Annotated in this window: 45 protein-coding genes (2 of these 45 cut by a window edge); 18 read left to right on the top strand and 27 right to left on the bottom strand. The window is 66.8% G+C overall.

What is annotated here, in order from left to right; translation table 11 throughout:
* Window positions 1-83, bottom strand: the 5' end (the start) of a protein-coding gene (locus tag VGK32_22985) for a glycoside hydrolase family 2 TIM barrel-domain containing protein (protein HEY3384636.1). It extends 3,115 nt beyond the left edge of the window; the window shows 83 of its 3,198 coding nt (coding positions 1-83); the start codon lies at window positions 81-83; its stop codon lies off the left edge, out of view.
* 329 nt (window positions 84-412) lie between these two features.
* Here VGK32_22985 and VGK32_22990 point away from each other — a divergent pair, with 329 nt between their 5' ends.
* On the top strand, window positions 413-2,017 hold the full coding sequence (locus VGK32_22990; GenBank protein HEY3384637.1) for a family 43 glycosylhydrolase: 1,605 nt from the start codon (window positions 413-415) through the stop codon (window positions 2,015-2,017).
* Window positions 2,018-2,046: 29 nt separating this feature from the next.
* Here VGK32_22990 and VGK32_22995 read toward each other — a convergent pair whose 3' ends face one another.
* The 5 genes from VGK32_22995 to VGK32_23015 all read right to left on the bottom strand — a co-directional run bounded on the left by VGK32_22995 (window position 2,047) and on the right by VGK32_23015 (window position 15,139).
* Window positions 2,047-2,400, bottom strand: a complete 354-nt coding sequence (locus VGK32_22995) for a cupin domain-containing protein (protein ID HEY3384638.1) — start codon at window positions 2,398-2,400, stop codon at window positions 2,047-2,049.
* Between the two features lie 27 nt (window positions 2,401-2,427).
* Complete coding sequence (locus VGK32_23000; protein HEY3384639.1) at window positions 2,428-6,249, bottom strand: LamG-like jellyroll fold domain-containing protein; 3,822 nt, start codon at window positions 6,247-6,249, stop codon at window positions 2,428-2,430.
* Between the two features lie 36 nt (window positions 6,250-6,285).
* Window positions 6,286-8,334, bottom strand: a complete 2,049-nt coding sequence (locus VGK32_23005) for a LamG-like jellyroll fold domain-containing protein (GenBank protein ID HEY3384640.1) — start codon at window positions 8,332-8,334, stop codon at window positions 6,286-6,288.
* 29 nt (window positions 8,335-8,363) lie between these two features.
* A complete protein-coding gene (locus VGK32_23010) occupies window positions 8,364-11,540 on the bottom strand; it encodes a DUF6298 domain-containing protein (GenBank protein HEY3384641.1) in 3,177 nt (1,058 codons plus the stop codon).
* An 86-nt stretch (window positions 11,541-11,626) separates the two neighbouring features.
* Window positions 11,627-15,139, bottom strand: a complete 3,513-nt coding sequence (locus VGK32_23015) for a TonB-dependent receptor (protein HEY3384642.1) — start codon at window positions 15,137-15,139, stop codon at window positions 11,627-11,629.
* Window positions 15,140-15,741: 602 nt separating this feature from the next.
* Between VGK32_23015 and VGK32_23020 the strand changes: the two genes are divergently transcribed.
* Window positions 15,742-15,951 (top strand): hypothetical protein, encoded by a 210-nt coding sequence (locus tag VGK32_23020; protein HEY3384643.1) that lies wholly within the window; start codon window positions 15,742-15,744, stop codon window positions 15,949-15,951.
* A gap of 17 nt (window positions 15,952-15,968) precedes the next feature.
* Complete coding sequence (locus VGK32_23025; protein ID HEY3384644.1) at window positions 15,969-16,643, top strand: hypothetical protein; 675 nt, start codon at window positions 15,969-15,971, stop codon at window positions 16,641-16,643.
* Here the strand turns inward: VGK32_23025 and VGK32_23030 are convergent.
* Window positions 16,640-16,855 carry a hypothetical protein gene (locus VGK32_23030; GenBank protein HEY3384645.1) on the bottom strand — a complete coding sequence of 72 codons (216 nt, stop codon included), beginning with the start codon at window positions 16,853-16,855 and terminating at the stop codon, window positions 16,640-16,642. The genes VGK32_23025 and VGK32_23030 overlap by 4 nt on opposite strands.
* Window positions 16,856-17,199: 344 nt before the next feature.
* Here VGK32_23030 and VGK32_23035 point away from each other — a divergent pair, with 344 nt between their 5' ends.
* From VGK32_23035 to VGK32_23090, 12 genes are all read left to right on the top strand, one after another.
* Window positions 17,200-17,367: a hypothetical protein gene (locus VGK32_23035; GenBank protein HEY3384646.1), complete on the top strand. Its 168-nt coding sequence runs from the start codon at window positions 17,200-17,202 to the stop codon at window positions 17,365-17,367.
* A gap of 288 nt (window positions 17,368-17,655) precedes the next feature.
* Window positions 17,656-19,182, top strand: coding sequence for a methylmalonyl-CoA carboxytransferase subunit 5S (locus VGK32_23040; protein ID HEY3384647.1), 1,527 nt, complete (start codon window positions 17,656-17,658; stop codon window positions 19,180-19,182).
* 76 nt (window positions 19,183-19,258) lie between these two features.
* Window positions 19,259-20,830 (top strand): carboxyl transferase domain-containing protein, encoded by a 1,572-nt coding sequence (locus VGK32_23045; protein HEY3384648.1) that lies wholly within the window; start codon window positions 19,259-19,261, stop codon window positions 20,828-20,830.
* Between the two features lie 145 nt (window positions 20,831-20,975).
* Entirely contained in the window at window positions 20,976-21,392 is a 417-nt protein-coding gene (locus VGK32_23050) for a hypothetical protein (protein HEY3384649.1), read from the top strand.
* Window positions 21,393-21,485: 93 nt separating this feature from the next.
* A complete protein-coding gene (locus tag VGK32_23055) occupies window positions 21,486-21,890 on the top strand; it encodes a biotin/lipoyl-containing protein (GenBank protein ID HEY3384650.1) in 405 nt (134 codons plus the stop codon).
* A complete protein-coding gene (locus tag VGK32_23060; GenBank protein HEY3384651.1) occupies window positions 21,874-22,383 on the top strand; it encodes a VOC family protein in 510 nt (169 codons plus the stop codon). Before VGK32_23055 ends, VGK32_23060 begins: the two co-directional genes overlap by 17 nt.
* A 64-nt stretch (window positions 22,384-22,447) precedes the next feature.
* Complete coding sequence (locus tag VGK32_23065; GenBank protein HEY3384652.1) at window positions 22,448-23,830, top strand: methylmalonyl-CoA mutase family protein; 1,383 nt, start codon at window positions 22,448-22,450, stop codon at window positions 23,828-23,830.
* Between the two features lie 17 nt (window positions 23,831-23,847).
* Entirely contained in the window at window positions 23,848-26,019 is a 2,172-nt protein-coding gene (scpA, locus tag VGK32_23070; protein ID HEY3384653.1) for a methylmalonyl-CoA mutase, read from the top strand.
* A gap of 112 nt (window positions 26,020-26,131) precedes the next feature.
* Window positions 26,132-27,184, top strand: a complete 1,053-nt coding sequence (gene meaB, locus VGK32_23075) for a methylmalonyl Co-A mutase-associated GTPase MeaB (GenBank protein ID HEY3384654.1) — start codon at window positions 26,132-26,134, stop codon at window positions 27,182-27,184.
* Between the two features lie 217 nt (window positions 27,185-27,401).
* Window positions 27,402-27,845: a CBS domain-containing protein gene (locus VGK32_23080; GenBank protein HEY3384655.1), complete on the top strand. Its 444-nt coding sequence runs from the start codon at window positions 27,402-27,404 to the stop codon at window positions 27,843-27,845.
* Window positions 27,845-28,279, top strand: a complete 435-nt coding sequence (gene msrB / locus VGK32_23085; protein ID HEY3384656.1) for a peptide-methionine (R)-S-oxide reductase MsrB — start codon at window positions 27,845-27,847, stop codon at window positions 28,277-28,279. The genes VGK32_23080 and msrB overlap by 1 nt, the downstream gene beginning before the upstream one ends.
* 60 nt (window positions 28,280-28,339) lie before the next feature.
* Entirely contained in the window at window positions 28,340-28,576 is a 237-nt protein-coding gene (locus VGK32_23090; protein HEY3384657.1) for a hypothetical protein, read from the top strand.
* 96 nt (window positions 28,577-28,672) lie between these two features.
* On the opposite strand, the gene VGK32_23095 is transcribed toward VGK32_23090, so the two are convergent.
* Both VGK32_23095 and ettA read right to left on the bottom strand, forming a co-directional pair.
* Window positions 28,673-30,661 (bottom strand): ATPase, T2SS/T4P/T4SS family, encoded by a 1,989-nt coding sequence (locus VGK32_23095; GenBank protein ID HEY3384658.1) that lies wholly within the window; start codon window positions 30,659-30,661, stop codon window positions 28,673-28,675.
* Between the two features lie 19 nt (window positions 30,662-30,680).
* Window positions 30,681-32,363: an energy-dependent translational throttle protein EttA gene (gene ettA, locus VGK32_23100; GenBank protein ID HEY3384659.1), complete on the bottom strand. Its 1,683-nt coding sequence runs from the start codon at window positions 32,361-32,363 to the stop codon at window positions 30,681-30,683.
* A gap of 293 nt (window positions 32,364-32,656) precedes the next feature.
* Here ettA and VGK32_23105 point away from each other — a divergent pair, with 293 nt between their 5' ends.
* The 3 genes from VGK32_23105 to VGK32_23115 are packed head-to-tail and all read left to right on the top strand — an operon-like array spanning window position 32,657 to window position 38,910.
* A complete protein-coding gene (locus VGK32_23105; GenBank protein ID HEY3384660.1) occupies window positions 32,657-34,513 on the top strand; it encodes a hypothetical protein in 1,857 nt (618 codons plus the stop codon).
* Window positions 34,510-37,998, top strand: a complete 3,489-nt coding sequence (locus tag VGK32_23110) for a BadF/BadG/BcrA/BcrD ATPase family protein (GenBank protein HEY3384661.1) — start codon at window positions 34,510-34,512, stop codon at window positions 37,996-37,998. The genes VGK32_23105 and VGK32_23110 overlap by 4 nt, the downstream gene beginning before the upstream one ends.
* Window positions 37,999-38,016: 18 nt before the next feature.
* Entirely contained in the window at window positions 38,017-38,910 is an 894-nt protein-coding gene (locus VGK32_23115) for a hypothetical protein (GenBank protein HEY3384662.1), read from the top strand.
* Between the two features lie 5 nt (window positions 38,911-38,915).
* On the opposite strand, the gene VGK32_23120 is transcribed toward VGK32_23115, so the two are convergent.
* From VGK32_23120 to VGK32_23205, 18 genes are all read right to left on the bottom strand, one after another.
* Entirely contained in the window at window positions 38,916-39,170 is a 255-nt protein-coding gene (locus VGK32_23120; GenBank protein HEY3384663.1) for a hypothetical protein, read from the bottom strand.
* Window positions 39,171-39,740: 570 nt separating this feature from the next.
* Entirely contained in the window at window positions 39,741-41,261 is a 1,521-nt protein-coding gene (locus tag VGK32_23125; GenBank protein ID HEY3384664.1) for a hypothetical protein, read from the bottom strand.
* Window positions 41,262-41,419: 158 nt separating this feature from the next.
* Window positions 41,420-43,333: an alkaline phosphatase family protein gene (locus VGK32_23130; GenBank protein ID HEY3384665.1), complete on the bottom strand. Its 1,914-nt coding sequence runs from the start codon at window positions 43,331-43,333 to the stop codon at window positions 41,420-41,422.
* Between the two features lie 9 nt (window positions 43,334-43,342).
* Window positions 43,343-44,209 (bottom strand): polyprenyl synthetase family protein, encoded by an 867-nt coding sequence (locus VGK32_23135; protein ID HEY3384666.1) that lies wholly within the window; start codon window positions 44,207-44,209, stop codon window positions 43,343-43,345.
* Between the two features lie 82 nt (window positions 44,210-44,291).
* On the bottom strand, window positions 44,292-45,692 hold the full coding sequence (cysG, locus tag VGK32_23140; protein HEY3384667.1) for a siroheme synthase CysG: 1,401 nt from the start codon (window positions 45,690-45,692) through the stop codon (window positions 44,292-44,294).
* Window positions 45,693-45,722: 30 nt separating this feature from the next.
* Window positions 45,723-47,177 carry a cobyrinate a,c-diamide synthase gene (locus VGK32_23145; GenBank protein ID HEY3384668.1) on the bottom strand — a complete coding sequence of 485 codons (1,455 nt, stop codon included), beginning with the start codon at window positions 47,175-47,177 and terminating at the stop codon, window positions 45,723-45,725.
* Window positions 47,174-48,367, bottom strand: a complete 1,194-nt coding sequence (gene nrfD, locus VGK32_23150; GenBank protein HEY3384669.1) for an NrfD/PsrC family molybdoenzyme membrane anchor subunit — start codon at window positions 48,365-48,367, stop codon at window positions 47,174-47,176. Before nrfD ends, VGK32_23145 begins: the two co-directional genes overlap by 4 nt.
* 66 nt (window positions 48,368-48,433) lie before the next feature.
* Window positions 48,434-49,171, bottom strand: a complete 738-nt coding sequence (locus VGK32_23155) for a 4Fe-4S dicluster domain-containing protein (GenBank protein ID HEY3384670.1) — start codon at window positions 49,169-49,171, stop codon at window positions 48,434-48,436.
* Window positions 49,168-49,548: a sulfate reduction electron transfer complex DsrMKJOP subunit DsrJ gene (gene dsrJ / locus VGK32_23160; GenBank protein HEY3384671.1), complete on the bottom strand. Its 381-nt coding sequence runs from the start codon at window positions 49,546-49,548 to the stop codon at window positions 49,168-49,170. Before dsrJ ends, VGK32_23155 begins: the two co-directional genes overlap by 4 nt.
* The gene (locus VGK32_23165) at window positions 49,541-51,160 is read right to left on the bottom strand and encodes a (Fe-S)-binding protein (protein ID HEY3384672.1); all 1,620 of its coding nucleotides are present in this window, start codon (window positions 51,158-51,160) and stop codon (window positions 49,541-49,543) included. The genes dsrJ and VGK32_23165 overlap by 8 nt, the downstream gene beginning before the upstream one ends.
* Window positions 51,151-52,095: a sulfate reduction electron transfer complex DsrMKJOP subunit DsrM gene (dsrM, locus tag VGK32_23170; GenBank protein HEY3384673.1), complete on the bottom strand. Its 945-nt coding sequence runs from the start codon at window positions 52,093-52,095 to the stop codon at window positions 51,151-51,153. Before dsrM ends, VGK32_23165 begins: the two co-directional genes overlap by 10 nt.
* The gene (locus VGK32_23175; protein ID HEY3384674.1) at window positions 52,092-52,517 is read right to left on the bottom strand and encodes a hypothetical protein; all 426 of its coding nucleotides are present in this window, start codon (window positions 52,515-52,517) and stop codon (window positions 52,092-52,094) included. The genes dsrM and VGK32_23175 overlap by 4 nt, the downstream gene beginning before the upstream one ends.
* Window positions 52,518-52,616: 99 nt before the next feature.
* A complete protein-coding gene (locus VGK32_23180) occupies window positions 52,617-52,865 on the bottom strand; it encodes a hypothetical protein (protein HEY3384675.1) in 249 nt (82 codons plus the stop codon).
* A 3-nt stretch (window positions 52,866-52,868) separates the two neighbouring features.
* Window positions 52,869-53,933, bottom strand: coding sequence for a dissimilatory-type sulfite reductase subunit beta (gene dsrB, locus VGK32_23185; protein ID HEY3384676.1), 1,065 nt, complete (start codon window positions 53,931-53,933; stop codon window positions 52,869-52,871).
* A gap of 29 nt (window positions 53,934-53,962) precedes the next feature.
* On the bottom strand, window positions 53,963-55,153 hold the full coding sequence (dsrA, locus tag VGK32_23190; GenBank protein HEY3384677.1) for a dissimilatory-type sulfite reductase subunit alpha: 1,191 nt from the start codon (window positions 55,151-55,153) through the stop codon (window positions 53,963-53,965).
* 17 nt (window positions 55,154-55,170) lie between these two features.
* The gene (locus VGK32_23195; GenBank protein HEY3384678.1) at window positions 55,171-56,226 is read right to left on the bottom strand and encodes an FAD-dependent oxidoreductase; all 1,056 of its coding nucleotides are present in this window, start codon (window positions 56,224-56,226) and stop codon (window positions 55,171-55,173) included.
* 7 nt (window positions 56,227-56,233) lie between these two features.
* Entirely contained in the window at window positions 56,234-57,121 is an 888-nt protein-coding gene (locus VGK32_23200; GenBank protein HEY3384679.1) for a cyanophycinase, read from the bottom strand.
* Window positions 57,118-57,671: the 3' portion of a MerR family transcriptional regulator gene (locus VGK32_23205; protein HEY3384680.1), read on the bottom strand. Its footprint extends 358 nt past the window's final position; only the last 554 of its 912 coding nucleotides appear in the window; its start codon lies beyond the right edge, outside the window — the gene reads right to left on this strand; its stop codon occupies window positions 57,118-57,120. The genes VGK32_23200 and VGK32_23205 overlap by 4 nt, the downstream gene beginning before the upstream one ends.

Genomic DNA, 57,671 nt, shown 5'->3' on the forward strand with positions numbered 1-57,671 from the left:
CGTGCCGCGGACGGCGCCTGGCCGGAAGCCGGGAATCCCGCGAGCAGACCGAGCACGATTCCCAGCCACGCGAACGTCATCATGGCAACCTCCTCGATAACCAGCCGTCGAATGAGAACGTCGACACGGCCAGGCCGCCGCCCAGCCTCGGCGCGCTGCGATAGTACTCGATCTGGAGCGGAAAAGAACGGGGCCCGCGGTCGAACCGACCGAGGGCCCCAAAGCCATGAGGAGCGCTGCGTGGTAATGCCACTTGAGCTGTGTGACTTGTACCACACCACCTGGAGTCGATCAAGATAATACTTAGGAATGGCGCGCGTCGCGTGCGAGAATGTGATCCGTTCAGGCGTTTTCGGCGCTCGGGCCGCCTTTCAGCGGGTACGTTAACGCGCGATAACTGGTATTACCTGTCATGCTCCCAGTGAGTCCTCGCTCTCGACTGCCGCTCCTGTCCGCGTTCGTCGTCGGGGTCGGCCTCGCCGCGCTCGTCGCACAGGCTCCTCCGCGACCGATCGCCTCCACCTGGGCGCGCGGCATCGAGGGCCAGCGCAGGGCCGACCTGGGAAACGGCGCGTATCTCAATCCGATCTTCGCCGGTGACCATCCCGACCCCACGATTCTCAAGGACGGCATCGACTACTACGTCACCTTCTCGTCGTTCGACGCCTACCCCGGCCTCGTCATCTGGCACTCGCGCGATCTCGTCAACTGGGAGCCGATTGGCCCCAGCCTGTTCAGGAACGTCGGCTCGGTGTGGGCACCGGATCTCGTCAAGCACAAGGGGCGCTACTACATCTATTTCCCGGGCCAGAAACGAACGGAAGGTGGCCAATCGTCGAACTACGTGATCTGGGCTGACGACATCCGAGGGCCATGGAGCGATCCCATCGACCTCAAGGTCGGTCGGATCGACCCCGGGCACGCCGTTGGACCCGACGGGCGCCGGTATCTCTTCCTGAGCGGCGGCTACAGGGTCACGCTGTCAGACGATGGCCTGGCGGCCACGAGCCCGCTGAAGAAGGTGTACGACGGCTGGCGATACCCCGAGGACTGGGTCGTCGAGGGCTTCGCCCAGGAAGGTCCGAAGATCCTGAGGCGCGGGGACTACTACTACATGGTCCTCGCCGAAGGCGGCACGGCCGGCCCGCCGACGAGCCACATGGTGGTGGCGGCGCGGTCGAAATCGATCGAAGGCCCCTGGGAGAACTCGCCATTCAACGCGATCGTGCGGACCAGGTCGGCCGATGAGCGCTGGTGGTCCAAGGGACACGCCACGCTCGTCGAAGGCCCCGACAGCCGGTGGTACCTCGTCTACCACGCCTACGAGAACGGATTCTACAACTTGGGACGCCAGACGCTGCTCGAACCGGTGGAATGGATGCCCGACGGCTGGTTCAGGGCTTCTGGAGCTGACGTGGCGGCTCCCATCGCCAAGCCGGCGGGTGCGGCTGTCCCACATGGCTTCGCCTTCTCCGACGACTTCACTCGAAACAAGATGGGCGTGCAGTGGAGCTTCTACAAGGGCACCGACACCGACCGTGACCGCTATCGATACGAGAACGGAAGCCTCGTGCTGAAGGCCAAGGGCGCCACGCCCGCCGACAGTTCGCCGCTCTGGTTCGTGTGCGGGGATCACGCCTATGAGGTGGAGGTCGAAATCGACATCGACGCGGGCGCGACGGCTGGTCTGATCCTGTTCTACAACAGCCGTCTGTACGCCGGCCTCGGGTTCTCGGATTCAAGCCTCGTCATGCACCGCTACGGCACCGAGCGTGTGAGCGCCAAGCCAGCGCCGCTCGGGCGTCACGCGTTCATCCGCCTGCGGAACGACAGGCACATCGTCACGATCCACACGAGCACCGATCGGAAGACCTGGCAGGAATTCGGGACGCGCATGGAAGTGTCGGGCTATCACCACAACGTCGCGTACGACTTCCTGAGTCTGCGCCCCGCCCTCTACGCGGCTGGCGCCGGCGAGGTGCGCTTTCGCAACTTTCGCTACCGGGCGCTCGAATAGCCACCGAGACACGTGGCACCCGGTGTCTTTCACGCGTCAAGGAAGTCCTCGCGAACCGGCGTGAAGATGTCGATCAACACCACCTCCTCGTCGAGCATCGTTGCGCCGTGCTCGACGTTGGACGGGAAGTGCAGGACGTCCCCCGGACCGGCGATGCGCTCCTCGCGCCCGATGTAGAAGCGGACGCGCCCCTGTTCCACCAGGGTCATCTGTTCGTGCGGATGCGTGTGGACCGGTGTGACCACGTGCGGGTCGAACCGCAGGCGGCAAATCATCAGGTTGTCGCCGACCATCATTCGACGCTCGGCACCGACAAGCGGCGACGCGACGGGAATGCTGGTCCAGGACGCGTGTTGATATCGCGGCGATTCGGTCTCGTTCATCGATTCACTCCTTCGTCCTCACGATCGCTACTCCCGGAATCGCACCACGTTGTTGCGGAGCGTCGTCTCGGGCGTCTTCCGCGGAGCCTCGATCGTCAGGCTGCCGCCCTTCCACGCCGAGCCGGCGGGCAGCGAGAGCGAGACGACCGCGGTCTTCGGCACGAGATCGACAGGCGCCCGCAGCACGGGCACGCTCGCGCTGGCGATGACGCGGCCGTCCCTGCCGCGGAGCACAAGCGTCGACGCGGGCGTGTCCACCGCCCCGAGGCTGTGGACAGTCACCTTCATCGTATGGCCCTCGACGCGCACGTCGGCGTCAGAGATTCCGAGATCCGGTCGCGACCAGTACGGCACGCCCTTCGTCACCAGGTTCAGCTCGATGATGGTCACCACCTTGGGCGGGAACACGATGTCGAGCCCGGACGACCGCTCGAACGCCACCGTCCGCGTCGTCTGCTCTCCGGCAATGGCCTCCCCGCTCTCCGCGCCCGTGCCCTGCGTCATCGACCAGATCCCGGGCTCGACGTCCCACCCTGTCATCCTCGCCTCGACGGGCGCCGAATCGAGATTGTAGGCGACGATGCGAAGGCGCGTGGGCGTGGGATCGCGAACCAGGATGGCCACGCGCTCAGCGGCATCGACGGGGGAGAAATCCCAGCTCACGGCGTGGCCCGGGTAGAACATGTTCCGCACGAGCGCAACGCCGCCGAGCCGCGACCGCTGGAGGTCCGCGTGGTCCACATTGACGCGGTCGATCCAGAGGCTGCCCTCGGTGTTGATGTACTCGCGAAGCGCAGCCGCTTCAGCCACGCGCGTGTAGAGCTCGGCCAGGTGCTGCCGGTCGCCGCTCACCTGCCATGCCTGGTGATGCAGGGCGTTCCCGCCGCGATCGGCGGGCCCTTCGACCAGCGCCAGCAGCTTCGGCCCCCACTCCTGCCTCAGACCGGCAAGATCGAGCGCGTTCCCGCTGATGGCGGCCAGGTTCCGAGGCCCGCTCTCGAGCATCGGCTGCAGGTACTTCCGGTCGCCAGTCCACCGGTACACCGCCCAGAGCATCGGCCACGCACGATCAGACGGTTCGGGCAGGTCCTTGTCGGTGACGAAGTGAATCGTCGCGGGGAAGGAGGCGTGCCCGGCCGCATCCACCGTGCGATGCGCGAGCAGGCCGTCTGCGAGTTCGGTCACCCATTGGCGCACCCGCGGCGAACCATTGAAACTGGCCAGCAGCAAAGCGGGGTGCGTCACGAGATAGGAGTACGCCTTCGAGTAGCCCCACACGCTGTCCTCGGCGACCTTCGTCCCGCTGAAGTAGCACGACCTCACGTGGCGATGGCCGGCCGCGTTCACGCCGGTCAGCTTCTCGACGGCCCTCGCCGTCTCCATCGCCCGTTCGAGCTGTCTCGGGCTCCCGTAGTCGAGCATCAGCGCCTGCCCGAGGACGGAGATGCCCTCCTCGTAGCTGTGCAGTTCGTCAGCCTGGATCGTGGCCAGTCCGTTGGTGAACATGCCTTGCGCGTAGAAGGCCTCCATCTCGCGCAGCAGCGACTCCTTGACCTTCTCGGGCCGGCTGCCCATCAGCGCCGTCCCCGGCCACCAGTTCGTCAAGTCACCATCATCCGACAGGCCGCCGCCGAACTCGCCGTTGTCGATCTGTCGGTTGTCGATATACCAGTTGACGAATCGTCGGAGCGCACCGAGCGCCTCGACCTGGCGAAACGCCCACAGCGGCGCGCCAGCGGGCGGCTCTGCGAGCGTGACCGACGGACGCGGCTGTTCGCGGTTGTAGTCGGCCCAGTACTGCCGCCCCAGCTCGTGGTCCGGCTCGACTCGCAGCAGATCGGTGAGGTCGGTTTCGAACTGGGTGTAGAGGCTCAGGCGTCGGCTGTTCGGATGTTCCTCGACGATCTGCGCGTAATTGTCGCGGACCTGGGTGAAACGATCGAGGACGTGCTCGCGCGCCGCAGCCTGCCACTTCTTGAAGACGAGCCTGATCTCGGCGCCGTCGAGGGCCTCGGGGCCGAACTCCGCGCTGGATGCGGCGATGGTGATCCACAGGCTCTTGCCGTTCGGCAGGATGCGATCGCGCGTGTCGAGCCAGAGCGTGTGCGGCTCGCCCGGTTTCACCGAGACGCTCACGTCCATCATCGTCCGGAGCGGCCAGATCGGATCGTGCACCTGCACGTGGATGGGAACGTACTGGCCGTGTGTCGGCTTCACGTTGAGCGCCGGCAGATCGATCGCGACACCGTCGAGCCCGGCCTGGATGCTCGTCCAGGTGTAGGAGAAGCCGCGCGGCGCCTGGCTGAGCGTGACGTCCCGGAAGTCGGCGGGGACAAGGACGTGGACGATCGGCAGACCGCGAGGCCCCGGCGCCCGCAGGGTCCGCGGCGCGCCTGCGGGCAGCGCGACGACCGTGCGCTGCTCGTCGGCGGGGAACCGGCCCGAGATGTAGTCCAGCAGCGGCTTCAGGCAGGGCTGGTCCGGCCCAGCCGACGCCTGCACCCGGTAGGTCAGCTTGGCGGTGCCCGCCGGCTCCGCGACATCCGCCACGTAGTAGGCGCCAAGCTCGCCGATCGGCGTCTCCTGCTCGACGTTGGTGAACCGCAGCGTCTGGCCGTGCACCGGCTGCGGCAGCCGGGTGGACGTGCGCTCCTGCCCCTTGGGCCGGTCGAACAGGTCTCTCGGGGCGACCGGCGTTTCCGCTGAATCGGCCGTCACGCTGAAGCGGCCAAACGCGGCGCCCGACACCTCGATCTGGTTCCAGGGCTCGGCCGGCATGACGAACCGAATCGATTTTCCAGACAGCGAATAGCAGTCCCAGTCCGGCAACTGGAAGTAGTCGTTGCGGCCGGCCAGGCGCGATCGGTTGAAGACGCCCGGCCACGTGGTCTCGCGGATGCCGTCGGTTGCCTTCCACCACCAGCGCCTGATGTCGTACACGTCGTGGATCTCGACCTTGCGAATGCTCGCGTGCCTGGTCGTGAGCGGCGCGGGGAACTCGCCCGTGCGATTCCAGCCATAGCGGTACCACCATTCGCGCTGCCACTCGGGCGACTGCACATCGCGCTCGAGGGCCGGAATCGCGGTCGGTGCTTCGCCTCGTCCCAGCGACGACACGTTGTCATCCGACAACATGCGGTCGTAGATGCGCAGTTCGTCGATGTCACCGCCGCGGACGAAGTTGTAGGCGCTCTGCACCTGCATCGGTCCGATGACGCGCGAGTGCGGTCCGAACTGGTCGAGGGCCGCGTCGAAGATCGCGACGCCGTCCTGCCGCGCAGCCAGCCGGCCGTCGACGTAGAAGCGGATGCCGCGGGTCTCGTCCCACGCGAGCGCGAAGTGGGTCCACTGGTCGGGTTTCGGGAACGCGGGCATGGCATAGCTCACGCGCGTGCGGGCCAGGCTCGCGTCCGTGACGAACGCATCGAATCCGGGCTTGCCGTTGTAGTCGATCCGCAGGAAGACCATGTCCCAACTGGAGTGATCGGCGTACCCGACGCGGAAGATCGGGAATGGCGTCGGGCCCACCGGTTCGCGGGAGCGCCAGAAGAACGACACCGTCCCGCGCTGCGCGTAGACGTTGCCCGGCGCCCAGTAGGACAGTAACTGCGTGTGCGCACACCGCAGTCCCTGACCCTTCGCGCCGTCGTTGATCACGCTCACGCCGGCTTCGTAATTTGGCTCGGGCGTGCCGCCAGCCGAGACGTCGGCGGTCACCGCGTGGTCGCCCGACAGGTAGAACAGCAGGCCGGGCTCCTTGGTCGACTGCCCTCGAGCTGCCATCGCCAGCGTCAGCGCCAGAACGAAACACCCCAGCAGAAGTCCCCGCCGCCACGTTGCCGTATTCATCCGATTGCCTCGAGAAACACAGGGAACCGACGCGAGCTATCGCGCGCCCGGCACACTCAGCATCCGTTCCGGTGCCAGCGCTTCGGGGGTCACACGAATCGTGCGGATTCGACCCTTGAACCAGGACACCAGGTTCTGCCGCACACCGATCGACGTGCCCCCGCCGGCCATCGGGCTGAACTCCACGGGGCCGGCCAGCTCACGCACACCGTTCACGTAGTGCGCCATCGTCTTGCCGTCATAGACCAGCGAGGCCACCGCCCACTGGCCTGCCGGATGCGTCATCGCGCGGTCGAGCAGCGTGCGCGACGAGTCGCCTGATTTCAGGAACGTGTCGAGGCTCCAGACGGCACCGGGAAGCAGGCGCGTCTCCATCATCAGACGATTCTCGGAACCCACCTCGGACAGGTGCAGAAACCGCTGCTCGCCAGGGCCATCCGTCGCCGGCTCGAACAGCACCTCCACGGTGAACCGGCTCAGGCCGACGATTGGGTTGACGTCGACTTGGAGTCCGTCCGAGGCGCCATTGAACTCGACGGCCGGCCCGATTCCCGTCTGGACCACGTGCGGCGCGCCAACCATCCTCACCGGTCGCCCGCCAATCTTCGTGAGGTTGTCGATCTGCCAGACGATCGGTACCGCTGACGATCCGAGGCGAGCGGAGGTGCCGGGCCGGATCACCTGCGGCGCCGCACTGGCCGACGGCGGGCGGGCGGCCAACTCGTTCAGGTACACCTCGATGTTCGTGTAGCCGCCGGGGCCGCCTGGCCGCGCGGCATCGGCGGGGTCCTTCGGATTGAGCCCGTGCGTCTTCTCCCAGCCGTCCGGCATCCCGTCCTGGTCGGTGTCGATCGGCGCCTGTCCGGCACGATACTCCGGCCAGCCGCCGACCTCCGACTGCGAGTCGATGATCGCGCCGTCACCCTTCTCGACCGACTGCACGATGCGCGCGTCCACCGGATCCCGCCTGGGCAGCGTCGCTCCGACGAGGCCAACCACGTCCGACAGCGCCCGGCGTGCGGTCGTCGTCTCGACCTCCGGCACGTCGAACGGCGTCTTCACGACCGACACCAGCCGTCTGCCGTTGAACTCCGTCCGGTCGAACAGCTTCGCGTTGTCGGCGGTCCAGTCGTCATGGCCATCCACGACGTTCCCTTCGACGAAATACGCGGCGTCGGCATTGTCGGTGAAGACAATGATCCCGCGCGTGCGGTTGCTGCTCGGCCCCGGCCGGACGTAGTTGTTCACGTAGTTCACGCTCAGCCGATCCCCCGTCATGCCGCTGGCCATCTCACCGTAGTCGTAGATGACGTTGTTGCGAACATCGAACGTTGGATATGGCGGCCTGGCGTAGTTGTCACCAAGGCGGGGATTGCGCGCGGCATTGTGCGCCCACAGGTTGTGGTGGAAGGTCACGCCGCCGACCGCGCGCGCCAGCGACCCGTATCCGTGCGCGCCCTTGCTGTGCACGCTGTGATTGAGCGCCTCTGCGACGAGACACCACTGGACGGTGATGTTCCGGATCCCGCCGCTCGGCGAGAGGTTCTCGTCCACGCTCCATGTCGTCGAGCAGTGATCGACGATCACGTCGTGGCTGTCGCCCATGATGTCGAGACTGTCGTCCTCGGCCTTGGCGAGGTCGCCCAGGCGGAACCGCAAGTACCGAACGATGACGTCGTGGGTCCTGATGCTGACCTGTCGGCCGCGGATGCAGATCCCGTCGCCCGGCGCGCTCTGTCCCGCGACGGTGAGATACGGCTCCGCGATCTCGAGTGGCGACTGCAGCGTGATCAGGCCGCCGGTCGCGAACACGACGAGCCGCGGCCCTTTCGCCGTGACCGCGTCCCTGAAGCTGCCCGGCCCGGCATCGTTCACGTTCGACACCACGATCACCCGCCCGCCGCGACCACCCGGGGTTTTCGCCCCGAACCCCTCCGCCCCCGGGAACGCGGGGGGCGCCATGGGCGCGGCCCCGTCGAGACCGGCGCAGAGACCAGCCGCAATCAGCACGAACACGTTCAGCGCACGCATGTTTCGCACCTCCGACACCACCATCGAGAACACCAGGAACAACGAGAGGGTCACGCGCGATCCTCCCTGGTGTCCTTGGTGGTCTACTTCGTCACCAGTCGCAGCCACGCCACCGACGGTCTGCCGGTGGCTGGCGGCACCAATGTCACCAGCGCTCCGCCTTGCACGCTACCACCGCCGGTCAGCCTGCCGGTGTCCGAATCGAGCCAGGACACGCTGTAGGGTGCCGCATCTGCCGTCAGGTCCAGTGCGGTGGCCTCACCATTCATCGAGTAGACCACGTAGCTGGCGCCCGGCTGGGCGAGGCACCAACTCGTTTCCCGTGGTGATCGCACCAGCTCGGTGGGCGCGGCGGCCGCACGCGCGCTCGCCGGGATCGTGCCCTCGATCACCTTGGTGAGCGCGGGGTACTCGTCGCCGTCGAACAGTATTACGAGGTCCGGATGGCGGTCGCGGTACTCGCGCCACGTGCGGTAGCGCATCGGTTTCGTGCTCGCCCACAACTGGTCGAACAGCCGCTGGAACTCGGGCCCGTTCAAGAAGTCCTTCTGATCGAGCAACGAGATTCCGAGCTTCGACTTCAGCGACTCGAGTTCCGCGGCGGACGCTATGTCCGGCCGCTGCTCGCGCGGGGCCCGGTTCAGACCGCCCCGAATCGCGAACAGCCGGCCGTCCGGGCGATAGATCCAGTGGTGCACGTCGATCGCGGAGACCATCGAACCGCGGACAGGGTCTGAGAGGATGGCGTCGAGCCAGGCTTTCGGAATCTCGAGCGAGATGAACAGTCGCTTGCCGTGCTCCTGCTCCCACTCGCGAATCGTATCGAGCCAGAACTGCACGAACTCGATCGGTCCGCTGTACTCGCGGTCGATGCCGTGCACCACGTTCGTGTTGTCCTTCAGCACGTCGAGCGCGTGGCGGATGTACAGCCGATGCAGTTCCCGCCGGACCGGGTGGCTGACATCGTAGAAGGTGTTCGCAGCCGGCACCTCGTCCGGCATGTCCGTCGCCTGGATGGCGTTGACAGGACGCCACGGGAAGTCCACGTAGTGCGCGCGGCTCTCGACGAGCCAGTGTTGAAAGTAGAAGTGGTGGTAGAGCACAAGACCCCGCCGGTCGGCGATGTCGGCAAACGTCCTGATGCGCTCGAAGAACCAGGGGTTGAAGCGCGTCAGGTCGTACTTGCTCAGACCGTCCCACGCCTTGCCCTGACCGCTGCGGCCCCACGGGAGCTCGATGAACGGCGCCCACACGTCACCCGTGCGCTCCTCGGGCGAGCCGTAGTAGTTGTGGTCGACGCGGCGGCGGTCGTACCACAGGCCGTAGTGCTGGTAGAACGCCGCACCAGCGGGCAGCGCGGCGGCCATCTCCTCGAGGTCGTCGGTCGCTCCGCGGCCGACGATCCCGGGCGCGAATCGTGTAATCGCCGGCCCCGACTTCTCGGCGAGGCTCCGAGGCATCTGGGCCTGGAACCACGACCAGTTCACCTTCGAGGTCCACACGGGCCGGCCGCCCGCCACGAATCTGGCATGGCTGATCGTCAGCGGACGGCCCGCCGTCCTCGGGCCCGCTTCCCGCGCGATGAACGCATCGACCTCCGCATCCGTGATGCGGCGCAGCGCGGCCGACGGCGCGGGCGGACCGGGCGTGGTGGCCTTCGCCCGCGCGGCGGCGGCTCCAATCCGCTCCTCCAACTGCGTCTGGTACAGGCTGCGCGGCTGGACGGCGGTCCCACGGTAGAAGTCGCGGTACGGCATCGTTCGCGGGTCGTAGATGATGCCGTCGCCCGTGACGACGCCCTTGCAGCCGTACGCCTGGTTGGTGGCGCCCGGCGGACTCTGCACCTCGACATCGGTTGCCGCGCAGTTCCACAACACCGAGTTGGCGGCCGTCCAACCCGCGCCCTGGTCGGCCACCCCTCGGTTCGTCAGCCGGATCGCGTTGCCGCGGATCGTCACATTGTCGAACAGGACACCGGACGCCCAGCTCTCGATGGTGCCGCTGTAGTCGAGCGAGTCGGCCGACGCGCAGTCGAGGAAGACGTTCGGGCCGGCGGCGGCGAAGCCGACCGCGAAGTCGCGCCGAGCCCGTTCGCTGCGGCACCGCTCGAAGAGCGTCAACTGGCCGGCGGTGTAGAACGCGCGCCGCCGGTAACCGCCGATCTCGGAGACGGGCGCCCACGACTCGCAGTCCTCCACCGTGACCCACTTCGTGTCGGCCTGTGCGTTGACAACGGAGCTGACGAAGTGGACGCCGGCCACACGGCGGACCCAGGCGTTCGCCAGCTTGTCCAGCGTGAGGGCAAACCAGGCGTGGTCCTCGTCGAACGGCCGCGCGTCCTCGAACTCGGATACGAGGCGGAGATCTTCGACACCCACGTGCTCGATCCGTCCGGCAAACGCATAGACCACGAGCGACCCGCCACCCTGCTCCTGCTCGATCGCCGTCGTCAGCGGCGCGTCGACGGTCACGCGGTTGCCGTCAACCGCGGTGATCACGCGGTCCCATCGGACATCGCGCGATCCTGGGGGCCAGTTGAGCCGCGTGTCCGGTCTCCAGCCAGGGAACTGGTTCATGCCGAGACGCCCGATCCAGGCGGCCGTCGAGGGCCGGTGGACGAGAACGGTCGCTCCACGAGCGAGGCCGCGTGCATCGTCCACAGAGAACGACCGCGCGCCGACGGGCACGTACGGGTCGGTGATGCGACGCCGGTCTCCCTCACGCGAGGTCCGGTCTCCCTGGCCGGCCACGACGATCAGCGATCGCCGCGAGGTGCCGGTGGCGACGAGCACGGAACCGTCCTCGCCGCGCCCGGCACCGCGCAGCACGACTCCACTCGTGGCGATACGAAGGCCGCCGTCGATGAAGTAGGTCCCCTTCTCGAGCAGCACCGCACCGCGAAAACCGTTTCCGTCCGCCGGCATGGAGGAGACCAGGTCGATGGCGGCCTGGATGCGGGCGCGATCGCCGAGTCGCCCGGACGTCCCGCCCGTCCGAGGCGAGGACAGCGGCGGAACGACGATGCGCGCGGGGACGTCGGGGAGCGGCGGGCCTCCCCCGGCGTACCCGGCGTGTGAGAAGTCGATGATACGGTTGCCGGCGGGATCGCTCGTGTACACCAGGCGCCCGTCGCCGCCCTGGGTGACCGAGATGGCAGGCCGGGTCGCCGGCAGAGGGGACGTTTGCGCGCGTGCGGCGCCTGGGACTCCCGGGCCAGCCGCCAGCAGCGCGAGCATCAGCGAAGACCATCCGTGCTTCATCCAACCTCGCATGGAAATGGGGTCGGACTCGAGGGCCCGACCCCATTCCTCATCCTCCGAACGGCGGGGACCGTGGAGGCCGAAGTCTAGAACACGAACCGCAGCCCGAGCTGAAGTTCGCGACCGAAGTAGGCGGCGTTCTTACGCGTCACCTTGCCGAACGTGGCACTGCCGAGCGTCATGTCCGGTTCGGCCCACACCAGGTTGTTGAACGCGTTGTAGGCCTCGAGGCGCGCCTCCAGGCGGTACCGCGACTTGATTCGGAACGACTTGGTCAACGTCATGTCGGCCATCAAGGTGCTCGGCCCGGTCAGGCCGTCGTAGTACCAGGGATTCGAACGCGGAGTGTAGGCGTCGGCCACCTTGAACATGGTGGTATCGAACCACTGGTCGTTGGTCGGGTTGGACAGCTTCGGGTTTCCGCTCACCGCATACGTGTTGGTGAAGAGCAGCAGGCCGCCAGAGTAGTAGCGCGCCGAGACCGAATACTGCCAGCCGCCGATGGCGTAGTCGAGCGCCGTCGGCATCGTCGACAGGAACCTCCGCTCCTTGCCGATCGGGAGTTCGACGCTGGCAGCCATCGTGATGCGATGCCGCGGCGCCGCAGAACTCGAGCCTGCGACCTGGCTCGGCCGCCACTCGAGCACGGAATTGTCGCCGGTCTGCTGGAACTTGTACTGCGCGAGGTCGTTGAACCAGGCCTGCGTCACGTCGTAGTTGTAGGCGTACGCCACCAGGTAGCTGATCCCTTTCAAGAACGGCCGCTGCGCGCGGAATTCGAGCGTGTGGGTCTTCGCCCTGAGCCCGTCGGTGTTGAACTGGTTCAGCGTCTGGTACTGCGGATACGGCACGAGCAAGCTGCCGAGGGACACGGTCTTGGCGTTCCGCAATTGACCGGGGAACTTGTCCGGCGTCAGGTAGTTGTAGAACGGGTTCGTGACGCTCGTGTTGAGCAGCGTCTTGTAGTCGTACCTGAATGCCGGGTCCATCATGTTGAGGTTCTTCGTGTACGGGATGTGGCGCGCGTAGTTGAAGAAGTAGTTGGCCTCGAAGATCGCCCCCCCCCAAATCTTGCGCTGGAACGAGAAATTCAGCCGGTCGTTCACCTGCGGGTTCTGGTTGTACTGGTCGAGCTGCGCCGTGCCACCAAGGTTCGTGTAGCGACCATAGGCCTGGTCGTACGGCTGGATGACCGGATTGCTCGTGGCCCCGAAGGGATTCGACAACGTCGCCTGGGGGACACCGGAAACGAGCGGCAGGACGTTGGTCGTCTGGGCGTAGCCCGAGTACTGATCGACGTAGGCGCCGAGCGTGTCACGGAGGGCCTGCGTCGGCATGATGTACTTCGCGTAGCCGAACCGAACGACCGAATCGTCGGCAAGGCGGAAGTTCACGCCGGCGCGCGGCAGGAAGGTCCACGGGTCGACGTGCCACGCGTGCGGACTGCTGGCGCTGGTGAAAATCCACGCACCGTTGTACGTGTAGCCGTAGCCCTTGCCCGCCATCAGCGACAAGGCCTGCGCCGGCATGACCGGCGGCTTGGCCTGCATGTCTGGAATCGGCTGAGTCAGGTCGATCTGCTGGGACAGGCGGTTCTCGGCGTCCGTTGGGCCCGGCTGGTACTCCCACCGCAACCCGAGGTTCACGGTGACGCGGTCGCCCAGGCGCCAGTCGTCCTGGAAGTACGCCGCGTACGCCTTCAGATTCGGATTCTGCAACGGCACGAGGCGGGCCGAGCTGTTGTTGTCGAGGGCACCCAGCATGAAGGTCGCCCACTGGTTGCCCGTGTTGACGGTGTCGGGGCTGTCCGAGCTGTTGGCGGTCAGGGCCGCCCGGAACTGCAGATTGATCGGCTCGAAGCGCGCCGCATTGCCGTGATAGGCGCGCACCTCCGCGCCCCACTTCATGTTGTGGTCCCCCTGGTACTGGTTCATCCGCGCCGAGAGCGTCCAGGCGTCGGGCCGCTGGTACCATTCCCTGCCCTGCCGGCCGAGACGATCGTTCGACGCCGGAGCGGCCACGCTGACGTCAACGGCGGGGTAGTAGACATACGGGCTGACGTAGAGCGACGAGTACCAGCTATTGTTCGGCCAGAGCTGGGCCAGGCCGTCCGTGCCCAGGATGACCTGCGGATTGGCGTACTCGTCGGTCATGTTGTAGAAGCTGCCGCGCACGTTCAGGGTCGTCCGGTTCGACATGATCCAGACGGCGTCACCGGCAGCGCTCATGCCGTACCGGTTGCTGCCCGAGACGGGGAACAGCTTGGCGTCGGTGGGGTTCTGCTGGTAGACGTTGGCCTTGAACTGGCCGTAGCGGGCGAACACCTTGAACTTGTCGGAGAAGTTCACGTCCACGCGCTGCGAGAAGTTCCAGTAGTCCACGTGCTCGTTCACCGTTCCCTGCCAGTTGTCCACGCTGCCCGGGAGGTTCGGGAGCGGCAACTGCTGGAGGAGCCTGAGCGCCGTCGGGTCGAGTCGGCCCGTCTGGATGACGTTGCCAGCGAAGGGCGTGCGCGTGACCTTGCCGTTCGAACCCACGACGGAGGTGTACGGGTCGTAGATCGTCCGCACCTTGCCGTTGTAGACGGACTGGCTGAAGTTGCCACCGCGCTCCAGTGCGGTCGGCAGCGTGCGCACGACGGTCACCGGCTTGTTGTCGTTCCAGTTCTCGTACGAGGTGAAGGAGAAGATCTTGTTCTTCTTGATCGGACCGCCGAGCGTGGCACCCCACATCTTCAGCTTGGTGCCGCGCAGGCTCGTCGTGTCCTGACCGGGCGCGAACTTGACCGTCGGATCGGAGAGGGCGTTCAGTTTCGGGTCGCGCTGGAAGTAGTAGGCCGACCCCTTGAACATGTTCGTCCCCGACTTCATGTTCAGCGTGATGACGCCGCCGAGGCTGTTGCCGTTCTCCGCGTCCACGCTGTTCTTCGACACGGTCATCTCCTCGACCGCGTCCATCGACGGCGTGTAGGACGTCTTGTAACCGGAGCCGAGCGCGACGCCATCGAGGAGGACATCATTCGCGCGGCGGGTGCCGCCGCCCGCGTCGTACTCGTTCGCGTAGGCGTGGTGGTAGGGACGGTTCTCGTTGGCGTTCCCCGCCTGCAGCGTCATGGTCGGATCGAGCGTGGAGAGGTTGTACGGGTTGCGGCCCGAGATGGGGACCTGGTCGATCAGTTGGCGCTCGAGCGTCAGGTTGGAGCTGCTCGTATTGAGCTGAACGGTGACGGCCTCGGCCTGCACGATGACGGTTTCTGCCATGCCGCCGACTTCCATCGTCAGGTTCGCGGTGACATCGCCGCGCTGCTGGACGCGAATGGCTTTCTGCTCCGCCTTCTTGAAGCCGTCGAGCTCGGCCACAATCATGTACATCCCCGGCTCGACGAAGTCGAAGATGAAGCGGCCCTCCGGGCCCGTCTGACGAGTCACCGCGACGCCTGTCGCCTCGTTCTTGAGGGTGACGCTGACACCCGGCAGCACAGCCTGGCTGCTGTCAGCGACGGCACCCTGTACACGCGCACGATAGTCCTGCGCGCTGACGCCCCCCGCGAGGGCCATCAGCCACGCGACGACGCCGAGGATCATGACGAGTCTTTTCATGGCGCCTTTCTCCTTCGCACTTGCGGCGTCATCCCCACCCAGGTGACCGCGAGTGGAATCCGTCCCGGACATCACACAGAAAACAGGCCAGTGGTAAAACCAGTTCGACAGTGTACGGACACCAGAAAAAGCCAGTTCACGATTTATGTCAAGCGAAAAGTGGCGCCTCGACCCTTTTAAACCGCCTCAAATCGGAAACCACGAGAGCAGGAGACCAGTCGCTTCAACGAAATAGAGGCTTTACCACTGTGATTGTGCCAGGTTTTATGGCGCGACGAACGATGCCGCGCTGACGACGTTGCGCCGGCGCGCCCGGCTCGACTGGCGGTGCTCGTTCCGACTATGATGGCCCATCCGGATCACAACTGGTCGCGGAAGCGCAGAGAGACAGCCATGGCACATCCGAGATGAGTTCGGCGGCCGGGTGATGAACCCGATGGACCTGTATCCCAACCAGGTGACGCGCGAGCAGAGACCGTTCTCGCTGCGGATGTCCCATCGGTCGTGGGGAATCCTGCTGATCCAGCACAACATCCCGGCGCCGTGCACGTTCCTCGACTTCGACCGCAACGGAGAAGTACCTCCGCGACACCAACCGGCAGGTGCCGGATCGCATCCGCGAGCTTCGGCTCGAGCTCGAACGTGAGTTGGGCCTGCTGTCGCGCGTGGTCAACCACGCGTTCGGCCCGGTCGCGCTGTGGGCGTCGCGCCGCGAGAACCGGCTGTTCCCGACGGGCCGCCCACTGGAACCGGTGATGTTCGTCGACGGGCGCAACTGGGACGAGCCGGCGGCGAGCGAGACGTCAGCCTGATCGGAACGAAGACGAAGATGGAAGCGGACCGAAAGACCCTGCGCGTCGAGACGGTGGCCGCCACCACCCACGGCCGATTCCTGGTCCGGCCGCCGGACGACGGCGCCGAACCCGCCCTGCTGCTCGTGGGCCTGCACGGCTATGGCGAAAGTGCCGAGCGGCACATGGCGCAGCTGCGCCGGATCCCGGGACACGACAAGTGGCTGATGGTGGCCGTCCAGGGCTTGCACCGGTTCTACGGCCGCGACGAGGAAGTGGTCGCGAGCTGGATGACCCGCGAGGACCGCGAGTTGGCCATTGCCGACAACGTCGCGTATGTCGATGCGGTCGTGGCGGCCGTGCGACGCAGGCACGGCGCCGCGACGTTCCCCGTCTTCCTCGGCTTCTCGCAGGGCGTGGCAATGGCGTTTCGAGCGGCCGTCCTCGGGGCCGCGGGTTCGGCCGGCATCGTGGCGCTCGGCGGCGACATTCCGCCCGAAGTCCGAGGCCAGCCCGCAGCGTCCTTCGCTCACACGCTCATCGCGCGTGGCGAGCGTGACACCTGGTATACCGCCGAGAAGATGGACGCCGACGAGAACTTCCTGCGCTCGATCGCGTGCCCGTTCGAGTCGCTGACCTTCGACGGCGGCCACGAATGGACCGACGACTTCCGACGGGCGGCCGGCCAGTTCCTCGCGGGGCTTGCGGGCTAGCGCTCCCTGCTCCGATGCAGGCGTGCCTCGGAGTACACCTCGGCGTTCCTGCCGGGCGCAGCCAATTCGAACACCTCCACGAACTCGTCCGGGCCGATGATCCGACAGGTCTCGCGGGCGCGCCAACCCGGCGCGATGTTCTCGATCGCCTCGCTCGTGAAGACGAATGTGCGCGCGTCGGTGGCAACGGCGTCGCTCACATACTGGTTCACGAAGCCCTCGACGTGGAATTGGCGGAAGACGAATCGATGTGTCGCACTGCCGACATTCCACCCCCGCGGACACCGGAATCGACGCAGGGCTGCCGTGATGATGGTGGCGGGCGGTCACGTGTCCTCCCGAATACCACGTCTTCGGCGTGCACGGCGTCGACCAAGGGCGGGGGGTGGCAGGACCGACAGCTGAATTTGGGTGGTGGCGTGCGTCGCTGGACGCAACTTGTGGCCAGTCTCATCCGTCTATATGAGGAGAGCCACCCGGCTCGCCGGCCGCGGGCGCGCCGCCGGTCTGAACGAAGGACGTCAAACGCAGGGCTAACAACGGAGAAGAAGAGGTCATGCCGGGTCGATTGATGCTTGCCGTTCGGGTCTGGCTGACGTTGCTTCTGGTCGGGCTGTCAGGTGGCCCCATGGCCGCCGCCGGCCGCTCCCTCACACTCGCCCTGACGGACCAGGTTGGTGCTGCGGCGATCGTCGAGCTCGTGAAGATCACCTGGCGGGTTTGACATGCCCCCAAAGCGGAACGGCCCGACGGGGGAACGTCACACGAATTCCTGCGCGCCGTTCTAGGAGAACGGGCGCACTCCGGGGTAGAATCTCGTCTTGGCGGTGCGTCCCGATCGCCGATTGTCGGGCCGCCGAGAACCTCTCCGATTACCGCAAGGCCGTCCTTGCTGACACGCTTCCCTCTGGGCGGGACATCGTGTGCGGTCAACAGGCCTTCCCGATTCGACAATCAGCATCAATCCACTATTCATTGAGGCGGCCGGCCGAGCCGGCGTGAAGAAACAACTATGTCTACGCCGAAACCCATCGACGTCACCGAGCTGATCCTGCGGGACGCGCACCAGAGCCTGATGGCGACGCGCATGGCGACGGAGGACATGATCCCGGCCTGCGAGGAACTCGACAACGCCGGATACTGGTCGCTCGAGTGCTGGGGCGGCGCGACATTCGACTCGTGCATCCGCTTCCTCAACGAAGACCCGTGGGAGCGCCTCCGCACCTTCAAGGCGCTCATGCCGAAGACGCCGCTGCAGATGCTGCTCCGCGGCCAGAACCTCGTCGGCTACCGCCACTACGAGGACGGCGTCGTCGATCGATTCGTCGAGAAGGCGGCCGCAAACGGCATCGACGTCTTCCGCGTGTTCGACGCGCTCAACGACATCCGCAACCTGCAGCGGGCCATTCGTGCCGTGAAGCGCACCGGCAAGCACGCGCAGGGCACGATCTCCTACACGACGAGCCCGGTCCACACCATCGAAGGATTCGTGACGCTCGCCAGGGAACTCGTTGAGCTCGGCTCCGACTCGATTTGCATCAAGGACATGGCGGCGCTGCTCAAGCCCCAGCCGGCGTACGACCTGGTGAAGGCGCTGAAGGAAGCGCTCGGCGCACAGATCCGCGTTCACGTGCACGTGCACGCGACGACCGGGGTCACGCTCGTCAGCCTGATGAAGGCCATCGAGGCAGGCGCCGACTGCGTGGACACGGCGATCAGCTCCATGAGTCTCGGCCCGGGTCACAACCCCACCGAGTCGCTGGTCGAAATGCTCGAGGGGACACCGTACATCACCAGGCTCGACAAGCCGCGCCTGGTGCGAATCAAGGAGCACTTCGCGAAGATCAGGCCGCGGTACACCGAGTTCCTCTCGAATATCACCGGCGTCGAGACGGAGATCTTCCAGTCGCAGATTCCGGGCGGCATGATCTCCAACATGGAGAGCCAGCTGAAACAGCAGGGCGCCGCGGAGCGGATAAAGGAAGTGCTGCTCGAAGTACCACACGTGCGCCGCGACGCGGGCTATCCGCCGCTCGTCACGCCGTCGAGCCAGATCGTCGGCACGCAGGCGGTCTTCAACGTGATGATGGGCCGCTACAAAGTCATGACCGGTGAGTTCGCCGACCTGATGCTCGGCTACTACGGCGATGCGATCGCGCCGCGCGACCCCGACGTCATCGAACTCGCGCACAAGCACGCGAAGAAGGACCCGATCACGTGCCGGCCGGCCGACCTCCTGAAACCAGAGTGGGACGCCTTGCGGGCGCAGGCGCTGGCACTCGACGGCTGCAACGGCACCGACGAGGATGTCCTCACCTACGCGATGTTCCCCCAGGTGGCCACGAAGTTCTTCGCGCGTCGCCACGAGGGACCGACCAATGTCGGTAAGGACGCCGTGACCAAGGCCAAGGACGCGCCGAAGAGGTCAGCAGCCGCCGCGCCGGCTGTGGACGGTGGCCAGGGACCGGTGCGCACGGAAATTACGTACGACGTCACGTTCGGCGGCAAGACGCACAAGGTGACGGTCACACCGGCGTAGGAAGGCTCTGGGAGCCGGGGTGCAGCCCTGCTCCAACCGACGGTGCTCGACAGATGGACAGCGGCAAGGAATGACCATGACGACGAAAGCACAGGATTCGGCGAAGACGATGGAGGGCAAGATCAAGGATCTCGAGAAGAGGCGGGACGCCTTGATGCTCGGCGGGGGCACGGACCGGATCGAGAAGCAACACAGGGCCGGCAAGCTGAGCGCACGAGAGCGCATCGACGCGCTGGTCGATCCCGGAAGCTTCCAGGAATCGGGCCTCTTCGCCCGCCACCGCGCCACGTTGTTCGGCATGGCCGACAAGGAGTTCCCGGCCGATGGCGTCGTCACGGGCTCGGCGTCGATCGGTGGACGGCTGGTCCATCTGGCGAGCCAGGACTTCACCGTCAGCGGCGGGGCCGCGGGTGAGGTCCACTCGACGAAGATCGCCGAGACCATGGAGATGTCGCTCAAGACCGGGTCGCCCTTCGTGTTCGTCAACGACTCGGGCGGTGCGCGGGTGCAGGAAGGCATCGACAGCCTGTCCGGCTACGGCAAGGTGTTCTACACGAACACGAAGTTGTCGGGCGCGGTCCCGCAGATCTCGCTCATCTGCGGTCCGTGCGCGGGCGGCGCCGCCTACAGCCCGGCGCTCACCGACTTCATCGTCCAGACGCGGCAGGCGCAGATGTTCATCACCGGCCCGCAGGTCATCAAGCAGGTGACCGGCGAGGTCGTGACGGCCGACCAGCTCGGCGGCGCTGACGCGCACATGACGCACTCGGGCGTCGTGCACCTGGTCGCCAACGACGACCACGAGGCGATCTTCCTCTGCAAGAAGCTCCTGAGCTTCATGCCGAACAACAACCTGGAGGATCCGCCGGTCCTCCAGTCGGACGGAAACGTCGATCCGAATCCCGAGTTGAACAAGATCGTACCCGCCGAGGGCAAGCAGGCGTACGACGTGCGACGCGTCATCACGAGCGTGGTCGACCACGCGGACTTCCTGGAGATCCAGCCCGGCTTCGCGCCGAATATCGTCATCGGCTTCGCACGGGTGACCGGCCGGCCGATCGGCGTCGTGGCGAACCAGCCAGCCTACCTGGCCGGGGCGCTCGACATCAACGCGTCGAACAAGGCGTCGCGCTTCATCCGCTTCTGCAACGCGTTCAACATCCCCCTCGTCACGTTCGTGGACGTCCCGGGGTTCCTGCCGGGCGTGCAGCAGGAGTACGGCGGCATCATCCGCCACGGCGCGAAGATGCTCTTTGCGTATTCGGCGACGACGGTGCCGAAGATCACGATCATCCTGCGGAAGGCCTACGGCGGCGCGTATCTGGCGATGTGCGGCAAGGACCTGGGCGCGGACCGTGTGTACGCCTGGCCCACCGCCGAGGTCGCCGTCATGGGCGCCGAGGGCGCGGCGGAGATCGTGTTCAGGAGCGAAATCGACAAGGCCGAGGACAAGGTGACGCGGCGCAAGGCGCTCATCGAGGAGTACCGCAGCCACTTTGCGAATCCCTACGTCGCCGCCGGGCGTCGGCTGGTGGACGACATCATCAACCCGAGCGAGACACGGAAGTTCCTCGCGCAGTCGCTCGAGTCCCTGCATACGAAGCGGGAACTGCGGCCGCCCAAGAAGCATGGGTTGATACCGCTCTGAAGATGTGCGACGTGCTGGGTGCGAGGTGCGGAGTGCGGGTGGACCGTGCTTCGTGCCAGTGCTCAGTGCCATGCGGCGGATTCGGGTAGAGCGCGGCTTCGGGCCTGCGGGCGGCTCGCGGCGATGCAGGAGGCGGGTTTCAACCATGGTCGAGAAGAAAGCGGGCACCGGAAGAGCGGCGGGCGCGCGGAGGAAGGCTGGCGACGTGACGGCGGCGTTGGCGGCGCGGATTGCGGAACTCGAGGAGCGGATTGCCAGGCTCGAGTCGGCTCGGGATGCGGCGGTGGCGAACCTCGTGGCGCCCGCACCTGCGCACATGGCCCCCCCTCGCCTGGCGCCAACACCCGTCGCCGCACCGGAATCCGAGCCGCTCGCCGACGCGGTGACGGTTGCGCACGAGGAGGTCACCGAGGAGGTCCTGCTGGTGATCTCGGCGGCAGTGGCGGCGTTCCTCGGCGAACGCGCCCATGTCCGACAGGTGCGACTCGTCACGTCCGAGGCCTGGGCCCAGCAGGGACGAGTCTCGGTGATGGCGTCGCACAGGTGGGCGGTGCACAGGTAGACACGGGTGTGAAGTGCCATGTGCCCGGTGCTAGGTGCTGAGTGCGCGGGAAGGTGCTGGCTGCGAAGTGCGGCGGCCTGAGGGAGAGATTGCGTGAAACTCAAGATCACTGTTGACGGCAAGACGTACGAGGTCGATGTGGAAGTGGCGCAGCCGGAGCACCCGATCTACGGCGTCGGCGGGTACTTCCCGATGTCCCCTGCGCGGGTGCCGGCTCCGGCGCCGGCCGTCGCGGCGCCGCCGCCGCTCGCCGCCGGCGAGGCTCCGTCCGCGCCGGTCAACGAGGAAAAAGTCTGCCGCAGCCCGATCTCTGGCATCGTCGTCCGGATCACCGCGAAGCCGGGTCAGCAGATCCAGATCGGCGATGGCGTGCTCGTCCTCGAGGCGATGAAGATGGAGACGGACATCACCGCGCCGGTCGCCGGCACGATCAGCACAATCAACGTGAACGTCGGTGACAGCGTCAAGGGAGGACAGGTCCTTGCCGAGTTCGAATGACACGCCCCACGGGGGCAAGGCGGAAGCCTTGCCCCACACGGACGGAATGACGGATATCGCGGGCTTCCTCTGCGTCGATCACGTCGCGATCGCGGTCAAGACGGGTGACCTGGAACCGCAGGTCGACGCCTACAAGCTGCTCGGCTTCACCGAGATCCACCGCGAAGAGGTCCACGGCGGCGACCAGGTGCGCGAGGTGCTCTTGCGCGTCGGCCGCGGCCCGAACCTCATCCAGTTGCTCGAACCCCTCGGCGCCAACTCGCCGGTCCAGAAGCTGATTGACCGGAACGGCGGACGCGGCGGTTTCGCACATGTGGCGTTTCGCGTGAGCGACATCCAGAAAGCCTTCGCCGACATGAAGGCGAAGGGGTTCAATATCATCGACAAGGCCCCGCGGAAAGGTTCGCGGGGGACGACGGTGTTCTTCGTGCACCCGAAGTCGCGCGAGGATGCCCCCTTCGGGTTCCTCGTCGAGGTCGTGCAGGAAGGCTAGGCGGAGAGGCAGGCAAGCGGGCGGCCAGGCGGACGCGCGGCCGTCCGGATGGACGGTAATCGATATGTCAGATTCGCACGAGAGCATCGACCGGATCTTCCCACCCGTGGCGACCGCGGACTGGGAAGCGCAGATACGGAAGGACTTGAAGGGCGCCGACTACGACAAGAAGCTCGTCTGGAAGACAGACGAGGGGATCGCGGTCAGGCCCTACTACCGATCCGAACACGCGACGAGGCGCGAGCCGATCGTGGCCGGACCTCGGTCGTGGGTGATGGCGCCGCCTGGAGACGAGCCGCCCCTGAGCGTCAGCGTCGTCGAGTACCACGACCAGGGTGCGACGGCGGTGCAGGAACTGGCGTTCGCGCTCGCACAGGGCGCCGACCTGCTGGCCGCCGGCACACCGGTCACCACCGTCGGCGTCGGCATCGGATCGAACTACTTCATCGAGATCGCCAAGCTGCGCGCGCTGCGACTCGTTTGGGCGCAGGTCGCGGAAGCCTTCGGCGCGCCTGCCGGGATCCGCATCCACGCGCGCACGGGCGGCGAGGACAAGACCCTCTACGATCCGTACGTCAACATGCTGCGCGTGACGACGGAGGCGATCTCGGCGATCGCCGGGAACTGCGATTCGCTGACGATCACACCGTGCCTCTTCGACGCGCACCTCGCGGAGAACGTGCACCACATCCTGCGCGAGGAGAGCCAACTGGACAAGGTGGCCGACCCGGGAGCTGGCTCCTACTCGATCGAGGCGCTGACCGACGCCGTCGCGGCCGACGCATGGACGCTGTTCCAGGCCATCGAGGCGGCGGACGGTTGGTCGACGTACCGGGCGTCCGGTGCCGCCGACTCGGCGGTCGCAACGTCGCGCCAGGCGCGCGACGAGGCCGTCGCCTCGCGACGTCGCGTCCTGGTCGGCACGAACAACTACCCGAACCTCCAGGAACGCGAGCTCGACGCGGCGGATCAGATGCCGGGCGGCTGGCGCCTGGCGTCGATGTTCGAGTCCATCCGCCTGCGTACGGAGCGGCACGCGAAGAAGGCCGGGCGCACGCCCCGCGTGCTGCTGCTCGAGCGAGGCGACCTCAGCATGCGCAAGGCGCGCGCGGCGTTCTGTCAGAATTTCTTCGGCTGCGCGGGTTTTGAGATCGTCCAACGCGACACGCTCGGCGTCGAGGCTGAAGCCTCGCCCGACTCGCGGCTTCCTGACCCCGCCAGGGACGAGCCGTACGACCTGGTCGTGATCTGCAGTTCGGACGCAGAGTACCTGGCCCTGGCGCATGAGATCTGCCCGAAGGCCGCGGTGCCGGTCATCGTCGCCGGGAACCCGAAGGACCAGATCGACGCGCTGAAGGCGGCGGGCATCGCCGACTTCGTCCACGTGTTGTCGAACGCGGTGGACACGCTGCGATTCTGGCAGGACAGACTCGGCATTGGACACTGACAGGACGAGAGGCACCGATGAAGCGGCCTGATTTTTCGAAGATCTCATACGAACCGCGGCGCGGCGCGGGCGAGACGCCCGTGCCACTCACGACCGGAGTGGAACAGGCGTCTCGCCTGTCCTCCGCAACCTGGGAAACGGCCGAGCACATCCTCGTGAAACCGTCGTACGGCCCGGCCGATCTGTCAGGCATGACGCACCTGGAGTACGCGGCCGGTCTGCCGCCCTACCTGCGCGGTCCGTATTCGACGATGTACGTGATGCAGCCGTGGACGATTCGGCAGTACGCCGGCTTCTCGACGGCGGAGGAATCGAATGCCTTCTACCGGCGCAATCTCGCGGCCGGCCAGAAGGGCCTGTCGGTGGCCTTCGACCTCGCCACCCACCGCGGCTACGACTCGGACCACGAGAGAGTGTCCGGCGACGTTGGCAAGGCCGGCGTGGCGATCGACTCGATCCTCGACATGAAGGTCCTGTTCGATCAGATCCCGCTCGAACAGATGTCGGTCTCGATGACCATGAACGGGGCGGTCCTCCCGATCATGGCCTTCTACCTCGTCGCCGCCGAGGAGCAGGGCGTCCCGCCGGAGAAGCTGAGCGGCACCATCCAGAACGACATCCTCAAGGAGTTCATGGTCCGCAACACGTACATCTATCCGCCGGCGCCCTCGATGCGGATCGTCGGCGATATCTTCCGCTACTGCTCGGAGCGGATGCCGAAGTTCAACTGCATCTCGATCAGCGGCTACCACATGCAGGAAGCCGGCGCGACGGCGGACCTCGAACTCGCCTACACGCTGGCCGACGGCCTCGAGTACCTGCGAACGGGCGTTGCGGCCGGCCTCGACATCGACCGCTTCGCGCCGCGGTTGTCGTTCTTCTGGGCGATCGGCATGAACTTCTTCATGGAGATCGCCAAGCTGCGCGCCGCCCGCGTGCTCTGGGCGAAGATCGTGAAGTCGTTCAATCCAACGAACCCGAAGTCGATGGCGCTGCGGACGCACTCGCAGACCTCCGGCTGGAGTCTCGCCGCGCAGGACCCATTCAACAACATCGCGCGGACCTGCGTCGAGGCGCTGGCGGCGGCGATGGGACATACGCAGTCGCTGCACACCAACGCCCTCGACGAGGCGATCGCGCTGCCGAGCGACTTCTCCGCCCGGATCGCCCGCAACACGCAGATCTACCTGCAGCAGGAGACGGGCATCACGCGGATGGTGGATCCGTGGGGCGGCTCGTACTACGTCGAGTCGCTGACGAAGGACCTCATGGGCCGGGCCTGGTCGCTCATCCAGGAGGTCGAGGAACTCGGCGGCATGACGAAAGCCATCGAGAGCGGCCTGCCGAAGATGCGCATCGAGGAGGCGGCCGCACGGCGCCAGGCGCGCATCGACTCGGGAAAAGAGACGATTGTCGGCGTCAACAAGTACCGACTGGCGCACGAAAAGCCAATCGACGTCCTCGAGGTGGACAATGTCGAGGTGCGGCGCAAGCAGATCGTCCGGCTCGATGAGCTGAAGCGAACGCGCGACAACGTGGCGGTGAAGGCAGCCCTCGAGGCGCTCACCCGGTGCGCCGAGACGAAGGAGGGCAATCTCCTCGACCTCGCGGTGGACGCGGCGCGACGGCGTGCGACCCTCGGCGAGATCTCGGACGCGCTCGAACACGTGTACGGACGGTACCAGGCCGTGCATCGCACGATCTCGGGTGTGTACTCGTCGGAGAGCGAGGCCGACGGCGAGTTCCAGAAGGCACGCCAGATGGCAGCGGCGTTCGCGAAGCAGGAAGGGCGGCCGCTGCGCATCCTGGTGGCGAAGATGGGCCAGGACGGCCACGACCGCGGCGCCAAGGTGATCGCCACGGCGTTTGCCGACCTCGGCTTCGACGTGGATATCAGCCCGCTGTTCCAGACACCGAAGGAAGTCGCGCGCCACGCGGTGGAGAACGACGTCCACGTGCTCGGCGTCTCGACGCTGGCCGGCGGCCACAAGACGCTGATTCCGGAGGTCATCGGGGAACTGGCGACACTCGGCCGCGAGGACATCCTCGTGGTCGTCGGCGGCGTCATCCCGCCGCAGGACTACGATTTCCTGTACCAGGCCGGCGCTGTGGGCGTCTTCGGCCCCGGGACGGTCATCCCGCTCGCCGCCCAGAAGATCCTCGCGGCGCTCCTGTCGGAAGCCGCGTAGAATTGGGCCAGCAACGGGCCGAGCGCCCGCTCACGCGGAGAGCGCAGAGATCGCACAGGAACCATGGTTGTTCCACGCGGTCTCTGTGTTCTTCGTGTGGAAATGACATCACGTGAACCGACCCCGCACCAGCGTTCGCCGGCGGCGGCTGACGGCCGCCGAGTACATCGACGGGATCCATCGGGCGGATCGCGGTGTGCTGGCGCGTGCCATCACGCTCGTCGAAAGCGAACTCCCTTCGGACGTGGATCTGGCCTCCGAGGTCATCGAAGCCTGCCTGCCCCGCACCGGCCGGGCGCGCCGCATCGGCATCACCGGCGTACCGGGCGTCGGCAAGAGCAGCTTCATCGAGGCGCTCGGCACCTCCCTCACGCGGGAGCGCGCCGAGACGGTCGCGGTCCTCTCCATCGATCCGTCGAGCCCCCTCTCGGGTGGCAGCATCCTCGGCGACAAGACGCGCATGGAGCGGCTCGCCACCGACGACCGCGCGTTCATCCGTCCGTCGCCGTCGCGAGGACACCTCGGCGGTGTGGCGCGGCGCACGCGCGAAGCGATGCTCTTGTGCGAGGCGGCGGGCTATCAGAACGTCTTCATCGAGACGGTCGGCGTCGGTCAGTCCGAGACAACGGTCCGATCGATGGTGGACTTCTTCCTGCTGCTGATGCTGGCGGGCGCTGGCGACGAACTGCAGGGGATGAAACGCGGAATCCTCGAGATGACGGATCTCATCGCCATCAACAAGGCCGATGGCGACAATCGCAAGCGGGCAGACCGCGCGCGCCACGACTACGAGAGCGCGTTACACCTCTTCCCCATGGCCGCTGATGGCTGGAACCCGCGCGTCGTCACCTGCTCGGCGTTCACCCGCGAGGGTGTGCCGGAGGTGTGGCAGATCGTGCTCGAGCACGAGGCGTTGATGCGACAGAACGGCTGGATGGCACGCCATCGTCAGGACCAGGCGCTGGAGTGGATGAAGGACGCGCTCCTCTACGGTCTCGAACAGGAAATCCGGCGCGACGATGCGATTAACGACCGGTTGGGCGCGATGGAGCAGGATGTGCTGCAGGGCAAGGTGAGCCCGTTCCGCGCCGCCCGCGACCTTCTGTCGCTCTTCCGACGCCACCGAGGCCACGCCGACACTCCCACAGCGCCATTCCGGGAGTGACTTCCCTGGTGGCGTTGTCGAGAGCGTACCTCATCCGGACCGCGGATCCGGCGGACCGGACTTGGCGCGGGGCAGGTGTCCGCGGCCTTTAGCCGTTGCCGCAAGACCGACAAACCGCTACACTTTTATTCTTCACCGACAATCGAGCGGCGGCGTGGTCCGGACGGCGCGAGGGCATACGTCCTTGGCGCCGGGTTTCCCACATGGAGGACGCACCATGAGGACGGTTCGGGACCTGTTGAAGGACAAGGGCGGCGACGTCTGGACCATCGGGCCGGAGGCATCGGTGTTCGAGGCACTCCAACTCATGGCCGATCGCAACGTCGGAGCGGTGCTGGTGGTCGAAGGCAACGGCGCGCTCGTCGGCATCCTGTCGGAACGCGACTATGCGCGCAAGGTGATTTTGAAGGGCCAGACGTCACGAGACACGCCCGTGTCAGCCATCATGACGGAAGACGTCGTGTGTATCCCACCGGACACGACGATCGAGGCATGCATGGGCCTGATGACGACCAGACGCATTCGCCACCTCCCGGTGACCGAGCACGAGCGGCCAGTCGGCATTGTCTCGATCGGAGACGTGGGCAAGGCCATGATCCAAAACCAGGGATTCTTGATTGCGCAGCTCGAGCAGTACATCTGCGGGAGCGCGCGGACGTGATGGCACAAAACACGACTCGGAAGCAGACGCTCGTGCGGACAGACGAGGATTGGCGGACAGCGCTGACGGCGGACCAATACCGCGTCCTGCGGCAGCAGGCGACCGAGGCTCCCTGGTCGCACCCGCTCAACCGGGAACACCGCGCCGGCACGTTCGTGTGCGCCGGCTGCGGCGCCCCGCTCTTCGAGTCCGACTCCAAGTTCGACAGCGGCTGCGGATGGCCCAGCTACTTCCAGCCGCTCGACTCGGCGGTCGAGACGGCCGAGGACGCCAGCCATCTCATGGCGCGGACCGAGGTGCACTGCCAGCACTGCGGCGGACACCTCGGCCACGTGTTCGACGACGGCCCGCCGCCCACCGGCCTTCGGTATTGCATCAACGGGACATCTCTGAAATTCACGCCCAAGCCCAAGCTCGAGCCGCCCACGCGCTGAGCGTCGGGCGGAAGTACAGTAGACTCATCAGGTGCTTGGCGCACACGGAGGTACTCCGAGATGAAGCCAGCGATTGGTGTGTGGACGCGTGTACACGACGATACTGTCACGATGGGAGTGATGCAGCTGCCGACCGGCTTCTTCCAGGTGGTGATCCAGGACGGCGCGCTCACGACGTCGATCGAGGACGGCCAACGGCGCACGATGGTGGACGCCTACACGCGGGCCGACGCCTACCTGAGGATGCAGGGACATCTGTGTTCGGGCGGGTGCGGCCCCTGGAGACGCAAGCTCTGAAGTCGCAAGAGAGGTTGGCCAGATGGCCGAGGACAACCTGGATGCACGCCTGCGCGCCGGAGATCGAGGCGATCCGAAGGGGCCAGCTCCGCCCCATCATGCCGTGACCCGGCCCAGGCCGGCGGCGACGAACTGGCGGAACTGGTAGACGCTGCTGTAGGGCATCACGCGGATCAGCTCTTCGAGGTTCGTCCGGCCGGCGGTCAGTCGATCCATCACGTCATGCGCCATCGACACGGTGCTGCGCGCCGCGCTGGCGCGCACCCGGTCGAACGGCGCGTTCTTGCTGATCAGGATCACATCCTCTTCGTCCGGCACCCACAGTTCGGCGATGCTCGTCCGTCCCCGGTAGCCGGTAAAGTTGCAGGCTCGGCAACCGGCGCCGCGGTAGAAGACCAATCCTCCCGGCTCGCTCGGGAAGAACTCCTTGATGAGGTCGGGGGACGGCTGGTACTCCTGTCGACACTCCGAGCACACCTGTCGCACGAGGCGCTGCGCGAGCACTCCCAGCAGCGACGAGGCGAGCAGGTTCGGATCCACCTTGAGATCGAGCAGCCGCGTCACCGACGAGATCGCGTCGTTGGTGTGCAGCGTGCTGAGCAACAGATGCCCGGTTTGCGCCGCGCGGAACGCCATTTCGGCGGTCTCCTCGTCGCGAATCTCGCCGATCATGATCACTTCCGGGTCGTGCCGCAGAAAAGCCCGCAGATAACGGGCGAACGTGTTGCCGATCCGCTCGTTCACCTCCGACTGGCTGAATTGCTCGTAGACATATTCGATCGGATCCTCAGCGGTCAGCACCCGGATCTCGGGCCGGTAGGTCGTCATCAGTGAGGCGTAGAGCGTCGTGCTCTTCCCCGAACCGGTCGGCCCGGTCACCAGCAAGATGCCGGACGGCCGCTTCAGCAGTTGATGCAACGTGGTGATGATGGCTGGTGAGAACCCGAGCTTGTCGATCGACGTCGGCGCGTTCTTCTTGTCGAGAATCCGCAGGACGCAGCTCTCGCCGTAGTAGCCGGGCAGGATCGAGACGCGGAAGTCGATGTTGAGCTGCTCACCCTTGCGCTCGATCCGCACGCGGAATGCGCCGTCCTGCGGCCGCCGGCGCTCGGCGATATCGAGCTTGGCGAGCACCTTGATGCGCGAGATGATCTCGCGCGCCCCGCGATCGCAGGTCTCCTGCAGCGGGCCGAGGTCCAAGGCCTGCAGGATGCCGTCGAGCCTGAAACGGACGTGCATCCGGCCGGCCAGCATCTCCAGGTGGATGTCGCTGCAACCGCGGTCGAGGGCAATCGTGAGCAACTGCCGGACGGCCCCGTCCGCTCGCTTGTCCTGGATGTACTCCTCGACGTACTTGCTCTTGATCGCGCCCGTGCCCGTGCCCTGGTCGGGCTCGTCTTCGCCCGCCACGTCCAGCGTTTCGACGTGGTCCGTCGTCTGTGCCGGGGCCACGAGCGGAGGTGTGTCGATCGGCTGCACGTAGAGCCGCTTGAATGCCCGTTTGATTGCCTCCTGCGAGGCGGTGACGACATTGACCACGAAGCCGGTGGAGGCGGCCAGTTCATCGGTCACCGACACGTTGGTCGGGTCGTCCATGCAGACTGTGAGCATCTGCCCGATTTGCGCGACGGGTACGAGCACGTGGCGGCGCGCGTAGTGGGTGTTGATGATCCGCGCGAGGCTGCGATCGGCGTCGATCCGGTCGAGGTCGATGAACGGGATGTTCAACTGCAGGCCGAGCGCCTGGCGCATCACTTCGTCCGTCACGAGGCCCAGCTTGACCAGCACTTCACCGAGCGGACGCTGCAGCCGCTGCTGCTGGACGAGCGCCTGCTGGAGGCGTTCCTCGGAGATCGCCCCGCTGCGAACCAGCACCTCGCCGAGCCGGAGGCGTTTCTCGCTCCGCTCGAGCACGAGCGAGAGCTGCCGCTGGGTGACGAGCTTCCGCTCGACCAGGATCCGGCCCAGTGGCACGTAGTCGGGCGATCCCGCCTGCGCCGATAGTGCCGAGTCCAACTGCTCCTCGGTGATCAAGCCCTCCTTGATCAGCAGCCTCCCGAGTCGAGCCTCCGACGGCGTCCTCATTGCCAGCCTCCCTCGCCCGTCACTGCCGCACGAGCTTCCGGTACTTGATCCGATGCGGCCGGTCCGAATCGGCGCCCAGCCGGCGGTGGCGATCGGCTTCGTAGTCCTGGTAGTTCCCTTGGTACCACACTACGTCGCTGTTCCCTTCGAACGCGATGATGTGCGTTGCGATGCGATCGAGGAACCAGCGGTCGTGGCTGACGACGAGCGCGCAGCCGGCAAACTCCAGCAGCGCGTCCTCGAGCGACCGCAGCGTGTCCACGTCGAGATCGTTCGTCGGCTCGTCGAGCAGCAGCAGATTGCAGCCGCCTTTGAGCAGTTTTGCCAGGTGCACGCGGTTGCGTTCCCCGCCCGACAGCGTCCCGACCGGCCGCTGCTGGTCGCGCCCCTTGAAGTTGAACCACGACGCGTAGGCGCGCGACGGCACGGCCCGCTTGCCGATCTGGATCTCGTCCAGGCCGCCGGAGATCTCGTCCCACACGCTCTTCGCGGGATCGAGGGCGTCGCGACTCTGGTCGACGTAGCCGATCTTCACCGTCTCGCCCACTCGGAGCGACCCGGCGTCCGGGGGTTCCTGTCCCGTGATCAGTCGAAACAGCGTCGTCTTTCCCGCACCGTTGGGCCCGATGATTCCCACGATGCCCCCTCGGGGCAGCTGGAAACTGAGGCCGTCGATCAGCAGGTTGTCGCCGTAGCCCTTCCGCAGCCCCTCGGCCTCGACGACGATGTCGCCGAGGCGCGGGCCGGGCGTGATGTAGATCTCGCCCCGCTCGATACGCTGCACGGCGTCCTGCGCGAGCAGGTCCTCATAGGCATTCAGTCGTGCCTTGCCCTTGGCCTGCCGGGCGCGCGGGGACATGCGAATCCACTCCAACTCGCGTGCCAGCGTGCGCTGGCGCCGCGCCTCCTGCTTCTCCTCGTGCTCGAGACGCTGCTGCTTCTGCTCCAGCCATGACGAGTAGTTCCCCTGCCACGGGATGCCCTGTCCCCGGTCCAACTCGAGGATCCACCCGGCCACGTTGTCGAGGAAGTACCGGTCGTGCGTGACGGCAACCACCGTCCCGGGGTAGTCGTGGAGAAAGCGCTCGAGCCAGGCGACCGATTCGGCGTCGAGGTGGTTCGTGGGCTCGTCGAGCAACAGCAGGTCGGGCGACCGGAGCAGCAAACGGCACAGCGCGACACGTCGGCGCTCGCCGCCGGACAGCGTCTCGACGTTGGCGTCAGCCGTCGGCACGCGCAACGCATCCATCGCGAGTTCGACCCGCGAGTCGAGGTCCCAGGCCGACGCCGCGTCGATCCTGTCCTGGAGCGCACCCTGCTGGTCGAGGACCTTCTCCATTTCTTCGGGTGACAGATCTTCGCCCAGCCGCTCGGTCAGGCGCTCGTAGTCGGCCAGCAGCGCACGGGTCTCCGCCACGCCCTCTTCGATGTTGCCCAGAACGGTCTTGTTCGGATCGAGCTGGGGCTCCTGCGACAGGAGGCCGACCGACACCCCGTCGGCGGCAAACGCCTCGCCAGCGAAATCACGGTCGAGGCCCGCCATAATCCTCAGCAGCGTGCTCTTGCCGGCCCCGTTCGCGCCGAGCACGCCGATCTTGGCGCCGGGCAGGAACGCCAGCCAGATGTCCTTCAAGACAGTCTTGTCGGGGGGATGGACCTTCGTGAGGCCCTGCATCGTGAAGATGTACTGGTACGCGGCCACGGCAGCTCCTGGAATGACCAGTCGGCGGATGTCCGCCTATTCTTGCACGGTCGGGGGCGTCACGGGGGGCGGCATTCGCAGGAGTTCCCGGACCTTGGTCGGAAACCTCCGACGGACCACTGCGTCAGCGAGTCTCGAGGCAGAGCTGGTTCGGCGTCGCGGCCCCCAAACGTGCACTGGGCGCCCGGCGGTTGTAGAATAACAAGCTACCCGCCGTTTGGAAGGTCCCAGACAGAGGTGCGTTTTCGGCGGGAGGTGGGACCGCGGACACAACGAGGCCCGGAGGCCGAGCCATGACGTTCGGTCGGATGCAGGATTCACCCCTCGAAGCCCCAGGCGAGCCCGTCGGCGCCGGGGACCGGGGGTCGGCTGCCGTCGAGGCGGAGGTCGCCCGCAGGCTGCAAGAGGCGCGTACGCGTCTCGAGCACCGGGCCCGCCTGGACACGCAGCCTATCGAGCACTATCGGCGCGAGAAGGAACGGCCATTCACCGCGGAAGAGCGAGACCGCGTCACGATTCTGATCGGTGGGCTGACCGCCCGCCACGAGCAGCTCATCACGGCGATCCTCGAGGCGTGCGGCCATCATTGCCAGCCGCTCCCACAGCCGGACCTCACCGCCTGCCTGGTCGGGAAGCAGTACGGCAACAACGGCCTGTGCAATCCGGCATATTTCACCGTCGGCGCGCTCGTCAACTATCTGCAGGCGCTCGAAGCGGGCGGCATGTCCCGAAAGGACATCGTCGATCGGTACGTCTTCTTCACGGCGGGGGGCTGCGGGCCGTGCCGCTTCGGGATGTACGAGGCCGAGTTCCGCCTCGCGCTCCGCAACTCCGGCTTCGAAGGCTTCCGCATCCTCACCTTCCAGCAGGACGAAGGTGTGAAGGCGAAGACCGGGGAGTCGGGCTTGCACCTGTCGATGCTGCTCGGCCTTGGAGCCCTCAATGCGTTCCAGGCGGCCGACGTCTTCAACGACATCTCGTACACGCTGCGGCCGTACGAGGTCGTCCCCGGGAGCACGAACCGCCTCCTGGCCGAGGCGATGGAACTGCTGGCTGAGGATTTCCGCACACGGAAACACATCTATCCGGAAGCGAAACTGCCGGGTTGGCTCGCCAGGCAGATTGCCAAGAAGAGAGCGACCCGACTGACGACCGAGATCATCATCAACGTCTACGCGCACCTCTACGGCAAGCCGATGACCGACGTCATGCGACGGTGCCGGGAGAAACTGCGCGGCATCGAGGTCGATCGGCTGCGCGTCAAGCCGGTCGTGAAGGTGACGGGCGAGTTCTGGGCGCAGTCGACCGAAGGCGACGGCAACTTCCGCATGTTCGAATTCCTCGAGCGCGAGGGTGCCCACGTCATCGTCGATCCGCTCAGCACGTGGTTGATGTATCTGCTCCGTCAGGAGCACGCGCGCCTGCTGGACCGGCGGGGTCTGGACGTGCCGCGCGGCGGGCCGCTGGGCGCACGGCTTCGGGCGAAGATGGCGGACGAACTCAAGACGCTGAAGAAGCGGCTCGCGTTCTCGCTCGGGAACGCCATCTACCGCCACCGGTATCATCGGCTGTGCCGGGCGCTGGCCGACGTGCCGCACCACCTGATCGATCAGGAGGTCATCGCGAAGACGGCGCACCCGTTCTACCACAGCCTGTCGAGGGGCGGTGAAGGCCACCTCGAGGTGGGCAAGACCATCTACTACTCCACCAAGCTCGGCGCCCACATGGTGCTGAGCCTGAAGCCGTTCGGCTGCATGCCCTCCACCCAGTCCGACGGCGTGCAATCGATGGTCGCCGCGAAGATGAAGAACATCCTCTTCATCCCGATCGAGACGGCGGCCGAGGGCGAACTCCACGCCCACAGCCGCGTGCAGATGGTGCTCGTCGAGGCCCGCGAGCGGGCCGAGGCGGAGTTCGACCGCGCGCTGGCCGACACCGGGAAGAAACTAAGCGACATTCGACGCTACGTCGAGGATCACCCTGAGCTGCGCGACCCGTTCCATCATGTCCCGCACCGACCGGGGGTGGCCGGCATGGCTGCCAACTTCGTACTGTACGTCAGCCACCTGATGGACCGTGACGGCACCCGGCACCGCGGACGTGTCGCGGCGCCCGATCTGACAACCTCAGCGAACCAGCAGACACCATGACCGTTGCCGAACCGCGTTTCCTCCTCGGCCTCGACGTCGGGTCAACCACCGTCAAGGCCGTGGCGATAGATGCACGTACCGACGAACTCGTCTGGCGGGACTATCAGCGGCACGAGAGCCGTCCCGCCGAGAAGCTGCTCGAACTGCTCACGCGTCTGGAAGATGAAGCGGGCGTGGAGCGCGGCAGCGCGCGAGCGTTCATTACCGGGTCCTCCGGGGCGGCGTTTGCCGACCTCGTCGGAGCCCACTACGTCCAGGAAGTCGCCGCCGTCGCCCTGGCCGTCGAGCAGAAGCACCCGGACGCCCGGACGGTCATCGAACTCGGCGGCCAGGACGCGAAGATCATCATCTTCGAGGCCGAGGACGAGGGGCGATCGCGCAAGACGGTGTCGATGAATGACAAGTGCGCCGGCGGCACCGGCGTGGTCATCGACAAGATCTCCGCGAAGCTGAAGATCTCGTCCGAGGCGCTCGGCACGCAACCGTACGTCGGGCTGAAGATCTACCCGATCGCAGGCAAGTGCGGCGTGTTCGCCGAAACCGACATCAACGGTCTGCAGAAGCGCGGCGTGGCTGCCGAGGAGTTGCTGGCGTCGCTCTTCGACGCGATCGTCGTCCAGAACCTGACCGTGCTGTCGCGCGGCCATGCGCTGCCGCCCCACGTGCTGCTGCTCGGCGGCCCGCACGCGTTCATCCGCGGGTTGCGGGAGGCGTGGCAGACGCACGTGCCCGGGCGTTGGCGCGAGCGCGGGGTCGAACTGCCCGAAGGGACCTCTCCGGAGGATCTGATCGTGACGCCGCCGATGGCCGAGTACTACGGCGCCTTCGGCGCAATCGAGTTCGCCCGGCGCGATCGAGAGGCCACGACCGACTACCTCGGGCCGTCGCGCCTTGCCGCGTCCGTGGCCCGCGGCCACGAGGGCGTGCGTCGCGGTGCGACCGGCGTGGGCTTCTCGGGGATGGATCTCGCCGAGTTCCGGAAACAGTACGAGCGCCCAGCCTGGACGCCGCCGCCGCTCGAGCCCGGGCAGTTCATCCGCAGTTTCATCGGTCTCGATGCCGGTTCGACCTCCACCAAAGCCGTCATGCTGGACGAGGACGGACGCGTGCTGGCGAAGGCGTACCAGCTCTCGCGCGGCAATCCGATCGAGGACGCGATCGAGATGTTCGGCTCATTGCGCCGGCAGATCGAATCGCAGGGCGCGCGCACCGAGGTGTCGGGCGTGGTCACGACCGGCTACGCGAAGGACATCCTGAAGGACGTCTTCGCCGCCGATGCGGCGCTCGTCGAAACGGTCGCGCACGCACAGTCGGCGCTCCATTTCTACAAGGACCCGCACGTCATCGTGGACGTGGGCGGCCAGGACATCAAGATCATCGTCATGCACGGCGGCCGCGTGAAGGACTTCCGTTTGAACACGCAGTGTTCGGCGGGCAACGGGTACTTCCTCCAGGCCATCGCGCAGAGCTTCGGCCGTCCGGTCGAGGAGTTCGCAGAAGCGGCGTTCACCGCGCGCGAGATGCCGGTGTTCGGCCAGGGTTGCGTGCTCTTCCTCCAGTCCGAGATCTCCAACGTGCAACGGCACGGCTGGAAGCCGGAGGAGGTTCTCGCGGGCCTTGCCGCGGTGTTGCCGAGAAACGTGTTCCTGTACGTGGCGAAGGCGCCGAACCTGTCGCGCTTCGGGTGGCGGTTCGTCCTCCAGGGCGGAACCCAGCGCAACCTGGCGGCGGTCAAGGCGCAGGTGGACTTCATCCGCGACAACTTCAAGGGGCAGGAGCGCCAGCCGGACATCGTGCTCCACGAGCACTGCGGCGAAGCGGGCGCCATCGGCGCCGGCCTCGAAGCGGTCCGGTTGTGGAAGCACGGCAATCAGACGCGCTTCATCGGCCTCGAAGCCGCCGAGCGGATCGCCTTCGAGACCCGCTGCGACGATGAGACGCGGTGCCATTTCTGCAAGAACGAGTGCGTGCGGACGTTCATCGACGTGACCGTCGCCGGCCCCGCGGCGACGCTCGCGGCCGAGACGCCGGCGGAGGTCGCGGCCGAAACGGCGGCGGCAGTCGAGCGAGTTGCCCATCGACGGTTTGTCGTCGCCGGCTGCGAGAAGGGCTCCGCCGAAGACCTCGCCCACATGCGCGACATCAAAGCCGCTGAGGACGCGGTGAAGGCGAGGACGCCGAACCTCGTCACCTTCGCGTCGCGGGAAGTGTGGAAACTGCGGAACCCGGCGAATGTTGCCGATCCGCTGCCCCCCAAGGGGTGGACCGCCGCCGCCAAGCGCCGCCGCGAGCTGTACGAGAACCGCCACAAGGTGCGGATCGGGCTGCCGCGCGTGTTCAACATGTACGCGCTGGCCCCGTTCTTCACCGGCTACCTGCAGAGCGTCGGCGTGGACGGCAAGAACATCGTGTTCTCCGACTACACCAGCATGGAGATGTACCGGACGGGCGCGACGCGTGGCGCGATCGATCCCTGTTTTCCGTCGAAGGTGTCGCTCGCGCACGTCCACAATCTGCTCTTCGTGAAGCACAAGCGCACGCCGCTCGACTGCATCTTCTTCCCGATGATCGAGGTGCTGCCACCGCGTCTGCACGGCGTCCGGGCGAGCAACGCGTGCCCGACGGTGTCTCTGACACCCCAGACGGTGCGCGCCGCGTTCACCAAGGACGAAGACCTGTTCGCGCAACAGGGTGTCCAGTACCTGGCCGGCATCCTGGACATGGAGGACGAACCGCTCTTCCGGCGCCAGATGCTGGAGATGTGGGAGCCGCTACTCGGCCTCTCGTGGGAGGAGAACCAACGGGCCATCGCGGCGGGCCACCAGGCGCTGGCCGACTACGAAACGGCGGTGCGGACGGCAGCCCGGAAAGCGCTCGACGATCTCGAACGGGACAACCGGCTCGGCATCGTGCTGCTCGGGCGGCCGTATCATCACGACCCGGGCCTCAACCACGGCATCCCCGAGGAACTGCAGAAACTCGGCTACCCCGTGTTCTCCCAGCATACGCTGCCGCTCGACGAGGATCTGCTGGACCGGCTGTTCGGCGACGACGTGCGGAACGGCCTCATCAGGCACCCGCTCGACATCTCGGACGTCTGGAAGAACTCGCTCGCGGCCAGCAGCAACTTCAAGGTGTGGGCGGCGAAGTTCGCGGCCAGGCATCCCAATCTCGTCGCGGTCGAACTCTCCAACTTCAAGTGCGGCCACGACGCACCGATCTTCGCGACGGTGGAAGACATCATCGAGAAGTCGGGAACGCCGTACTTCGGCTTCAAGGAAATCGACGAGAACAAGCCAACCGGCGCGATCAAGCTCCGGCTGGAGACGATTGACTACTCGTTGAAACGCGCCCGCGAAGAACTGCTCGATCGCGGCCGCCGCACCGATCGGATGGAACGCTGGCTTGCCGCCTACGAACGGAGGCTGCGAAGACAACTCGCGCCGCCCGACGAATCGGAGAGTGGCGAGGCGGTCACCATGTAGGCCGTGGAGCAAGGCCTCGTGAACCCTTGGCTGCCGACGCTGCTGCTCGCGTTGCTGCTGAACGGGGCCGCCCCGGCCACGCCTGGAACCTCGCGTCCTTCACCGGCCGTCGTCGGGTCGTCCGACGGCCCCGCCGGCATTTCTGCCGGCTACGAGGTTCGCGTCGACCGCTTCGACTACCGGTTTGAAAACCCCTCGAATTTCGACACGTCGTACTTGGTCCCGCACTTCTTCGAACAGACGTATCGGGCCGATCATCAGTGGCTCGTCGTGCGCGCCCGCTACCGGGTCGCCAACCGCATGTGGGTCACGGAGGTCGGATTCGCCCCGGAACAGGAAGGCCACGGCAGCGATGCCGATACCTTCTCCAACCCCGACGGCAATGTCATCGTCGACGCCACCGAGACGCCGGTGGCCCTGCTGTCCTGGCGTGTCCGTCACCGCGTGGCGCTTGCACGCGTCGGCGGGTTCGACACATCGGTCGGCTACAGTTATCGACGCGATCGCTCGGTCTTCCCGGACAGCACCACCACCATCACCCAGACGAAGCCGCCATCGTTCGTGTCGTTCTGGGACACGGGCCGAGAGCGCACGATCTCAGAGGTCCACCAGATCCGGCTCGCCGCCCACCGACAAGTGCCGCTGTCGGCACGATGGACGCTCCGTGTCGGGCTCGATGTGTCGCCCATCGACCTCGCCCGCCTGACAACGTTGCTGCCCGACAAGTACCCGGACCGCCCGATCATTTTCACCGCCAAGGGCACGATGATCGAGCCGCGGGTTGACCTGAACGGCCGTCTGGGCCGCTGGTCGATCAACGTCGCCGCTGACTACACCCATCATTGGAGCTACAAGCAGGACAGCCAGTTCGGCTGGAATGGCGCGGGTCTGTCTGTGAGCGTTGGCCGTTGAGCGCGCTAGGCGCGGGCGGTCCACCAGCGGTACATCAGTCCGCCGACGTACTGGCCGGTGACGAACGCGCCGATGAGAATCGGGAATGTGGCGAGGCGCCAGCCAAGCCCGGACGCGAAGCGCAAGGCGACGACGATCGGCACCGGTACGTGCACGGCCAGCACCCAGCCCAGCGAGAACCGACGGACTGTCGCCCGCCAGAACCCGAACGGGAGGTTCACCACGAGAACCAGCGCCGCCACGACCAGCAGCCTGACCATGGACCATTGTGGCACAAGGCTGCCCGGGACGTCGCACATTCGACACACGACTCGTTGCACGGTTTCTGCACGAGACTCGTCGCGGGCACCCCCGTCTGGCGTTGGTGTTGCTGTCCTGCCACCCGTCGGCCTCGACTGAGGAACGAACTGTCCATGGTCGAGTACGTGTCACTTGCTGCCAGGAGCATCCATGCGCATCCTGCGGGTCGTGGGCAGCCGGCTGTTGCCGTGCGGGTGTTTTGTTGGTGCGTACGAGACGTACGACGGGCGGACTGTGGAAGTCGTTGACCAGGCGGGAATTGCCTGCAGTGTCCCGTCGCATGTCCGGGGAGCCACGCTCCCGCCGGACCCTGGACGGATTCCGGCGCATGCGGTGCGGCCGCCCACGAGGGCTGTGCCCCCGCAAGGTGACAGCGCAGCCCCTGGCGCCGACGGCTCCAGGGGCCGATCTGTATCATAGGCGCACCGCGGTCTCCGCGTGCTCTGTATCGACCCGCGATCGCACAAACAAAACGGGCGCGAAGGGAATCCCCCTCGCGCCCGTTGTCGTACCCGCAGTCCGGAGACGCGCTACCGGAAGATGTAGCGGAAGCCGCCCCAGAACTGGTAGTTGTTCGAGATGTCGTCCATCTTGTTGAGGAACAGGCGGCCGGTCACCACGAAGTGCAACTCGTTCTGGTTGGCTCCGGAGGCCTTCCACAGGCGGCGGCCACCCTGGAGCAGCCACACCGGGGCGACGGTATCGCTGTGGGTGAAATCCCACACGCCGATGCCCGTGCCGAAGAAGCCATTGCGATCGAACCAGCGGTTGATCTCGACCTCGGCAAACGCGCTCGAATTGCCGCTCTTGTTGAAGTTGATCGCCACGCCAGCCGACGGCGCGACGCGCCAGTCCTCGGCAACCAGAAGGTCCACGCCAGCCTTCACGCCGAACAGCGGCGCGCAGTAGCCGTACTCGAAGCCAGCCTTGGCGCCGGCCGGCAGCGGATCGGCCACGCGGACGCGGCGCTCCTTGCCGAACGCGCCTTCGAAGAAGAAGTCCATCTTGTCTTCGGCGATCACGGTGAAGGTCGCCTGGCAGGAGGACTTGTCAGCCTTCGGATTCGCCGCGGTGGAATTCGCCTTGACCGTGTAGGTGCCGGGAAGCGGTTTCCGGATGAGCACGCTGGCCTGGAACGGCGCGGCGAGCGTCAGTTCGGTAGCCGGCTTGCCCTGGTACTCGACGCTGACCGGAGCGCCCGTCGGACCGAGAACCTGCACCACCATCGAGGTCGCAGGCGACCCACCGGACTGCGACTGCGAGCCGTCGATTGTCACCGACCAGCCGCCCTTGGCCTTGATGGCGGTGGCGGTCAGGCCGCACGACGCGGGCGCGGGCGGCGGTGGCGGAGGCGGCGGAACGACCTTGCGGGCTGCCTCTTCTTCGACCCTCTTGCGTGCTTCTTCAGCGAGGCGCGCTTCCTCGGCCTTGCGCGCGGCTTCGGCGGCGATCGCCTTCGGGCTCCGTTCGCTGGATGCCAACGCGAGGTTGCCGCAAGGCTTCGGGAGTGCGAAGTGATACAGGGTCTCGCCGTCGTCGATGTCGAACGTCCAGGCGGGGAACGGCTTCTTCCCGCCCCACCGGATGTTGCGCAAGACCGCAGCCTTGCCTGCGTTCCGCAGGCCCATCCAGACCATCGTCTTGCCGACCTCGAAGGGTTCGTCCTTCAGCGTGGCCGAATCCGCCGCGGTAAGGGTCCCGAGGATCTGATCCTTGAGCGAGGTCAAGCCCGCCTCGGTAATGACCGCGTCGACGTTCTTCTTGACCCGGGGCCTGGCCATGTCGCGCTTGAGCTGCTTCAGGTCCTTGATCGACCCAATCAAGCTGCGTGGGCCGCCCAACCGAGTGGCCGTCCGGAACCCGTCATCCGGGACAACGGGCTTCGCGACCGCGCGTTTCGCGGGCTTGACCGCTTTGGGAGCAGCCACCTGTTCTTTGGCGGCCTTTGGTGCCGGCGTCTGACCGGCGGCATCGGCGATGCCGATGTTCACGAGGACCGCGAGCGCGGCAATCCCCGCCAGCCGTGCTGCGGCACACACAGTCTTGGACATGGTAATCGCTCCAGAGATGGATTGGATGACACTGACGACCGCGGATTTCGGCTCCGAACAGAGCTTCAGTACGGCGGCTCCGCATATGATAGCCCAACTGGTCCGGGGCGGAGGCGAATAATGCACATAAAGACTCGCCTGCGTATCGGAATCGTTTCCTACCGCACGTAGCCCAGGCTCCGAAGCCGATCAAGCATTTCCTGGTCCAGGGGGGTTGCCGTCGACGGGCGTGGGCCGAGGGTGCGGTGGCCGTAGGTGTCGACGATGCGTAGCGGGATGCGGGCGGTAAAGGCCGAGTCGAGCAGGTCGAGCCGGGGGTGGCCGCTCAGTTCGCGGCTCGTCGGCAGTCCGAGGATGTACAACAGCGTGGGCCCGACGTCTGCCCCGGTGCCAACCACACGCGCGCCGGTCTGGACGCCGGATCCGCTCAGCGCCAGAACCCCGGACTCCCGCGACGCGGCGCGACCCGGATCGGCCACGAGCGCCACCAGAGAGCTCGACGGCAGACCGTCCACCAGCGGCGCCAGCAACTGATCGAGAAACTGGTAGTACCGCTCGAGCGCGTCCACCCGGGACGCCATCGCGGAGGCCGGCAAACCGGCCCCGCCGCCGCCCAGCAACTCGTGCTGGGCGATATCCAGCCCCGGCAAATACAGCGCACAGAGGTCGGCAGTCGACGTGAAGACACGCGACGCAAGCGCGACCTGCACGGCGTCCTGCTCCGCCGCTCGCCGCAGCACCGCCGCCTCGGCACCACCGCCGGCCGGGAACCCATGGAGTACACTGCGCCGGACCGAGTCGCGCATCTCCGGCCACGCCTCGCGAAGTGGCCGATAGAGGCCGGCCGGCCCCAGTTCTCCGTCCAGATCCCCGCCCCGATCGAGCCGCAGCGTCGCCCTATCGCTCAGTACGATCCCGGGAGCCGCAGGGACCGGCCAGGTGGCCCACCAGTTCACGACCACGGTGCGCAGGCGGTTCTCGGCGGCCACCTCCCAGAACGTCTTCGAGCGGCGCTGCAACCCCGTCGTCAACGCGGGCCGCGTCAGACGCACCAGGTCGGTGGCCATCCCAATCGACGCGGCGAGCCCGGACTCGCCCGCCGGCACGGTCCCTTCGATTCCCGCCACGCGCCGTGTCTCGATCCCGCTCACGCCGTGCACGTCGGCCGGCTGTCCCGTCGCCAGCGATGTCCAGGTGCGTGCCGGATCCGGCGCTTCCGACGCGGGCATCTGCATCCGGGCGCCCGCGAGCAGCCGGGCCAACCGCGGCGTGCGTCCCGTCGACTGGAGTCGCTCGAGGAAACGAAGATCGAGACCGTCGATGGCCACGACGGTCAGGTGGATTCCCGTTGGTATCACCGCAATCGCCGGGGCCGCCGTACCCGGCGTGCGCTCCTCGCCGCGAGTGGCCACGAACAGAAGCAGGGACGCCACCGCAAATGCCATCACGCCGAGCACCAGCGTCACCACCCAGGAACGTGGCTCGAGCCGGTGCGGCGGCAGCGGTGTCGCTGCACCCTGCGCCGCCAGCGCGAGCGTCGTCATCCTCACGGCGTGACCGAGCAGGAGACTGATCGCCGAGGCGGCCGCAAGTGCGGGGATCGTCCATGCGCCACTGCGCCATACGGTCCCGGCCGGGTTGACCGTCCGCCACCACAGCACCAGATAAACGAGGCATGCCGCAGCGACGCCCGCGCCGGCCATTCGCGCGAGCGATGACGCGCGGGTGTTGAGGCGGGAGTGGACACCGGCGCCCAGCAGGCTCGTCGCGACGAAGGCGATGCCGGCCACGCCGGCGCCGAACAGGACGCCGAGATAGACGGCGAGCACGACCGTGTCGCGTGCGCCGGTGGCCAGGCCTGGAAGGCGGACACCCAAGGCGATCGCCGCGGAGGGGCCGAGCAGTATTCCGGCGAGCAGACCGATGCGCACGCTCGATCGCCAGGCCGCGCTCAGCACGCCGCGACTGCCGCGAACGGGGCCCAGGACGAACCGGTCCATGCCGGCATCGAGGTACCCCAGTTCGCGAAGTCGCACGCGCAGTTCGTCAACCGACGGCTTGGTCTCCGACATGGAACGCTCCTAGACGTTGCGCTGCGCCACGAACTGCGCCAGGTCGCGCAATCGATCGGCGCGTGGCCCGAACTGGCCGAGCGCCGTCGTGGCCGTCTGACACAACTCGCGAGCCAGCTCGCGCGCTCCCTCGACACCACTGAACGAGACGAACGTCGTCTTGCGCGCGTCAGCCAGGCGCGGCTTCCCCGTTTCCGCCGGATCGCCCTCGACGTCGAGCAGGTCGTCGATGATCTGGAATGCGAGACCGAGGTTCTTGGCATACGCCGCGAGCGCCGCGATCTGGCTCTCGCGGGCGCCCGCCGTCAGCGCGCCGGCCGTGGCCGCCGCCACGAAGAGCGCGCCCGTCTTCAAGCGATGAATCAGTTCCAGCGCCTCGAACGACAGCACCGAATCGGTGGCGAGCAGGTCTTCGACTTCCCCGCCGATCAGCCCATCGGATCCGACCGACGCCGCCATGAGCGCTGTCAGCTGCCGCGCCAGCGGAGGCTCGTACGCCCGGGCGATCGTGGCGAACGCGATGTTGAAGAGGTTGAACGCCGCCATCAGCGCCATCGCCTCGCCGTGTGCCACGTGGTTCGACGGCCGGCCCCGACGAAGATCCGCGTTGTCGAGGGCAGGCAGGTCGTCGAGAATCAACGACGAGGCGTGCACCAACTCGATGGCCGCGGCCGCCGGCAGCGCACGATCCGCGGACCCGGCCACCTCGGCGGCCAGCAGCGTGAGCACGGCCCGCACGCGTTTGGACGGCGCAAACAGCGTGTACCGCATCGCCCGGTGCAGCACCTGCGGCCGATCGGTCTCGGGCGGCGTCACGCGATTGAGTTCACGCTCGATAGAGGCGATGTGCTCGGCGATGAAGGGCGGGAGCTTCATGGTTCAATCGGCAACCACCCCATCTTACATTGGAAGAAGGGCGGCGTATGTCGGAGGATGGGCGCGTCATCCCGCCGATTCGCTATCCGTCCATCGGCCGGTCTGGCGGCGTCGGGGCGACGAACCAATCCAGCTTCTCGCGCAGGCTGACGACCCCGCCGACAACGATGATCGCCGGCGGCGCGAGCCCGGCACGGCCGGCCTGGTCCGCAATGCTGGCCAACGGGGCGACGACCGTTCGCTGCGCCGCCGTCGTCCCGTTCTCGATGACTGCCACCGGGCACTGCGGATCGCGACCGTGGTCGAGCAGCTCCTTCGCGATGGCCGCCAGATTGTGCAGGCCCATGAAGATGACGAGTGAGGCCGACGATTTCGCGTGACGCGCCCAGTCCACGGGCACCGGGGCGGTGCCGCATGCATGCCCGGTCACGAAGACCAGTTCAGACGTGAAGTCCCGGTGTGTGAGCGGAATGCCGGCGTAGGCGGGCACCGCCACGCCCGCGCTCACGCCCGGCACGACCTCGTACGCGATGCCGGCCTGCCGAAGCGCCTCGGCCTCCTCGCCGCCGCGTCCGAAGATGAACGGATCGCCGCCCTTGAGCCGGACCACCGTTCGTCCCGCCTGCGCCTGTTCGATGAGGAGGCTGTTGATCTCGGACTGCGGTCGCGTGTGGTGCCTGTCTCGCTTGCCCACGTAGATCCGGCTGGCACCAGGCTTGGATAGATCGAGCAACGACGGATCCACCAACGCGTCGTAGACGATTGTGTCGGCAGCCTGGAGAAGACGACGGCCCTTGACCGTCAGCAGCTCGGGATCGCCGGGACCGGCGCCGACGAGAAAGACCTTTCCGTTCGACGACCTCGCGGGGGCCGGTTCACGCCTCGCGCGCGCGCCACCAAGTTCCGTGAGAATCGCGTCCATCTGCGCCCGCTCCTCGGACGGCGAGCGCCCTTCGGCCTTGCAGCGGTCGCGCAGTTCACCGAGCCGCGCCGCCGCGTCCGCGTAGGCCGGTCCGAACCGCGCCTCGATCTCTTCCCGGATGTAGCGCGCGAGTGCCGGGCTGCGTCCGTTGGTGGAGATGGCGATGGTCAGATCGCCGCGACGGACAACGGCCGGGCTGATGAAGTCGCAGAGTTCAGGGTCGTCCACCGCGTTGAACCAGATACCCAGCTCGCGCGCTTCGGCTTGCACGGCACGATTCACCTGGGGATCCGACGCGGTCGCGTAGGCAAGACGGGCGCCGTGCAGGTCTCCGTTCCGGTAGCCGCGGCGCTCGAGCGTCAACTGCCCTGCGGCGCTCCATCGGTCGACGCGGTCCGTCACCTCCGGGCTCACGACGGTTACGCGGGCGCCCGCGCCGATCAACGACTCGACCTTGCGTTCCGCGATCGTGCCGCCGCCGATGACCACGACCGGCTGGCCGCTCAGATCGATGAAGATCGGATGGACCCACGTGGTTCGCCGTTCAGCCCCGACAGTCATTTCACCATCCCGATTCCGCCCCGCACCGCCTCATCGACCGGCCGCCTTCGTCGCGGCGGCCACCAGCCCGTCCGCCCATGCTGGCGCGCCGAGTGCGTGCAGATGCGTGTAGCTCGCCCACACGTTGCCAACCACGATCCCGTCCCGGCCTCCACCGCAGCCCGTGCCGCGCTCGATCGCGCAGGCCGTAGGAAGGTCGCCTGGAACGCGGTCTCCGGCGCCGACGATGCGCGAGTAGTGGAACTCGTGCCCTCTCAGTTCCTGGCCGCCTCCGAAGAACGGGTTGTCGCGGTCCACGCGAAGCCTGACGTACCCGTGGCCCTGCGGGCGGGAACCGACTTCCACGTCGATCGGCAGCACGTCCGCCATGTCGTGACGGCGGCCCTGCCAGATGACGCTCCGGGCCAGGAGCATCAACCCGCCGCACTCCGCGTAGATTGGCAGCCCGGCTTTCGCGCCGGCCCGGATCGACGTTCTGAGCGACACGTTGGCGGAGAGGGCGTTCGCATGCGTCTCCGGGAAGCCGCCGCCGATGTACAGCGCATCGAGGTGACCAGGCAACGGCTCGCCCGACAGCGACGAGATGGGGACGAGCGTCGCGCCGCGCGCCGCCAGGGCCTCGAGATTTTCGGGATAGTAGAAGCTGAACGCGGAATCGCAGACGTACCCGATCGTCGGACCGGCACCGACGTCGCGGAACGCGTTCTTCCTGGACGAGTCGTTCGCGCGCCACATCGCCTGCGGAGGGCATTCCGCTGGTCCGGCTGCGCGGGCTGCCTCAATCAGCGCGCCCACGTTCACGTGTTGTCGGACCGCGTCGAGAGCGACGCGGCCGGCCTCCTCGATGGCTGGGTGCTCGGCTGGAGTGATGAGCCCCAAGTGCCGCCCCGGTAACCGCGCATCGTCCAGCCGGGGAATCGCACCCAGCACGGGAATGCCGCACTCGCGCTCGATCGCCTGCCGTACAACCGATTCGTGGCGCTCGCCCGCCACCTGGTTCAGGATGACGCCCGCCAGCGCGAGATCCGGGTCGAGCGCCTGGCAGCCGCGCACGCACGCGGCCGCGGTCCGCGTCATCTTCCGGACATTCAGGACGAGCACGACAGGCGCGGCGAGCGCTTTCGCCAGCACGGCGGTACTGTCCGTGCCAGCGACGTCGGCCCCGTCGAACAGGCCCCGGTTGCCTTCGATGAGGTTCAGCGCCTCGTCGCGCGCTGCAGAGGCGGACCGTCCGTCGAGCGCGTGGCGGAAGAACGACGCGACCGCGCCCGCCGTCCCCATCAGGAACGTGTCGAGATTGCGAACCACGTCGTCGGACGCCCATCGCAACCAGGCGGCGTCGATGTAATCCGGTCCCTTCTTGAAGGCGCGAACACGGCAACCGGCTGCCCGCGCAGCCAGTGCCACGCCAATCGACACGAAGGTCTTGCCGGCATCCCCAGAGAGGCCCGCAATCACGAGACGGGGAAAGGCTTCGCCGTTCATGATCTGCCCGGGCACTCCTCGCTCCTGGCCCCCGACTCCTGGCTCCTGACTCCCGAGGTAATCCTCAAGAACGCCGTCACCATCAATGCGCCGAGCGCCCAGATGCCGATGGTAATCGTCAGTTCAGGGAACGTTGGCGAGTAGTCGAACACGGCTCCAAGCGCCGAAGGCACGAGGCCGCCGACGATCAGGCCGAGCCCCTTGTCGATCCACAGACCGACAAACGTCGCCAGGCACGCGACAACCAGCGTCCCCTCCCTGGCCCGCGTTCGCGGCGCCAGCAGCAGCCCGAGCGCGAGCGCCAAGAGCCCGGCGGAGCTCCACATCCAGGGCACCAGGGCGGCGTGGCCCGCGAGGCCCGCATAGAGATACCGGAAGTGCGCCACGTGCTCCGGAACCTGGCTGTAGAAGACCGTGAACACCTCGACCAGGACGAGGAATACGTGAACGGTCACCGCGTACGCGACAAGCACGGCCAGTTTCTGGAGCGCCTCCCGGCCGACATCGACGAGCCTCAGTCGACGGGCCACGAGGCACAACAGGATCAGCAGCGCCGGACCGGCTGCGAACGCCGATGCGAGGAAACGCGGCGCGAGGATGGCGGTCAGCCAGAATGACCGTCCGGGCAGGCCGCTGTAGAGGAACGCGGTGACGGTATGGATGCTGATCGCCCAGGGGATCGACACGATGATCACGGGCCGGATCCACCGAGGTGGTGCGATGTCGTTCCTCTCGGCTTCGAGCGTCACGCGGGTGATCAGCACATTGAGCAGCAGATAGCCGGCCAGCGCCGCCATGTCCCAGAACATCATCGATCCGGGCGTGGGATGGAGCAGCACGTTGAGCACGCGCGAGGGCCGCCCCATGTCGACCACGATGAACAGGACGCACATCGTCACGGCCGCTATGGCGAGGAACTCGCCGAGAATCGTGACGCGGCCGAACACACGGAAGTCGTGAAGGTAGTAGGGCAGCACGACCATGACGGCAGACGCAGCCACGCCCACGAGGAACGTGAACTGGGCGATGTAGAGGCCCCAGACGATGTCGCGGCTCAGCCCGGTGATGCCCAGGCCGGCCTGCAGCTGCAGCCAGTAGCACCACGCGCCCACGCACACGACGGCCAGCAGCGCGCCGGTCCACGCCCAGTATCCTCGTCCGCCGCGCAGCGCTTTCTCGAGCATGAACATCGATAATCCTGGCTTGCGGCGTCCGGCCTGCGGTCATCGCCACGCCGCCTCGAGCCCAGGCCAGCCCTAGATGAGGTAGTACACCTGCGGCCTGGTCCCCAACTCCGGTTTGCGGCGCATCGTGTAGCGTGAACCTGTCAATTGTCGAATCGGCGACGCCGGATCACGGAGGTCGCCGAAAACGATCGCCCGTTCGGGGCAGGCCTCGACGCACAACGGCTGTTCGCCGCGCGCCAGCCTCTCGTCGCAGAACGTGCACTTCTCGACGACGCCCTTGGTCCGCGTGGGATACCCGGGGTCCAGCGTGGTGACGTGCGGGCGCGGGTCGACCCAGTTGAAGGAGCGTGAGCCATACGGACACGCCGCCATACAGTAGCGGCAGCCGATACACCGATGCTCGTCCATCATCACCACGCCGTCCTCACGTTTCCACGTCGCCCTGGTCGGGCAGACGCGAACGCAGGGAGGGTTCTCACAATGGTTGCAGAGCACGAGCACGGGGCGTCCACCTAGCGGCGCCATGCCCTCCCCACCATCCTCGCTGGCGAAGGCGTCCTCGGCCCGCTCCTTCCAGATCCACTTCACCTCGTGCTCGCGGTCCGGGATCGGCGGTACATTGTGCGCCCGATGACACGCGTCGATGCAGGCACGGCAACCGTCCTTTTGCAGACATTTGCCCGGATCGATGGCCATCGCCAATCGACGCCCGCCCGTACCAGCGGTTGCGCAGCCCATGATGGTGCCGGCCGCCGCCCCGAGGGTCGAGAGACTTGCCAGACGGAGGAAGCATCGGCGCGTGGTCATCGTGATTCCTTGCCGGCCACGTGGCACTCCCAGCACGCGGGTTTCACGCTGACGTACGCGTGGCAGCGGTCGCAGAAACCGGCCTTCTGGTGACAGCCCAGGCACGTGCCGGTCAGGCTCATCCGAAACTGCCGACCATCGTTCGTCGTCATCATCCGGACACCCGTACGCACGACCGAGTCGCGCCAGTCGGCCAGCAACCGCATGTGCGTGCGTCGCATGACGTCGGTCGGCGCCACGCACTTCGTCTCGCCCACGGGACGAACCAGAACGGGCCCGTCTGACACCGGATGGCTGGCCCGCGCGCTCCAGGCGGGCCAGGTGACCGCCGCCAGGAACCCCACGAGGCCGGCGAGAATCAGCGCCCGCTCACGCACGGTCCGCCCCTTCGACGTGCGCGAGCGGGTCCCCGCGCAGATCCGTCGTCCTGGTCCTCTCGCCCTTCATGACGAGGGCGTTGCCCACCAACTCGTGTACACCGGCCACCTCGACGCCCGGCACCCAATACTCCAGTAGCGGCGGCAGCGTCGCCTTGTCCACGGCGCAGATACAGGCCAGCAAGTTCGTGCCGAACCGGTCGCGCACGTATTTCACGGCACTGGCGCGCGGCAACCCACCGCGCATCCGCATCTCGAAATTCTCGTCGGTGCCGAGCCCCGCGCCGCTGCCGCAGCAGAAGGTCTGCTCGCGGATCGTGTTCTCAGGCATCTCGTGGAAGGCGTTGAGCACGTGGCGCAGGATGAACCGCGGTTCCTCGTACAATCCCATGGCCCGTGCCGGGTTGCACGAGTCGTGAAACGTCGCGTTCCAGTGGTCGTTGCGCGACGGATCGAGCGACAGCTTCCCGTGCTCGATCAGGTCTGCCGTGAACTCGCAGATGTGCAGCATCCTGGTCGATGCCGCGTGCTCGAACCGGGTCCCCGTGGCCGGCGAGACGGGCACCTCGAGGAAGTCCGCCGGCCCGTTCATCGTGTCCATGTATTGATGGACGACGCGCCACATGTGTCCGCACTCGCCACCGAGAATCCACTTCACGCCAAGACGCTTCGCCTCCGCGTACAGCTTGGCGTTGAGGCGCTTGACCATCTCGTGGGATGAGAAGAGGCCGAAGTTGCCGCCCTCGGAGGCGTACGCGCTGAAGGTGTAGTCGACGCCCGCCTCGTGCAGCACCATCAGGTAGCCGAGCAGCGTGAAGTAGTGCGGCGACCCGAAGTAGTCGGCCGACGGAACGACGAGCAGGACCTCCGCGCCTTTCCGGTTGATCGGCGCGTCGACCCGGATGCCCGTCAACTCCTCCAGTTCGTCCACGGCGAAGTCGAGGCTGTCCTTGAAGCCGTGCGGCTGGATGCCGAGATGGTTGCCCACACGGTCGCAGTTGGCCGCCGGCTCGATGACCCAGTTGATGTTGCAGCCGACGAGGTTCAGCAACTCGCGGCCGATCATCGTGATCTCGGCCGTATCGATGCCATAGGGGCAGAAGACCGAGCAGCGGCGGCATTCGGTGCACTGATAGAAGTAGTAGAACCACTCCTTCACGACGTCCTCGGTCAGGTCCCGCGCGCCAGCCAGCGGTCCGAGAAGACGCCCCGCGACGGTGAAGTAGCGTCGATAGACCGACCGGATCAACTCGGCCCTGAGGACGGGGGTGTTCTTGGGATCGCCCGAGCCGAGGTAGAAGTGGCACTTGTCCGCGCAGGCGCCACAACGAACGCAGATGTCCATGAACAGCCGGAAGGACCGGTAGCGATCGAGCCGCTCCTTCATGCCGTCGAGGATGATCTGCTGCCAGCCGGCCGGAAGCTTCCAGTCGGCGTCGGTCGGCTGCCATTGCCGGGGGTTCGGCAGGCCGAGGTATTCGAGGCTTCGAGCGTGCGCCGCGTGGTTGAACGTGCCCTTGCGGAACTCGACGAACGGATCGCGCCAGGCGCGGCGTGGAAGCGCCTGCTCAACGGCGGCGAGGTGTGCGGGATTCGGCTTGTCTAGGGACATGCGTCGGGATCCCTCTCGAGCGGCAGGCCCGCCGTTCGCATCTTCTCTCTGAACTCGTCCTCCCACTCCTGATAGGTGTGAACCTTGACAGGGGCGTTCCACGGGTTCACGTGGCGGCGACGCCGGCTGTCATTGGCCTGGTTGCGCGTGGGGCTGAGCCACACACCCGCCGCGTGCATCAGCTTGGTGAACGGGAACATTCCCACACACAACGACACCGACAGCAGGTGCAGGACGAACCAGGTGCCCGGCGCGGCCGGCGCGGTCGGCCGCAACGCGGCCAGGCTCAACGTGAATTGCTCGATTGCCGCCAGGTCCGGCCGCACGACGTAGCGCATCACGACACCCGTGCCCGCGCTCGCCAGGAGCAGCAGCAAGACGACGTAGTCGATTGGGAGCGACAGATAGCGCAGCAGCGGATTCCAGAGCCGGCGGACGAGCAGGTAGGTCAACGCACCGAGGACGACGACATCCGAGACATACCAGACCGGTGATCCGACCTCCAGAAACCCGTCGACCGACGCCAGCACTGTGGCCACGACGGGCGCCGGTTCCACGAACAGCCGCAGGTGCCTGAGGACGATCACCAGCAGCGCCCAATGAAACGCCATCGCCCCGAGCCAGAGCGCCTTCCGCTCGATGAACGCCAGTCGCCCGACCGGGCCGCCGGCAGGCTGCAGCCGCCGGACGCGCGTATCCCTGAACAACGAGCGGAAGAGCAGCACCTCGAGCAACATCCGGCCCGCGACGCCCAGCCAGCCCCGGGGGCTCTCCAGCCGGCCCGGCGCAATCCAGGTCAACGATGCCTGCTGACCGCTCGTCGTGGGAATCCGGAACGGCACGGGCGTCGCTGCCCAGCGCCACACACGCCACGCCACGCCGCCGAGAAACAGCGCGGCGGCGGCATACGGCAACACGATGAGCAGCACGGTCATTTCACCAGTCGTTCCATGAGGCGACGCGCGACGTAGGTGCGGCGCGAGGCCTCGTGTTCGCGAATCGCACGGATGCGGTCGCGGTGCGCCTCGAACAACCGCTCAGCGACGTCGCGCATGGTTGCGAGACGCGACCGCACCAGCGCCGCGTCGCCCGCGGCGGCACGCTCCCGGGCGGCGCACTCCACGGAGGCCAGGACGTCCACGGCCTCGGCGGAAGTCGATACCTGGACGGCGCGCAGGCGCGCGACCGGATCGAGCGCCCGCCAGACGATCGCCTCGTCCATGGGACCGAGCACCTGCTCGAGGAGGACCGGCAGGTGCTCGCGCAAGATGGCATCGACCGGGTTGTGAAACGGATCGTGAATCTCCGCCATCCGGTGCCCCGCACGCCGCCGGTCGCTCGACCGAGTCGCCGGCATTCGATCTCCCATTGGCAGGCCTGAAGGCACCCGCGGCATCTCCCGGCGGGTTGCCCGTGCCATCGACCCGACGCCGTTACGCGCGGTGGTGACCGGCCGCTACTCCGCGATTTCGCGTTGGGGCAGCTCGATGTAACTGCCTCCGAAGTACGTGTAGATGCAGCGACCCGAATCGACCAGCTGGCGGATCGCCTCCTTGCACGTCTCCTTGCTGCAGCGATCGGCGCCGAACTGCTCGATCACCGCCTTCGTCACGTCAGTCGGCTTCAGCTTGCGGACGCCGGCTGCGTCACTGATCATCCGGAACATCGCGTCGGCCACTTGCTCGACGGTCACTGGAGTGGACACGGTTCATCCTTTCAGGTGCACCGAGCGCTTGAATGTCGTCTCCGCGTGACGGAAGTCGTCGATGTGCTGCTTGGTGAACTCGATGCCCGTCATGCGGAAGAATCGAGGCCATCCAATGCGCTCGATCCACTCGCCCATCCGCTCGTAGTGGCGCGCATTCGCCGCCCACACGTCCACCAGCCTGGTCACCGCCTCCACGACCTCCGGCCAGCGGGGGGGATTGTTCGGGAGGAACGGGATGGCGAGCTTGGAAAAGGCCGGTTCGGAACGTGCGTTGCTCACCTTCCCGCCGACCCAGATGGAGACGCCGTCGTTCAGCGCGTCGTTGAGCGGCATCGCCGGACAGACGGTGAAGCAGTTGCCGCAGAACATGCAGAGTTCCTCGGCCACTTCGACGCTGTCGTGACCGTCCTTTCGGGTCGGCCTGATGGCCGCCGTCGGGCAGGAAGCGACCACGGTGGGCAGCTCGCACACCTTCGGCAGCCGCTCCTGGTTGATCTTCGGCGGCCGCCGATGGATGCCGAGGATGGCGATATCCGAGCAGTGCACCGCGCCGCACATGTTCACGCAGCACGCCAGCGCCACGCGCAGCTTGCCCGGCAGCGCCATCGTCGTGAAGTGGCCGACCAGTTCGTCCATCAACGCCTTCACGATACCCGACGCATCGGTAGCCGCCGAGTGACAGTGGATCCAGCCCTGCGTGTGCACGATGTTCGAGATCGAGTGACCCGTTCCGCCGACCGGAAACCCCCTCGCGGCGAGGTCCGCGACGAGTGGCTCGATCTTCGCGGGATCGGTCAACAGGAACTCGATGTTGTGGCGGCTGGTGAACCGGAGATACCCGTCGCAGTACGTGTCGGCCAGGTCGCAGATCTCGCGAATCGTCTGCACACTCAGCAGCCGCGGCGATCCGGCGCGGACGGTGTAGAGCCGATCGCCCGATTCGGCGACGTGCACCAGGACTCCGGGCCGGGGGATCTCGTGGTACCGCCATTTCCCGTAGTTCGCCTGGATGACGGGCGGCAGGAACTGACCGTAGTGGGGCGGGCCGATGTCGGTCTTGCGCATATGAATGACTCTCGACTGTCGAATGTCGGTTACTTGGGTTCTTCCTCGAAGTACTCCTCGTAGAACACGTACGGGTTCTCGCGAGGATGCTTCACCATTTCGGGCCGCGGCTCGAGGCCAATCGCCTCGAGGAAACTCCCCAAGCCGACCCGCTGGATGAACTCGCCGACGCGTTCGCGGTTCTTACCTTCGTCGGCCCAGAGTTCGAGGATCTTGCCGATGAGTTCCTTCAACTCGGTGTAGGGCGGCTCGATCTTCATGAACGGCACGAGCACGGACGACAGCATGGCGCCCGACACAATCGGCGCCTTGCCTCCGATCAGCAGGCAGGCGCCCCGCTCCCGGCCGGGTCGTAGCGCCTTCGGCAGAACGTTGATGCAGTGCATGCACCGCGCGCACGCGGCGTTGTCGATCGTCAGCGTCTTGTCGTCCCAGGTCAGGCACCTCGACGGGCACAGGTCGCACACGTCGCGGCGGACATCCACCCCGGCCCGGACGTAGTCGGCGAGCGCCGCTTCGTCCACCTCGATCGCATCGCGCCACGTGCCGATGACGCTCAGGTCGGCGCGCGCGATGGCCGCCACGCAATCGTTCGGACACCCCGACGCCTTGATCTTGAACTTGTAGGGCAGCGAGGGACGGTGGATCTCGTCCTGGAAGTGCCTGGTCAGATCGTAGGTCAGCGCCAGCGTGTCGAAGCACGCCCACTCGCATCGGGCCGGTCCGACACAGCAGCTCGGCGTTCGGATGACGGATCCCGACCCGCCGAGGTCGAACCCGTTCTCGGTCAACTCTTCGAACGCCGGCTCGAGCTCTTCGGTCTTCGTGCCGAGCAGGATGACGTCGCCGGTCGCACCGTGCAGGTTGGTGAGTCCCGAACCGTGCCTCTCCCAGATGTCGCAGATCTTCCTGAGCGCGTCGGTCTTGTAGAACCAGCCAGCCGGGTGATTGACGCGCATCGTGTGGAACTGCGCGACGTCCGGGAACTGCTCGGGTACATCCGAGTAGCGCCCTATGACGCCGGCGCCGTAGCCTCTCACGCCAACGACCCCGCCGTGCTTCCAGTGGCCCACGCGGTCTTCGTATGACAACTCGACGACGCCGAGCAGACCTTCAGCCATGGGGCTGGTTTCCGCGGCGCGCTTCATCTCGCGAACGAAACTGGGCCACGGACCGGTCTCGAGCTCGTCGAGCTTCGGAGTGGGTTTCTTGTCGGACATGTTCGGTTCCTCGTTCTCTATCTCATCTCGATGAATCCCGTCGGGCACTGTTCCGCACACTTGCTGCAGCCCCGGCAGAACTCGAGCCTGAAGCGATACGGCTGCCCCTTCTCGACCGGCTTGATGACCGCCTGATCGGGGCAGTACTTCCAGCAGTTGTCGCACTCGGCGCACGCGCCGCAACTCAGGCATCGCCTGGCTTCGGCCACGGCCTGTTCAGGCGAGAGTGCTCCCTCACCACGCGGTTGGCGCGCGTTGTGCTCGAACTGGATCTGCGCCGTCGTGGACGGCGGCCGCGGCGGCGGCGGTTCGACGGCCACGCCCCTGATGTCGGCGTCGAGCAACTCGGCCGCGCGCCGCCCGAAGTGGATTGCCGCGGGGATGCCCGCAGGTGAGGTCTTGTGGCCGTCCTCGTAGATCCTGGTCGCAATGACCCGACCATCCTCGGGCCGGGAACCGTGCCCGACAAATGTCACGCCCAGCGCGAGGATGCGGCCGATCTCCGCGTCGAGCACGTGGCGCGGCAGGCACGCCGCATCCGGCCCGTACCGAAGCTCGCCACCCGGTTCCTCGTGCGGATCCACCATCCTGACGGCGTAGCCACGACGCGCCAGCTGGTAGGCGGCCGACAATCCGCCCGCGCCGGCGCCAACCACCGTCACAGGTTCGGGCCGGGGTTCGCCGACGCAGCGGGACAGCGACCAGCCTCTCGACACGGCCGTCTCGCCAATCGCCCGCTCGACGCCGTTCACGGCCACGGCGCCGTCGTATCCGTCGCGATGGCACCGGCTCTCGCAGTGATGCGGGCAGAGATACCCGCAGACCGCAGGCAGCGGGTTGCGTTCGGCAATGACGAGGAAGGCCTCGTGAAGCGCCTCGTCCACACTCAGCCCGCGGCCTTCCGACCGGGCGAGCACGGCGAGAAAACCCCGCACGTCGGTGTCGTTGGGGCACGCGTGCTCGCAGGGCGGCTGCCTGGCGACCAACTGCGGGCGCAACGACGTGCCCTCGCGAGCCGCCGCCCCAAGGCCGCTTCGCGCGCCGAGCTTCCTGACCTTCTTCACGATCGGCATGACGACCCTACTTGCCCCACTGCCCGTCCTTGACGCGGTCGATCGGCCCCGCTCCGCGCGGCGACGGCCGCGTGGCCTGCCGGGTCTTGAGACTGAACCGGTCTCCCGACGTCAGGAAGTAGAACTTGCCGGCGGGCGGGATCTGGCGCTGCCGGTCGTAGATGGCCACGTACGATCGGCCCAGCACCTGGAACTCGTCGCCCTGGACGACAATCGCGGTGTCCTCGTCGAGGCCTATGCCGAGCAGGTCCGGACGCGCCTCGATGAGGGCGACCAGATCGAACTGCCGGTTGCGCTTCAGCAGGTGCTGATCAATCGCCACCTTCTTCACGAACGCGAGCCCCTGCTGGTGGTCGCCCATCATGATCTCGGCGCCCTTGGTGTCGCCGCGCGCGAGGAAGTCGCCCTGAATCGTGGCGCCAGCCGAGGACCCGCCGATCACGCCACCCCGATCGAGCAGCGCGAACAGTTCCTTGTGCGTCAGCGTGTCGAGGTACGCGTCGGCCAGACGCCACTGCCGGCCGCCCTCGAAGAACACGCCGCGCGCCTGGCGGATCGGCTCGACGAACGCCGGCGAGTCGGCCACCATCCGGTCGCGCGTGTGCAGCACGGTCAACTTCGTCGCCCCTGCGTCCCGGAAGGCCTTCAGGCCCGGAAACGTCTGGTCGTACTTGTCGGCCTCGCCGGCCGTCGGGATCACGACGATGGGCTGATCGGGACCGCCGGCAAGCTCGAGGAACCGCTTCAGAATGGCCGGGTCCTTCATCGCGCCGCCGACGATGACCAGCGAACCCTTCGAGGGGCCGAAGTCGGCGCCCCGAACCGTTGGCACACCAGCCAGCAGCAGCACCGTGAACGCCGCCAGCACACTCACCGCTCTCACGCCCTTGTTCATGGTTCCGCCTTCATCCTTCCGCCTTCATCCTTGACCCTTCCGCCTTCACCCTTGCCCCTGGCAACCGTCATCCTGGTTCTGGAGCACACCCACACGAGCACGGCTGTGTCAGTGGGCGAGGGATTCACCCAGCGGTGCCCGCGGGTGCTCTCGAACCAGCAACTGTCCCCGGCGCGCAGGTCCAGGTGCTCGTGCTCGCCCAGCCACATCTCAATCGAACCTGCCAGCACGTAGAGTAGTTCCTCGCCGTCGTGCACATACGGGCCGGCGCTGCCCGAACCCGGTGCCGCGCGAAACAACATCGACTCGAGCTGGCTCGACGTGGGCGACAGCAGTTCCATGTCCACACCGGGGTGCGCCTGGAGCACCTGTCGATCGCCAGCCGACAACCGGTGGCTGGACTGGCCCGGCAGATCGAACAGTTCCAGCACCGACGTGTTGTAGACCGTGGCGAGGCGTTGAATCGTCGCAACCGACGCGGTGGCCTGCGACCGTTCCACGGCACTGAGAAATCCCGCCGAGATCCCGGCGCCGCGGGCCGCGGCGGCAA

This window comes from Vicinamibacterales bacterium (assembly GCA_036504215.1).
Classification (GTDB): Bacteria; Acidobacteriota; Vicinamibacteria; order Vicinamibacterales; family Fen-181; genus FEN-299.

Excerpts from the sequence above, each read along its gene's own strand:
- VGK32_22990 (HEY3384637.1), top strand. The coding sequence starts at position 413 with ATGCTCCCAGTGAGTCCTCGCTCTCGACTGCCGCTCCTGTCCGCGTTC.
- VGK32_22995 (HEY3384638.1), bottom strand. The coding sequence starts at position 2,400 with ATGAACGAGACCGAATCGCCGCGATATCAACACGCGTCCTGGACCAGC.
- VGK32_23000 (HEY3384639.1), bottom strand. The coding sequence starts at position 6,249 with ATGAATACGGCAACGTGGCGGCGGGGACTTCTGCTGGGGTGTTTCGTT.
- VGK32_23010 (HEY3384641.1), bottom strand. The coding sequence starts at position 11,540 with ATGAAGCACGGATGGTCTTCGCTGATGCTCGCGCTGCTGGCGGCTGGC.
- VGK32_23015 (HEY3384642.1), bottom strand. The coding sequence starts at position 15,139 with ATGAAAAGACTCGTCATGATCCTCGGCGTCGTCGCGTGGCTGATGGCC.
- VGK32_23025 (HEY3384644.1), top strand. The coding sequence starts at position 15,969 with ATGGAAGCGGACCGAAAGACCCTGCGCGTCGAGACGGTGGCCGCCACC.
- VGK32_23035 (HEY3384646.1), top strand. The coding sequence starts at position 17,200 with ATGCCGGGTCGATTGATGCTTGCCGTTCGGGTCTGGCTGACGTTGCTT.
- VGK32_23040 (HEY3384647.1), top strand. The coding sequence starts at position 17,656 with ATGTCTACGCCGAAACCCATCGACGTCACCGAGCTGATCCTGCGGGAC.
- VGK32_23045 (HEY3384648.1), top strand. The coding sequence starts at position 19,259 with ATGACGACGAAAGCACAGGATTCGGCGAAGACGATGGAGGGCAAGATC.
- VGK32_23050 (HEY3384649.1), top strand. The coding sequence starts at position 20,976 with ATGGTCGAGAAGAAAGCGGGCACCGGAAGAGCGGCGGGCGCGCGGAGG.
- VGK32_23065 (HEY3384652.1), top strand. The coding sequence starts at position 22,448 with ATGTCAGATTCGCACGAGAGCATCGACCGGATCTTCCCACCCGTGGCG.
- scpA (HEY3384653.1), top strand. The coding sequence starts at position 23,848 with ATGAAGCGGCCTGATTTTTCGAAGATCTCATACGAACCGCGGCGCGGC.
- VGK32_23080 (HEY3384655.1), top strand. The coding sequence starts at position 27,402 with ATGAGGACGGTTCGGGACCTGTTGAAGGACAAGGGCGGCGACGTCTGG.
- msrB (HEY3384656.1), top strand. The coding sequence starts at position 27,845 with ATGGCACAAAACACGACTCGGAAGCAGACGCTCGTGCGGACAGACGAG.
- VGK32_23090 (HEY3384657.1), top strand. The coding sequence starts at position 28,340 with ATGAAGCCAGCGATTGGTGTGTGGACGCGTGTACACGACGATACTGTC.
- VGK32_23095 (HEY3384658.1), bottom strand. The coding sequence starts at position 30,661 with ATGAGGACGCCGTCGGAGGCTCGACTCGGGAGGCTGCTGATCAAGGAG.
- VGK32_23105 (HEY3384660.1), top strand. The coding sequence starts at position 32,657 with ATGACGTTCGGTCGGATGCAGGATTCACCCCTCGAAGCCCCAGGCGAG.
- VGK32_23110 (HEY3384661.1), top strand. The coding sequence starts at position 34,510 with ATGACCGTTGCCGAACCGCGTTTCCTCCTCGGCCTCGACGTCGGGTCA.
- VGK32_23120 (HEY3384663.1), bottom strand. The coding sequence starts at position 39,170 with ATGGTCAGGCTGCTGGTCGTGGCGGCGCTGGTTCTCGTGGTGAACCTC.
- VGK32_23125 (HEY3384664.1), bottom strand. The coding sequence starts at position 41,261 with ATGTCCAAGACTGTGTGTGCCGCAGCACGGCTGGCGGGGATTGCCGCG.
- VGK32_23130 (HEY3384665.1), bottom strand. The coding sequence starts at position 43,333 with ATGTCGGAGACCAAGCCGTCGGTTGACGAACTGCGCGTGCGACTTCGC.
- VGK32_23135 (HEY3384666.1), bottom strand. The coding sequence starts at position 44,209 with ATGAAGCTCCCGCCCTTCATCGCCGAGCACATCGCCTCTATCGAGCGT.
- cysG (HEY3384667.1), bottom strand. The coding sequence starts at position 45,692 with ATGACTGTCGGGGCTGAACGGCGAACCACGTGGGTCCATCCGATCTTC.
- VGK32_23145 (HEY3384668.1), bottom strand. The coding sequence starts at position 47,177 with ATGAACGGCGAAGCCTTTCCCCGTCTCGTGATTGCGGGCCTCTCTGGG.
- nrfD (HEY3384669.1), bottom strand. The coding sequence starts at position 48,367 with ATGTTCATGCTCGAGAAAGCGCTGCGCGGCGGACGAGGATACTGGGCG.
- VGK32_23155 (HEY3384670.1), bottom strand. The coding sequence starts at position 49,171 with ATGACCACGCGCCGATGCTTCCTCCGTCTGGCAAGTCTCTCGACCCTC.
- VGK32_23165 (HEY3384672.1), bottom strand. The coding sequence starts at position 51,160 with ATGTCCCTAGACAAGCCGAATCCCGCACACCTCGCCGCCGTTGAGCAG.
- dsrM (HEY3384673.1), bottom strand. The coding sequence starts at position 52,095 with ATGACCGTGCTGCTCATCGTGTTGCCGTATGCCGCCGCCGCGCTGTTT.
- VGK32_23175 (HEY3384674.1), bottom strand. The coding sequence starts at position 52,517 with ATGCCGGCGACTCGGTCGAGCGACCGGCGGCGTGCGGGGCACCGGATG.
- dsrB (HEY3384676.1), bottom strand. The coding sequence starts at position 53,933 with ATGCGCAAGACCGACATCGGCCCGCCCCACTACGGTCAGTTCCTGCCG.
- dsrA (HEY3384677.1), bottom strand. The coding sequence starts at position 55,153 with ATGTCCGACAAGAAACCCACTCCGAAGCTCGACGAGCTCGAGACCGGT.
- VGK32_23195 (HEY3384678.1), bottom strand. The coding sequence starts at position 56,226 with ATGCCGATCGTGAAGAAGGTCAGGAAGCTCGGCGCGCGAAGCGGCCTT.
- VGK32_23200 (HEY3384679.1), bottom strand. The coding sequence starts at position 57,121 with ATGAACAAGGGCGTGAGAGCGGTGAGTGTGCTGGCGGCGTTCACGGTG.